We start from the raw sequence: 54107 nt of genomic DNA on the forward strand, positions 1-54107 counted from the left end.
CGAGGCTGTGGCATACGGTTGGCACCAACTTGTCTTCCTCGGGAGGCAGGTGGTACAGGTCTTTGGTAGCCGCTTCGCCGGGGTGGATCTTGTTTTCCACGCCATCCAGACCAGCCATCAGCAGCGCTGCAAAACCCAGGTAGGGGTTCATCAGTGGATCGGGGAAGCGCGCTTCCACGCGACGGCCCTTGGGGTTGGCCACATAAGGAATGCGGATCGAGGCTGAGCGGTTTTTGGCCGAGTAAGCCAGCTTCACCGGGGCTTCGAAATGCGGCACCAGGCGGCGGTAGCTGTTGGTACCTGGGTTGGTGATGGCATTCAGGGCACGGGCGTGCTTGATGATGCCGCCGATGTAGTACAGGGCAAAGTCAGACAAACCGGCATAGCCGTCGCCGGCAAACAGGTTTTTGCCGTCTTTCCACACCGACTGGTGCACGTGCATGCCACTGCCGTTGTCGCCAGCGTAGGGCTTTGGCATGAAGGTAGCGGTCTTGCCGTAGGCATTGGCCACGTTGTGAATGACGTACTTTTGCAGAATGGTCCAGTCGGCGCGCTCAACCAGCGTGCTGAAACGGGTACCAATTTCGTTTTGGCCAGCGCCCGCCACTTCGTGGTGGAACACTTCAACCGGAATGCCCAACGACTCGAGGATCAGGGACATCTCGGCGCGCATGTCTTGCGTGCTGTCGACGGGGGGCACGGGGAAATAGCCACCCTTAACGGTGGGGCGGTGGCCGCGGTTGCCGCCTTCGAGCTTGGAGCCGGTGTTCCAAGGGGCTTCGTACTCTTCAATTTCGTAGAAGGTGTGGCCAGGTTCGGTGCTCCAGCGGACGCCGTCAAAAATGAAGAACTCTGGCTCTGGTCCAAAGAAGGCCGTGTCGCCCAGGCCGGAGGACTTGAGGTAAGCCTCGGCGCGCTTGGCAATGGAGCGCGGATCGCGCTCGTAGGCCTTGCCATCGGCAGGCTCGATCACGTCGCAGGTCAGGATCAGCGTGGTTTCTTCGAAGAACGGATCGATGTTGGCGGTGCTGGGGTCCGGCACCAGCTGCATGTCCGAGGCTTCAATACCCTTCCAGCCAGCGATCGAGGAGCCGTCAAAAGCGTGACCGGAGTTGAACTTCTCTTCGTCAAAATGCGAAACAGGCACCGTGGTGTGCTGCTGTTTGCCACGGGTGTCGGTGAAACGGAAGTCAACAAACTTGACGTCGTTGTCTTTCACCATTTGCATCACGTCTGCGACGGTCTTGGCCATCAAATACTCCTGTAACTGGGTAAGTGGAAATTAAGGGGACGGTGTGGATAAGCAGTTTATGTGCCAAGGCCTTGAGCACGGCGCCGAAGCCGCCAAGCCGACCATCTTCGAGATTGAAATTATCGCGCAGCCTGTGGTGCAGCCGACGCAAAAAGCCCGCGAAGGTACGGCTTTGCAGCTCAAAAGGGGCACGCAGTGCGCCGAATCAACCCGCAAATGCACTTAAATGGTGCGGCTCGTCAAAGATGCACCATAAACGCGCATTTTACGATCGCACCAATTCGGGGCCCAGCTGCGCACCACGGTCATGCAGCCCCGCCAGCAAATCGACAAAAGCCATACCCACCGCTTCGGGAGCGCCCTTGACGCCCAGCTCGATATGCCGCCCGTAGGTGGGGTGGTCCACGCTGGGCAAGCTGAACACCTTCACCGCGTGCACCGCCTCAATGCGCTCCATCAGCGGGGTCAGCGCCGCTTCCATGGCACCCATCACCACCACGGAGCGTTCGAGCCAGGCACCCTGGCGCTGGCAGTGGGGGTATTGGCCGTCAAGCACGGCTTCGATCATGGGCCAGGCCATGACGGGGAAGCCGGGCACAAAGTGCACCGTGCCCCCACCCGGGCCGTCGCAACTGAACCCAGGAATCTTGTTGTAGGGGTTTTCGATGATGCGGGCACCCAGGGGAAACACGCCCATGTTGTAGCGGTGCACGTTGTCGGGGCGGGTCGGATCAAAGGTTTGCCCCTGTTCGGTGGCGATGTCGCGCATGCGCTGCTCAATCAGGTCTTTGGCCTGCGGGTGCAAAGCCAGTTCAACCCCGAGCGCTGCTGCAGCGCACTGGCGGGTGTGATCGTCTGGTGTGGCACCAATGCCGCCGCAGGAAAATACCACGTCGGCGCTGGCAAAAGCGTCTTCCAAGGCCGAGGTGATGCGCTGGCGGTCGTCGCCCACGCAACGCGCCCAGGCCAGCGAAAGGCCGCGCGCGGCCAGCAGTTCAATGACTTTGGGCAGGTGCTTGTCGGCACGCTTACCGGACAGGATTTCGTCGCCAATGATGATCAGACCAAAGGCGGGTTGGTTGGAGGTGTTGTGGGCAATGGTCAAGGGGCACCTGATCGGTCGGGCGGTGGCAAATGGGGGGTGCTGTCGGTCAGCGGCTGGGCGTCTTGAAATGGCGCGGCTTGCGGCGGCGGATCTTCGCGGGGCTCTGCGTCCAGCACCTCCACGCCTGACGCGGCTCGCAGGCGCTGCAAGGCGGTCAGCGAAAAATGCGCAAACCAGAGCGAGGCAAAAGCAAACACCAGGGTGTAGATCCAGATCGCCACCGGCACCAGTAGCGGTGCCAGCGCGATGAACATGGCGCCCGACGCCCACAACAGGCTGGGCGCTGCACCCAGGTAGCCGCTGAGCACGCCCATAAGCAGCAGGGTGCTGCGGTTTTCGCGCAGGATCTGCTTGCGCTCTTCGCTGCTGGCATGCACGGCCAACGCGTCAAACGCAAACACCCGGTAGGTGAGCCAGCCCCAGATGAGGGGCGGCAGGATCAGCACCAGGGGCGGCACCAGCCACAGGGGCATGGACACCACCAGCACCACCACCGCCAGCAGCGTGGAGCCCAGCGACCACAGCACACTGACCAGCAGCGAGCCACCGTGCTTGCGCTCCAGCGCGGGGTAGCGCCGCTGTCCCACCAGCTCCACCATGGCGGGCGTCATGAACATGGCCACCAGCAGCAGGCACAGCAACACAATCACCGGCGTAGCCAGCACCAGCACCAACAACGGCGCAAACACCGTGCGCAGCGAACCCATGCCCAGCCGCTCCAGCCAGCTCAAAAACGCCTGCACCAGCTCATAAGCCTCCAGCCAGGCAGCCACCGAGGCCACCGCGCCTTCCCAGAAAAAATAACCCAGCCCAAACGACAAGGCCACCATCAGGATCAGCGGCAGAAACGACAGCGCGATCACGCGGGGGTGCATGCAGTAGGCCACGGCACGCCAAAAGGAATCAAACAACAGGCTCATGGCTGCAAGAATACAGGCTTTCAACCGGCCACGAAGGCCACTACCCGGCAGCCGGATGCCCCGCGGTACGGCCTTGGTCGCCAGCACCAAACACACACATGAACAGCATCACCATCGAGGGCGTTCGACTAGAAATCACCCACATCGACGGCCCGAACGACCGCGCGCCGTTGGTGTTCTTGCACGAAGGTCTGGGCAGCGTGGCCATGTGGCACCAGCGCGATCGGCATTGGCCCACCGAGCTGTGCCAGGCCACCGGCCGCGCGGGCTGGGTGTATTCGCGCCGCGGCTACGGCCAGTCCGACCCGGTGGCTGACGTGCGCGGCCCCTCGCGCTGGCAAGGCGCTTGGCATGTCGGGCGCCACGAACCCGACTACATGCACCAGGAAGCCTGGGTGGTGCTGCCCGAGCTGCTGAAGCAGCTGGGTGTGCAGCGCCCGGTGTTGGTGGGGCACTCAGACGGCGCCAGCCTTGCGCTGTTGCACGCCAGCCGCCACCCGGTGAGCGCTTGTGTGGCCATTGCGCCGCATGTGGTGGTGGAAGATGTGGCAATACGCGCCATTGCCCAGGCGCGCCAGCTGTATGAGAGCGACGGCACCGAACGCGGGTTGCGTGCGCGGCTGGGGCGCTACCACGCCGATGTGGACAACGCGTTCTGGCAGTGGAACGATGTCTGGCTCAGCGAGGCGTTTCAACGCTTTGACATACGGCCCGACTGCGAAAACATTCAGGCACCGTTGCTGGCGTTACAAGGCGAAGAAGACGAATATGGCACGCTCGAGCAACTGCACGAGATTGCGCGCGCTTGCCCCCACGCACTGACGCAAGCCTTTCCAAACTGCGGCCACAGCCCGCACCGCGACCAGCCCGTTGCGCTCACGCAAGCGGTTGTGCAGTTTCTCGCCAAAACCACATAGCTCCCCCATTTGCGGGATGGCGCGCTTTCCCTACCGTGGTCACAATCTCAGGCTACCAAAAGTTTGATCATGCCCACACACCCCGGTATCCCGCAGCAACTGGCCACCACCCTCCGCCACAACCGGGTCACCCGCCGCCAGGCCATGTGGCTCCTCGGAGCCAGTTCGGTGGGCGGGTCGCTGGTCAGCCTGCAGGGCTGCGCACAGTCCCCCGTCACGGGTGAGACCATTGTGGTGGGCATGAGCGAGGCACAGGAGCGCCAGGTGGACGCCCAGGTGGCGCCGCACCAGTTTTCGCAAGACCTCGGCGCCATTCAGGACACAGCGGTCAACCAATACGTGAGCAGCCTGGGCCAGCGCATGCACCGCATGACCCACCGACCCGACATGCCGTACTCGTACCGCGTGCTCAATGCCAACTACGTCAACGCGTACACCTTCCCCGGCGGAGCCATGGGCGTGACGCGCGGCATCCTGACCGAGCTCAACAACGAAGCCGAGCTGGCCGCCCTGCTCGGCCACGAAATGGGCCATGTGAACGCCCGGCACGCGGCGCAGCGCCAAGGCCAGGCGCTGGTGGCGCAGGCGGCCGTGGTGGGACTCAACGTGGCCGTGCAAGACGCTCAGTGGGGCCAGTTGGTGGGGTTGGGCAGCCAGATTGGCGCCAGCGCCCTGCTCTCAAGCTATTCGCGGGACCACGAACGCGAGGCCGACGCACTGGGCCAGGAATACCTGGTGCGCGCGGGCTACCCGGCGCAAGGTATGACCGCCTTGCACCAACTGCTGGTGGACGAGGAAAAAGCTGCGCCCAGCCTGGTGTCCACCCTGTTTTCGTCACACCCCATGAACACCGAGCGCCGCAACACCGCCGCACAACTGGCCGCCACCCGCTACGCCAGCAGCGCCAAGGCACCGCTGCAGCGCGAACGCTTCATGGACAGCACCGCCAGCCTGCGCCGCATCAAACCGGCCATCACCGCGTGCAAACAGGGCGAGTCGGCCATGGCGGCCAAAGCGCTTGCGCAGGCGCAGCGCCACTTTGAGTCGGCGCTGAAACTGAGCCCGCGCGATTACGCCGCCCATTTCCGCATGGCACAGTGCCTGCAAGCCCAAGGCAAAAGCACCCAGGCCCGCCAGTTTGCCCAAACGGCACAAGCCATCTACCCCCAAGAGGCGCAAGCCCACAAACTCTCGGGCGTGCTCGCGCTCAGCCTGCGCGACCCAGCCGCCGCCTTTGAGGGCCTGGACCGCTACGACCGGCAACTGCCTGGCGATCCTGGCATCACCTTTCTAAAAGGCGTTTCGCTCGAAGGCATGGGCAACCGCCAGCAAGCTGCTCAACATTACGCCCACTACCTGCGCCTCACACGGCAAGGCCAGGCCGCCCAGTTTGCCGCCAGCCGCTTGCAGGCTTGGGGGCTGGTGCGCTGAAAAAACGCCCCACCGCCGGCCCAAAGACCGGTGCGCAGCCTTCAAGCGGCTGCAAAACCACAAAGAAATCACGGGAATGGCTCGCACAAGCCTGCCAAAAGCAACCCGAGGCGCGGCGAAATCCATACACTTTGATACAAATTCGGGTACTTTCAAACAATATGAACAACTGGTCTAACCCATGGCTGCTGGCTGTGCTGGTTCCCGCGCTGCTGGCGCTGGGCGCCGTGCTCCACCGCGCCTGGGAGGCCCGCCAGGCCCGCGCCAAGCGCCGCATACCCAAACACTGGCCACTGAACACCCGTGCGCTCGCCAACAGCGAGGAAGCGCGGGTTTGGCATTGGCTGGCCAGGGCGTTTTACGACCACCACGTCATGATCAAATTGCCGGTGACGCGATTCACGCTGCCGCGCGACCGCGAACAAGGCATGCACTGGTACCGACTGCTCGGTAGTGTGTATTGCACCTTCACCATCTGCAAGGCAGACGGCCGGGTGGTGGGCTGCGTGGACGTGCCCGGTACCGCCGGCCTGCCGCGCAGCGCCCGCAGCCTCAAGCACTCACTGCTCACCCAATGCGGCCTGCCCTACTGGGTGGTGCGCTCGGGCAGCTTGCCCACGGTGGCCGAGATCCGCGCCGAGTTTTTGGGCGAATCACCCACCACCCAGGCGATGCGCGAACGCGAGCAAGAAGAGCGGGCCATCATCGCTGCGCAAACCAATTTGAGAACCGTGCTGACCCGCCAGCGCAGCAACCGCCAAAGTGATTTCGCGCCCTTGTCCAACTGGCCCAACAGCGCCAGTGGTGGGCTGCGCAGCGACTTCAACTCGCAGTGGCAGGACGACAACTCGTTCCTGATGCCGTTGGACAGCCGCCGGGGCGACCTGCTCTGAACCCAGCCCGGCTCAAGCAGCAGCTGGGCTCACACGGCCGTTTTGACCGGCACTTTCTGCGTCAGCACCTGCACTTCTTCGGCAGTGAGCCAGCGCCATTGCCCCGGCAAAAGGTCTTCCGGCAGCACCACCGGGCCAATGGAGGAACGGTGCAAACCCTCTACCCGATTGCCCACCGCGGCCACCATGCGCTTGACCTGGTGGTATTTGCCCTCGGTCAGCGTCAATTGCAGGTGTGTGTCGCCGAGCGCCGCACAGGCTGCGGCACGCACCGGCTTGGGGTCGTCGTCCAGCACCACGCCGTCAAGCAGCCGGGCCACCTGCCGATCGTCAAGTGCGTGCTTGACCTGCACCTCGTAGACCTTGGGCACATGGTGGCGGGGCGAGGTCATGCGGTGGATGAACTTGCCATCATCGGACAACAGCAAAAGGCCTGTGGTGTCCTGGTCCAGCCGACCCACCGCCTGCACGCCCGCAGCCGCACCGCCGCCCCGGTTGCGCAGCGGGCCGGGCAGCAGGGTGTAAATGCTGGGGTAGGTGCTGGGCTTTTGCGAGCATTCGTAACCCGCGGGTTTGTGCAGCATGAGGTAGGCCAGCGCGTGGTAATGCCAGGTTTCACCCTGGACGCGAAACACCAGGCCGGTTTCTTCGAAGGCTTCGGTGGGGTCGGTGCAGGTCGCGCCATCGGCCCCCACCTGCACCAGCCCTTGCTGTACCAGGCCACAGCAAATGCGGCGTGTGCCGAAGCCCTGAGAAAAAAGAATGTCCTGTAGCTGCATCATGATGGAAGGATTGTCGCCGCAGACGGCGCGACCCTGTGGCTTCAGCGAGAATCAAAGGCTAGCCAAAGTCACAACGCACTTCCTCAACGGATGAAACACAAGCTCAAGCAACTGCTGCCGACACCAGAGACGCTGCGCAACAACCGCTGGCTTCGCTGGATGGGCCCGGTGCTGCACCATCCCAGGCTGTGGCACTTCAGCCGAAAAGGCATTGCCTTGGGCCTGGCGCTGGGCATCTTCTTTGGTCTGCTGATCCCCGTGGCCCAGATCCCTTTCTCCGCCACGGTGGCGGTGCTGTTGCGCGCCAACCTGCCCATGGCGGTGGCGAGCACCTTGGTCACCAATCCGGTGACATTTGGTCCGGTCTATTACGGCGCCTACCGTCTGGGCAAATGGGTGCTGGGTGAAGAAGATGTGTCGGAAAAGAAAGCCGTCAAAATTTTGGAAAAGGCTGAGGCCTTGCCCGCCGAAAAAGAAAGCTGGACCGAGCGCATGCGCGCCTGGGTGACCTACCTCGGCACCGTCGGCAAGCCGCTGGTGGTGGGCCTGGCCATCGTGGCCACAGCCAGCGGGCTGTTTATTTACTTTCTGACCAGTGCGCTGTGGGTACTCAAGACGCGCTGGACGCGCAACCGCCGCTTGCGCGAGCGGCTGTCAAGAAACGCAGTGAAGCCCCTGCAAGGCGCTGACGACACCACCGGCGCCTGAAAACAGCGGCTGGATGGCTCAGGCAGGCGGCGTGTCGAGCAGACACGCTTCCACCACTTGCAGTTCGTTGTCGCGCGCAAAGTTCATGCAAAAGTCCCATGCCATGGGCTCTTCTTCGCGCAAATCGACATGCACCACCACGCACTTGATGCCGTTGATGGTGTTGGGCACGCACCAAGGCGAGTAGCTCAGATGGCTGCCAGGCTGGGCGCCACCGGGGCGAAATTGGCTCATCACGCCCGCCAGGCGCTCGGCCCAGTCGCTGGGACGAAAGGTGCGGCCGCTGAGCGTGACGCCCTGAATGAACACTTGCTTGGCAGTTGGTGAAACCATCGGGGAAGCCTTCGGATGGAGGACCCTGGAAGGGAAAATTGACACCACCAGAACGAGGATCGCTCGCCAGGGTGGGCGCTGGGTATTATATCTTATATAAGACCTGAGACTAGGGATTACCCGACCTCAAGGCAGTCTGCCAGCTTGTGAGGGCATCCGCATGACAGCGATGCGCAACAAGCAATGATGATGCACGCAGCTGCCTCTAAAATCGCTTTTCAACGGCTCAACCTTCGTTGAGCCGCTTTCTTTTTGGCCCCTCTCCACTGGAGTCCTGCATGTCTGCTGCCTTGACCACCGCCGCCTCGCCCCACGTGATGAACACCTACGGCCGACTGCCGATCGCGATGTCGCACGGCCGAGGCTGCCGCGTGTGGGACGTGAACGGCAAGGAATACCTGGACGCGCTGGCCGGCATCGCGGTAAACACGCTGGGCCACGGCCACCCCAAGCTGGTGCCTGCGCTGCAGGAGCAGGTGGCCAAAATGATGCACTGCTGCAACTACTACCACGTGCCCGACCAGGAGCGCCTGGCGCAAATGCTGGTGGAACGCTCTGGCCTGACCAACGTGTTCTTCTGCAGCACCGGCCTGGAAGCCAACGAAGCGGCGCTGAAACTGGCGCGCAAATTCGGGCACGACAAAGGCATTGAGCGCCCCGAAATCGTGGTCTACGAGAAAGCCTTTCACGGGCGCAGCATTGCCACGCTCTCAGCCACTGGCAACCCCAAAATTCAGGCTGGTTTTGGCCCGCTGGTGGAAGGCTTCATCCGCGTGCCGGTGAACGACATTGAAGCGCTGAAAAAAGCAACCGAAGGCAACCCGAATGTGGTGGCGGTGTTTTTTGAAGCCATTCAGGGCGAAGGCGGTGTGAACCCGATGACGGTGGGCTACATGCAAGACCTGCGCGCGCTGTGCGACGCCCGCGACTGGCTGATGATGATTGACGAAGTGCAGTGCGGCATGGGCCGCACCGGCAAGTGGTTTGCGCACCAATGGGCCGGTATCAAGCCGGACGTTATGCCGCTGGCCAAAGGGTTGGGCTCAGGTGTGCCTATTGGCGCCGTGGTGGCGGGGCCCAAGGCGGCCCACATTTTTCAGCCGGGCAACCACGGCACCACCTTCGGCGGCAACCCCCTGGCCATGCGCGCCGGGGCTGAGACCATCCGCATCATGGAAGAAGACGGCCTGCTGGCCAACGCTGCGGCCGTGGGCGCCCACCTGCATGCAGCGCTCGAGGCCGGCCTGCAAGGGCTGGCCGGCGTGAAGGACATTCGCGGTCAGGGCCTGATGATCGGCATTGAACTCGCCAAGCCCTGCGGCGTGATCACACAACGCGCGGCCGACGCCGGCCTGCTGCTGAGCGTGACCGCTGACAACGTGATCCGCATCGTGCCGCCACTGATCATGACCACCGCAGAGGCCGACGAAGTGGCCGCCATCTTGTTGCCACTGATCCACGCGTTTCTCTCAGAATGAATGCCGCCATGAACCTCAAGCACTACCTGCAGTTCAAAGACCTGGGCGCCGACGAATACGCCTACCTGCTCACGCGCGCAGCCTTCATCAAGGCCAAGTTCAAGGCGTTTGAAAAGCACCAGCCTTTCGCCGACCCGGACCGCACCCTGGCCATGATCTTCGAGAAGGCCAGCACCCGCACACGCGTGAGCTTTGAGGCCGGCATGTACCAACTCGGCGGCTCGGTGGTGCACCTCACCACCGGCGACAGCCAGTTAGGCCGCGCAGAACCGATTGAAGACAGCGCAAAGGTCATCAGCCGCATGGTGGACCTGGTGATGATCCGGACCTTTGAGCAAAGCAAGATCGAAGCGTTTGCCGCGCACTCGCGCGTACCCGTCATCAACGGCCTGACCAACGAATTCCATCCCTGCCAGATTCTGGCCGACCTGTTCACCCTCGTCGAATACCGCCCCGCTGCCAGCGGCAACCCGCTGGACGCCATCAAAGGCAAGGTGGTGGCCTGGGTGGGCGACGGCAACAACATGGCCAACACCTGGCTGCAGGCCGCCGAGTTGCTGGGCTTCACGGTGCACGTGAGCACGCCCAGCGGCTACGAAGTGGACCCCCAGCTCGCCGGCATCGGCAACCCCGGTTGCTACAAAGTCTTCAAAGATCCCAAGGAAGCCTGCGCGGGCGCCGATCTGGTCACCACCGACGTCTGGACCAGCATGGGCTATGAAGCCGAAAACGAAGTGCGCCGCGCTGCCTTTGCCCAGTGGTGCGTGGACGAGGCCATGATGGCCGTGGCCAAGCCCGATGCGCTCTTTATGCACTGCCTGCCCGCGCACCGCGGGGAAGAAGTGAGCGCCGAGGTGATCGACGGGCCACAAAGCGTGGTGTGGGACGAGGCCGAAAACCGCATGCACGCGCAGAAAGCCCTGATGGAGTACCTGCTGCTGGGCCGGCTCTGATCTCTGATTCTCTGGACACCCAGAAGTCCCAACATGGTCGGCCGTGAGGCCCGCCCCCAACAGGAAACCCATGCAAGCCTTGCTCGACGCCATCACACAGATGGACGCTCCCACCGACGCTGGGCGTATTTTTCATGGCCGCGGTGGTTTGCACCCGGGCTGCGAACAGTGGGCGCTGGATGCTTTTCCGCCGGTTTGGCTGCTCACCAGCTTCCAGCCCGCTACCGACGCCGAACTGGCCCTGGTCCACAACGCCTTGGCCGCCCGGTGGGCCCAGCTGCAACCCGACGAGCCCCTGAACTGGGTCTACCAGTGCCGCCAGGCCGGGCAGACCGAAACCCGCCTGATGGCCGGCGCTGTGCCACAGCCGCACGTGGTGAGCGAGCGGGGCGCGCGCTACCTGGTGCACGTGCTCAAGGGACAAAACCACGGTCTTTTTCTGGACATGGCCGAAGGCCGCGAATGGGTGCGCGCGCAAGCGACCGGCCAGAAGGTGCTGAACCTGTTTGCCTACACCGGCGCCTTTTCGGTGGCGGCCTTGCAAGGCGGTGCCAAGCAGGTGGTGAATGTGGACATGAGCGCGGGCGCCATGGCCATAGGCCAGCAAAACCACGCGCTCAACGGGCTGCAGGCCGGCGCCAGTTTTCTGGCCCACGACATCTTCAAAACCTGGGGCAAGATCACCCGCAGCGGGCCGTATCACCTGATCGTGGTGGACCCCCCGAGCTACCAGAAAGGCAGCTTTGTGGCCACCAAAGACTACCTGCGGCTGATGCGCCGCCTGACCGACCTGCTGCGCCCCGGCGGTAAGGTGTTGCTGTGTCTGAACGCGCCCGAGCTGAGCGCCACGTTTCTGCGAGAGCAGATGCAGGAGGCAGCGCCCGAACTGGTGTTCGAAGAGCGCCTGCCCAACCCGGCGGTATTTGCCGACGTGTCAGACGAGCGCTCACTGAAGGTGCTGGTGTACAGCGCGCCCGAACTGGCAGCGAAAAGCGCCACACCGCCCAGCCTCTGACACCCGCCCCGATCTACCCATGTCTGCCTGCACATCTTGCGGCGCCTGCTGCGCCAGTTTCCGGGTTGATTTTTCGGTGTTTGAAACCCAGGCCGAGGGCGGCGCGGTGCCCGACGGGCTGGCGGTAGAAGTGACTGCCAGCACCTGCCGCATGCGCGGCACCGACCACTCGCCCCCGCGCTGCGCCGCCTTGTCCGGCAAGCTGGGCGTGAAGATCGGCTGCGGCATCTACGAATGGCGCCCCTCGCCCTGCCGCGAGTTTGAAGAGGGCAGCGACGCCTGCGAGCGGGCGCGCCAACGCCACGGTCTGCCACCGCTCTCAGGCTCGCACTGAAACACCAACTGCTTCAGACCTAAACATTTTCAGAGCTTGTTGGAAATAACCGACACCACGGTTTTTTGGCCGGTGCTACCTTCACGGCACCATGAAAAAGCTTTGGGACATCTCCCCCTCCATCCACGCGGCTGCACCGGTTTTTCCGGGTGACACGGCGTACGCACAAACCTGGGTCGCCAGCATCGGGCCCGGTTGCCCGGTGAACGTGAGCGCCATCACCTTGTCGCCCCACGTGGGCGCCCACGCCGACGCGCCGCTGCACTACGACCCCGAGGGCGAAGCCATCGGCGCGGTGAATCTGGACGCATTTCTGGGCCCCTGCCGGGTGATCCATGCCATCGGCTGTGGTCCGCTGGTGCAGCCCGCGCACCTTGCGCACGCCATGGAAAACCTGCCGGAGCGCGTGCTGGTGCGGGTCTACGAGCGCCAGCCGCAAGACCACTTTGACGACACCCTGCCCGCCTTCGCTCCCGAAACCGTCACGCTGCTGGCCGACCTGGGTGTGAAGCTCATCGGCATCGACAGCGCCAGCATCGACCCCGCCGACAGCAAGGCGCTGCTCAGCCACCAGGTGATCCGCCAGCGCGGCCTGCGGGTGCTGGAAAACCTGTTGCTCGACGATGTGCCCGAAGGCGACTACGAGTTGATTGCCCTGCCCCTGAAGCTCACCACCGCCGACGCCAGCCCTGTGCGCGCGGTGCTCAGAGCGCTTTAAACCCCTGCCAACGGAGCCCCCATGATCACCCAGCAAGACTGCATCCAACTCGACGCCCAAGACCCTTTGCGCAGCCTTCGCCAGCTGTTCAGCATTCCCGATGGCACCATTTACCTCGACGGCAATTCGCTCGGCGTAATGCCGGCCGCCACCCCGGCGCGGGTGGCCGACACCGTCGCCCGCGAATGGGGCACCGACCTGATCCAGAGCTGGAACAAAAACGGCTGGTTTGCCATGCCCCAACAAGTGGGCAACAAGATCGCCCGACTCATTGGCGCGGGCAACAACGAAGTGGTAGCCACCGACAGCACGTCCATCAACCTCTACAAAGTGCTTAGCGCGGCGCTGAACATGGCTGCGGTGGACAGCCCGGCCCGCAAGCGCATCGTGAGCGAGCGCAGCAACTTCCCGACCGACCTCTACATTGCCGAGGCGCTGTGCAAAGAGCGCGGACTGGAGCTGGTGCTGGTCGAGCCAGAAGAGATCGCGGGCGCGCTGAACGAGCAAGTGGCGGTGCTGATGCTCACCCATGTGAACTACCGCACCGGCGCCATGCACGACATGGCCGCCCTGACCGCCGCCGCCCACGCCGCCGGCGCACTGATGGTGTGGGACCTGGCGCACAGCGCAGGCGCCGTGCCGGTGGACCTGAGCGGTGCCAGCGCCGACTACGCCGTAGGCTGCGGCTACAAATACCTCAACGGCGGCCCCGGCGCACCCGCCTTTGTGTGGGTGAACCCGAAACACGCCAACCGCTTCTGGCAACCGCTGGCCGGCTGGTGGGGCCACGCGGCTCCGTTCGCCTTCACGCCCGACTACCAGCCCGCCCCCGGCATCACCCGCTACCAGTGCGGCACCCAGCCCATTATCAGCCTGGCCGCGCTGGACTGCGGGCTTGACGTGTTCACCGCCGCCGAAGCGCTCGGCGGTATGGCCGCGCTACGCACCAAGTCGCTGGCGCTCACCGACCTGTTCATCACGCTGGTGGAAGAGCGCTGCGCAGGACACGGCCTGGGCCTGGCAACGCCACGGACGCACGCAGAACGCGGCTCACAAGTCTGTCTGACACGGGACGAAGGCGCCTACGCCATCGTGCAAGCGCTGATTGCGCGCGGCGTGGTGGGTGACTACCGAGCGGGCGACGGCGGCAACCACAAGGACATCCTGCGCTTTGGTTTCACCCCGCTCTACATCGGCTTTGAGGAGGTCTGGCTCGCGGTGGAACACCTCAAGCAGGTGCTGGAAAGCGGCGAGTGGAAACGCCCCGAATTCAACCGCCAACACGCCGTCACCTGATGCCGTTTCATCCAAACCGCCGTTCGGGCTGAGCCTGTCGAAGCCCTCTCAACCCAGCATTGCACAAGCCCTTCGACAAGCTCAGGGCGAACGGAGACACCCCATGGCCTGCCCACACAACCCCATTTCATCGACAGCCCCCGCCGCCGCGCACGCCACCGAAGCCATCGTCGCCGAAGAAAAGGCCCAACTCGACTTCAGCGAGCGCATGAGCTACGGAGACTACCTGCAGCTCGACGCGATTCTGGGCGCCCAAAAACCGCTGTCGCCCGCGCACGACGAGCTGCTGTTCATCGTGCAGCACCAGACCAGCGAACTCTGGATGAAGCTGATGCTGCACGAGCTGCACGCCGCGGTGAACAACATCGCCAGCGACGAGCTGAACGCCGCCTTCAAGCAGCTCGCGCGTGTCAGCAAAATCATGGAACAGCTGGTACACGCCTGGGACGTGCTGGCCACCATGACGCCGCCCGAATACAGCGCCCTGCGGCCCTACCTGGCCCAGTCCAGCGGCTTCCAGAGCCACCAGTACCGCTGCATCGAGTTCGCCATGGGCAACAAAAACGCCGCCATGCTCAAGCCCCACGCGCACCGGCCCGACCTGCTGGCCGTGGTGCAGGCAGCGTATGAAGCCCCGTCGCTGTACGACGAAGCGCTGCGCCTGCTGGCCCGGCGTGGCTTGGCGGTGCCCGCCAGCCACACCCAACGCGACTGGACCCAGCCCTACGAAGCCAGCGACGCGGTGCAACAAGCCTGGTTGCAGGTGTACCGCAACCCCAAAGACCATTGGGACCTGTACCAGCTGGGCGAAGAACTCACCGACCTGGAAGACGCCTTTCGCCTCTGGCGCTTTCGCCACGTCACCACCGTGGAACGCGTGATTGGCTTCAAGCGCGGCACCGGCGGCACCGGCGGTGTGAGCTACCTGCGCAAGATGCTCGACGTGGTGCTGTTCCCCGAAATCTGGCGCCTGCGTACCGACCTGTAACGCACGGCTGGTGATAATGGCCGGATGAGCACGCCATCCTCTCAGCACCTCCGTCCTTTCATCCCGTCTCGCCGCCGGTTGTTGGTAGTGGTCGGCTGGCTGGCCGCAGCAACGGTGGCGTGGGGCACTTCGGCAGCACGCGCGCAGCCGGTGGTGGTGGCTGCCTCTGACCTGAAGTTTGCGCTGGAAGAAGTGGCCGCGCTGCACCAGAAAGCGGGCGGCAGCCCGGTGCGGCTGGTGTTTGGGTCGTCCGGCAATTTTTACCGCCAAATTTTGCAAGGTGCGCCCTACCAGCTGTTTTTGTCGGCGGATGAAAACTTTGTGTTTCAGCTGGCCGATGCTGGCAAAACCGAAGACCGGGGCGTGCTGTATGCCGTGGGCCGCATCGGCCTGATGGTGCCCAAGGGCTCGCCGCTGAAGGCCGACGGTGAGCTCAAAGACCTGGCGCTGGCGCTGAAAGACGGGCGGCTGAAAAAGTTGGCCATTGCCAACCCGGAACACGCGCCCTACGGCACGCGGGCCATGGAAGCGCTGCAACACGCGGGCCTGTGGCCGGCCATCCAGCCGCGGCTGGTGCTGGGCGAAAACATTTCGCAAGCCACGCAGTTCGCCACCTCGGGCAGCACGCAAGGCGGCATCGTGGCGTATTCGCTGGCTTTGGCGCCTGCGGTGTCGGCGCTGGGAAGCTTTGCGCTGATTCCCGAAAGCTGGCACCAGCCGCTGCGCCAGCGCATGGTGCTGGTGCGCGGTGCCGACGCCGCCAGCCGCGCCTTTTACGCCCACCTGCAAACACCCGCCGCCCAGGCCGTGCTGCGCCGCCACGGCTTCACCCAGCCCACCGCCGCCAAGACCCCCTGACGGCGCATGGACTGGACCGCCCTCACCCTCTCGCTCAAGCTGGCCGGCGCCACGGTGGCGCTGCTGCTACCGCTGGGCCTGTGGCTCGGCCGCTGGCTGGCGCGCACGCCCGCGCGCTGGAAAATCTGGGTCGAAGCCGCCATGCTGCTGCCGCTGGTGTTGCCGCCCACGGTGCTGGGCTACTACCTGCTGGTGGGGCTGGGCAACAGCTCGCCGCTGGGCCAGTTGGCGCAGCAACTCTTCGGTGTGCAGCTCACCTTCAGCTTCACCGGTTTGCTCATTGCCTCGCTGGTGTTCAACATTCCCTTCGCCCTGCAGCCGCTGCAGCGGGCCTATGAAAACGTGCCCCCCAGCCTGCACGAAGCGGCGCTGGTGTGCGGCCTCTCGGCCTGGGAACGCTTCACCAAGGTGGACCTGCCACTCGTGTGGCCCGGCATCATGTCGGCAGCGGTCATGACCTTTGCCCACACGCTGGGCGAATTCGGCGTGGTGCTCATGGTGGGCGGCAGCATCCCGGGTGAAACGCAAACCATCGCCATCGCCATTTACGACCGGGTGCAGGCGTTTGACACGCGCGCTGCGCACACCATGTCGCTCACCCTGCTGCTCATTTCGCTGCTGGCCATCGCGGCGTCGCTGCTGGCCAGCCGCCGGCTTGGCCGCCCCCGCCCAGAGACCACACCATGAGCCTGCAGGTCAGCATCGACCAAGCCCTGCCCATGCGCCTGGCGGGCAGCTTTCAGTGCGCGCCGGGCCAGCTGGTGGCGCTGGTGGGGCCGTCGGGCGCGGGAAAAACGTCCCTGCTGCGCGCCATCGCCGGGCTCATGAAGCCGCAAAACGCCCGCATCAACGTGGGCAGCGCCTGCTGGTGCGACACCGCACAAGGCCTGTGGGTGCCGCCACAGCAGCGCAACGTGGGTCTGGTGTTTCAAGACTACGCGCTCATGCCCCACATGACCGCGCTGGACAACGTGGCCCTGCCCCTGCGTGGGCCAGATCGCCTGCCCCGCGCGCTTGACATACTGCGCCGCGTGGGCCTCACTGCCGAGCACATGCAGCGCCGCCCGGCCCAGCTCTCGGGCGGGCAGCAACAGCGCGTGGCCGTGGCGCGCGCGCTGGTGCGCGAGCCGGCCGTGCTGCTGCTGGACGAGCCGTTTTCAGCCGTGGACCAGATGAACCGGCAAACGCTGTATGCGCTGCTGGCCGAGCTGCGCGAAGACATTGCCGTGCCCATGGTGCTGGTCACCCACGACCTGAACGAAGCCCGCCTGCTGGCCGACGAACTGGTGGTGATGGCCGAAGGCGCGGTGCTGCAGCAAGGCCGCGCCGACGCCATCCACCGCGCCCCGCGCAACGCCCGCGTGGCCGACATCGTGGGCATTGCCAACCGCTTTGACGGCGTGTGGCTGGGGCCCGACGCCAACAGCCCCGATGGCACCGGCTGGCTGCGCTGGGGCACCGGCGACGCTGCCATGCACCTGCCGGTGCGCGACAAAGGGCGCATTGAGCCGGGGCAGTCGGTGGCCTGGGTGGTGCCGGGTGAAGGCTTGCGGCTGTGTAACGAAACCGCTGCGTCCAGCGCGCCACCACCCAACGGCCTGAGCCTGCAGGTGCGGGTGGTCACGCTGCGCCACCTGGGCGATGTGTGGCTGCTGCGCCTGCAATGCCTGGACGGACCCCAGGCCAGCTTTCAGATCATGCTGACCGGCCCGCAGGTGGGCCCGCTGGTGCCGGGCCAATCGCTGCAACTGTGCATGGACCTGAGCATGCTGCACATCATGCCCATCAAAACCGGCGCGGGCGCGCTGGCTTCGGCGGGCTGAGGCCCGCCCAACCGGATCACCGCTGCTGGCTCAGGGCCGGATGTTGTTGCGGGTGATCACGTCGGTCATGGCGGCCGTGTCGGCCCGCACGCGCTGCGCCAGCCCCTCGGGCGAGGTGCCCGCCACCTGCCAGCCCTGGTTCAAAATGGTCTGGCGAATTTCAGGGCGGCGCACGATGTCCGTCAACAAGGTGGCCAGGCGGTTCACATGGGCCTTGGGCAGGCTGTTGGGCGCTGCAACCGCGTTCCAGATTTCCAGTTGCATGTCGCGCACGCCCAGCTCGGCCAGGCTGGGCAGTTCGGGCGCGACGCTGCTGCGCCCGCGCGACGTGACACCGATGGCGCGCAAGGTGCCACCACGCACCTGGGCCAGGGCCAGGCCCGGTGGCAGCAAGGCCATCTGGATCTGGCCACCCAACATGGCCGAAATCACCTGCGGATTGCCCTGGTAAGGCACATGCACCGGCGCCAGGCCGGCGCGGCCTTTCAGCAGTTCCATGCCCAAGTGCGCCACCGTGCCCACGCCGGGGGTGCCGTAGTTCCAGCGGTCGCCCGCCTCGCGCGCAGCTGCAAAAAACCCGGCTCCGCTGGTGGGGGTGTTGGCCGGCACGGTGAGCACCAGGGGCGACACCGCCAGCAGCGACACCGGCGCCAGGTCGGTCAAGGGGTCGTAGGTTGTGGCCGGGTTGAGGATCTTGGCGATCGTCATGTTGCCGTTGATCATGAGCCCGATGGTGTGGTCGTCGGTGGCGCGGGCCACCAGGGCGGCGGCAATGTTGCCACCGGCGCCCGGGCGGTTGTCCACCACCACGGGCTGGCCCAGCGCCTGCGACAGGGGCTCGGCCAGCGCACGCGCCATCAGGTCGGGCGACGAACCCCCGGGGAAACCCACCACGATTTTCAGCGGCCGGCTGGGCCAGGTGGTTTGGGCCTGCGCGGTGGGCAGCGCCCAGGCGCTGGCCAGGGTGGCAGCAACAACCAGGGCTTGGCGGCGGTTGGGGCAGTGTGTGGCGTTCATGGTGTCTCTCTCGGTCAGGGTGTCGGTGGGCAGGTCAGTCGAGCGGGTCGGGCGGCCCCTCGTACAGCCAGGCATTGTCCAGCAGACCTTCGCCCAGCAGGGCCATGGCGCTGTTGCGGCCCCAGCGCAGCAGGCCGCTGGCATGAAAAATGGTGCCGTTGCGCTGCGAGCGGCTTTGCACGCGGGCGTTGCGCGCCCAGCGGGTCTGCGCGTACCGCGCCAGCAGGTCGGGCCAGTCTGCCACGGGTGCGGCATCGCGCAGGCGGCCGAGCGTCCAGGCGTCTTCTATGGCCATAGCAGCGCCTTGCGCCAGGTAAGGGCGCAGCGGGTGGGCCGCATCGCCCAGCAGCGCCACCCGGCCGTGCGCGTGCTCATGCGGGCCGGTCATGGGCGCGCGGTCGTTCAGCGCCCACAGTTTCCAGCCCTTCACCACATCGATCATGGTCATCAGGTCTTTGCAGGCCGGGCCAAGTGCGCGTTTCAGGTCGGCCGCCTGGGCTTCATGGCTCCAGCTTTGCGGGTCGCTGCCCACCGGGCCGCCATGGCCTTGGCCCAGCACACCGTGCACCACCGCCACCACGTTGAACCACTCGCCGCTGCGCACGGGGTAATGCACCACATGCAGGCGCGGGCCGAGCCAGGCGGTGACCGCGTTGTCGCGCTGCGCGGCGGGCAGGTCGTCGCGGTGCACCATGCCCCGGTAGGCCAGGTGGCCACTGGCGCGCACCGGCTGCGCGCCCAGCATCTGCGACCGCACACGGCTCCACAAGCCGTCGCTGCCAATGAGGGCCTGCCCCTCCAGCGTCGTGTCGCTTTCGGTCGTCACTTGCACGGCATCGGCCGTCTGCTCATAAGCGGCCACACGCGTGTTGAGGTGCAGGCGCACACCGGGTTCTTGCTGGACGGCGCGCAGCAAGAGGCCGTGCAGGTCGGCGCGGTGCAGGGTGGCGTAGGGCTGGGCGTAGCGGGCCAGGGCCATGGCACCCAGGCGCAGCTGCCCCAGCCGTTGGCCGCTGTGTGCATCGCGCACCCACAGCAGCTCGGGAAAGGCGGCGCAGGCCTGCAGCTCGTCTGTGAGGCCCCAGGCATGCAGCACGCGCACCGCATTGGGCCCCAGTTGCAGGCCCGCGCCCACTTCGCCAAAGGCGCTGGTTTGCTCCAGCACGTCCACCGAAACCCCGGCCCGGGCCAGCGCCAGCGCGCAGGCCAAGCCCCCAATGCCGCCACCGGCGACCACCACATGTTCATTCATGGGAAGCGATTGTGCCGCCCGCGTGCGCGGCGGCCTTGACGCAGGTCAGGGCAACGCGGTCAAAGCACGCGGTTGAACCAGAACAACGACAAGCCGGCCGACAGCAGCGCCAGCACCGAAGCCAGCAGCGCGAGCAGAGCCGAAATTTCAGTTTCCTTTTTCTCCACCGTGAGCCGGGTACTGAGCGACTCGTACACCTGCTTGAGGTTCTCAGCCGTGCCGGCGTAAAAGTATTCCCCCTGCGTGGTGCGGGCCACGCTTTTCAGCGTGTCTTCGTCCAGCCGCACCCGCATGGACCAGCCTTCAAACCCGATCACTTCGCCGTCCACCGTGCCAATGCCCACGGTGTAGACGCGCACGCCCCGGTCGGCGGCCAGTTGGGCGGCTTCTGCGGTGTCCACGCCGGTGGTGCGCTGGCCGTCGGTGAGCAAAATGATGGACGCCGAGGTGTAAGAGCCCGGCGGCACGGGCGCCGCCGGGGGCTGCTGGTCTTTGCGGGCCTGTTCGAGCGAACGGCCCTGGGGCGCAAACGGGTCGCTGTTGCGGCCATAGGTGAGGCTGGCCAGATCGAGCCCCTGGCCCGGAAACAGCTCGCCCAGCGCCACCACAATGGCGCTGCCGATGGCGGTGGCGCGTTGCAGCTGAAACTTGTCGATGGCGGCCACCAGGTCTTCGCGGCTCAGGGTGATGGGCTGCACCACCTGCGCGGTGCCGGCAAACGCCACGATACCCACGCGCACATGGCGCGGCAGCTCGGCCAGAAACGCCTTGGCGGCGGCTTGCGCGGCTTCCAGGCGGTTGGGCTCCACGTCGGTGGCGCGCATGCTGCCCGACACATCCATGGCCAAAATGATGGTCTGCTGTTGCGACGGCAGCACGATGCTGGCCATGGGCCGCGCCGAGGCCAGCAGCATGGCAGCCAGCGCCAGCCACAACAGCGCCGGGGGCACATGCCGACGCCAGCCTGGGCCTTTGCCCATGGCCTCGCGCACGATGGCTAGGCTGGCAAACCGCAGCGCCGTTTGCTGGCGCCGGCGCAGCAGCCACAGGTAGCCCAGCAGCAGCAGCGGCAGGGCCAACAGCAACCACAGAAGCTGCGGCCAGAGAAAGGTGATGGGCCCATTCATGAGCGTGCTCCTTCAGGTGCACCCGCCCGCGACAGGTGCGGGCCGGCGGGGCCGCGCGGTGTGCCGCGCCCCAGGCGGCTGCGCCGCTTGCGCAGGTCCACGAAGCGCAGCACGGCGTCGGCCAGATCGTCGTCGGTGGAGAGTTCGAGCGTGTCCACGCCCGCGCGCGCCAGGCTCTCGCGCAGCTGGGCTTCCCGTTGCGCGGCAATGCGGGCAAAGCGCTGCCGAAAACCCGCGTCGTGCGTGTCCACCAGCAGCTGTTCGCCGGTTTCGGCGTCGCGTATCGGGATCAGGCCCAGGTCGGGCAGCGCCAGTTCCAGCGGGTCCAGCAGGCGCACGGCCACCACGTCGTGGCGTTGGGCCAGTTCGCCCAGGGGCTGCTCCCAGCCGGGCTCGCTGATGAAGTCGGACACCACAAACACCGTGGCCCGCTGGTGCACGGTGCGCGCAGCGGCGCTGAGCAAGTCAGACAGGCGGGTTGGGCCGTTTGCGGCTTCGCGGCTGGCTTCACGATTCAAAGGCGCTGGCGGCTGCTGGATCAGGTGGATCAGCTGCAGCAAGTGGGCGCGGCCACCACGGGCCGGCAGCACCGCGTCCACCAGCGGCTGGCCGCGCGAGCCGTAGAGCACCGCACCCACGCGGTTGCCGTGGCGGGTGATCAGCCGGGCCAGCACCGCCACCGCGTCGCGCAGCACCGTGCTCTTGCGTTGCGGGCCCGAGCCAAAGTCCACCGAGGGGCTCAGGTCCAGTAAAAACCAGGCGGCCATTTCGCGGTCTTCGGTGAACACGCGCACATGCGGCTGCTGCAGGCGCGCGGTCACGTTCCAGTCGATGTGGCGCACGTCGTCGTGGTGCTGGTATTCGCGCAGGTCGGCCAGGTCCAGCCCGCTGCCGCGCATGAGGCTGCGAAAGTCACCTTGCAGCAAGCCGTCAAGGCGGCGGATCACGGTCCAGTCGAGCCGTTTTAGCAACGCGTCGGCCCGCTCGCGCGGCGCGCTGACCGGCGCCGGCGGCGGCGCGGCGGTGCGGGGTTTGAAGAGACCGAACAACATGGCCGTGTGCCTTCAGGCCACCCGCTTTTCGTGCTCCAGCGGCTTGGCGGGCGGTTTCACCGCGGCCATGATGCGCTGCACCAGCACATCGGGGCTCAGGTCTTCCGAGATGCCCTCGTACGACAGCACGATGCGGTGGCGCAGCACGTCGGGCACCAGGTCGGCCATGTCTTCGGGCAACGCATAGCTGCGCCCACGCAGCAGCGCCAGCGCGCGGGCCCCTTCCACCAGGCCAATGGTGGCGCGCGGGCTGGCGCCGTAGGTGATGAAACGGGCCATGTCTTTCAGGCCATGCTTGTCGGGGTTGCGCGTGGCCGACACCAGCTTCACCGCGTACTGCACCAGCGAAGGGTCCACATACACGGCTCGGCACTGCGCCTGCAGCGCGGCCAGCTGCTCGGTGGTGGCCACCGCCTGCACCTGCACCGCCGGGCCGGTGACGCGCTCGACGATGACGAACTCTTCTTCGTCGGTCGGGTAATCCACCACCACCTTCATCATGAAACGGTCCACCTGCGCTTCGGGCAGCGGGTAGGTGCCCTCGGTTTCAATCGGGTTTTGCGTGGCCATCACCAGAAACGGGCTGGGCACCTTGTGCGATTCACCGGCAATGGTCACCTGGCGCTCTTGCATCACCTCCAGCAACGCGCTTTGCACCTTGGCGGGCGCCCGGTTGATCTCGTCGGCGAGCAGCAGGTTGGCAAACACCGGGCCGAGCGCGGTGCTGAAGTCGCCGGTTTTCTGGTTGTAAATGCGCGTACCGACCAGATCGGCCGGCACCAGGTCGGGTGTGAACTGGATGCGCTTGAAACGCCCTTGCACCACGTCGGCCAGGGTTTTCACCGTCAGGGTTTTGGCCAGCCCGGGCACCCCTTCCACCAGCAAATGGCCTTGCGCCAGCATGGCCACCATCACACGCTCCAGAAATCGGTCTTGCCCGACGACCACCCGCTTCACTTCGTACAGGATCTGCTCCATCAGCTGGGCGGTGTCGGGGGCGTTGGGGTCGCTCATGTTGCTCTCCGTTTCAGAAGGGGGGAAGACCGGCGGCGCTGGCGGCGCTTTCTATGGGCACTGCAAAACCGATGCCCACAAAGGTGCGGTGGCTGGTCGGGTTGAGGATGCCGGTGACGATGCCCACCACCTCGCCGTCCATGGTCACCAGCGGCCCCCCAGAATTGCCGGGGTTGGCGGCGGCGTCAAACTGGATCAGGTTGCCAATTTCCTGCTCGCCCTCGGGCGAACGAAACGAGCGGCCCAGCCCTGAAATGACACCCGCCGAAGTGGACGGCCCAATGCCGAACGGGAACCCGACGGCCACCACCGGTTCACCGGGCAGCAGGTCGGTGGTGGACCGCATGGTGGCGGCGCTCAGGTCGTCAGGAATGGTGTGGGCCTGCAGCACGGCCAGGTCGTTTTCAGGCTGCGCGCCCACCACGCTGGCTGCCGACATGCTGCCGTCGGCAAACACCAGCCGGATGGTCTGCGCGCTTTGCACCACATGCAGGTTGGTCAAAATCACACCCTTGTCCACGATGACCACCCCGGTGCCCACGCCCTGCTCTTCGTCTTCACCCTTTTTGTTTTTGGCGAACGACACGACGCGCACCACCGAAGGGCGGATTTTTTCAGCCGCACGGGCCGATGCCGAAGGCAGATTTTGGGTGGTGAGGGTGCGCAGCACCGCCGCATCGATGTCCTTTTGCGTCAGCCCACTGGCGCCGCCCGGCCCGCGCAGCAGCACGCTGGCCAACAGCAGCGCACCCAGCACCGCCATGCCGGCCCACATCACGCGCGGGCTGGTGCCGGCCTGGGTGAGCCGCTGACCCAGCCGGAGGCGGGTCTGGGGTGGCGCGGGCGTTTCCTGCGGCGCCGTGTCCACCGCTTCGGGCGCAGCCGCCGCAGCGGCGCGGGCCGAGCGGCTGTACAGGGCAGGCTGGCGCATGGGCTTCTCCTGGTGCGCCGGAATGGGCGCTGTGCACATCATGCCGCGTTGCGCGGCACCGCTCAAGCACTCAACAATTGCCTGAGCACATAGGGCAGGATTCCACCCGCGCGGTAATAGTTCACTTCCACTGGCGTGTCGATGCGCAGCGTCAGCACCACTTCCTGGCAGTGACCATTGGCACGGGTGATCACCAGGGTGGCGTCGCTCTGGGGCAGCAGTTCGGGGTGCGGCAGCACGTCCAGCGTTTCGTCGCCCGTGAGGCCCAGGCTTTCCCACGAATCGCCGACCTTGAACTGCAGCGGCAACACACCCATGCCCACCAGGTTGCTGCGGTGGATGCGCTCAAAGCTGCGCGCCACCACGGCCTTGATGCCCAGCAGCTGGGTGCCTTTGGCGGCCCAGTCGCGGCTGGAGCCGGTGCCGTATTCTTCGCCCGCCAGCACCACGGTGGGCACACCGGCGGCCTGGTAGCGCGTGGCAGCGTCAAAAATGGCCATTTTCTGGCCTTGCCCGGTGCCGCTGCTCTGGTAAATCGTCCAGCCGCCCTCTTCGCGTGAGCCTGCGGCGTCGGGCGCGAGCATCAGGTTTTTGATGCGCACATTGGCAAACGTGCCGCGCATCATCACGTCGTGGTGACCCCGGCGCGCGCCGTAGCTGTTGAAGTCGGCCTTGAGCACGCCGCGCTCCCGCAGCCACTGGCCAGCGGGCGAGTTTTCGGCGATGTTGCCGGCTGGGGAAATGTGGTCGGTGGTGATCGAATCACCAAACAGTGCCATGATGCGCGCGCCACGCACCGCGGGGGCCACCTCGGCGGGCTGCGCCAGTTCGAAGTCGGTAAAAAACGGCGGCTCGGCAATGTAGGAGCTGGCCGGCCAGGTGTAGGCGTTGCCGCTCACACCCTGTATGCGCGCCCACAGCGGGCCGGGCTCGCCCTTGATGCGCTCGTAGTTGTTGCGGTAGGCCTTGCCTTTCATGGCAAATTTCATCAGCGCGTGCACCTCTTCGCTGCTGGGCCAGATGTCCCCCAGGTACACCGGCCGGCCCCCTTCGCCCAGGCCCAGCGGCTCGGTCATCAGGTCGGTCATCACGTTGCCGGCAATGGCGTAAGCCACCACCAGTGGCGGGCTGGCCAGAAAGTTGGCTTTCAGGTTGGGGTGAATGCGGGCTTCGAAATTGCGGTTGCCCGACAGCACCGCCGCGCACACCAGGTCGTTTTGCGTGATCACCTCGTTGAGCTCGGGCGTGAGATCGCCCGCATTGCCAATGCAGGTGGTGCAGCCGTAGCCCGCCAGCGCAAAACCCAGCTTTTCCAGGTAGGGCAGCAAACCGGTGGCGGTGAGGTATTCGGTGACGATGCGCGAGCCCGGTGCCAGCGATGTCTTGATGTGCGGCCTCACCTTGAGCCCGGCCTGCACCGCCTTTTGCGCCAGCAGGCCAGCAGCCAGCATCACGCCGGGGTTGCTGGTGTTGGTGCAGCTGGTGATGGCCGCAATCAGGACATCGCCGTTGCCCACCGACAGCGAGTGGGGGTGCGGTGTGGCGGCCTCGGACTGGGCGGTGGCGCGCGCAGGCCGGTTGGCGTCCATTTCGGCCACCGAGCGCGGTGCTCCTGCCGGCGTGGGCTGCTCGCGCAACTCGTGCAGTGCTTGGTCGCCGTCAACTTGCAGCTGGTGGCGGGTGTGCAGCAAAGCGGCTGGGCGGTTGAAGCCGTTGTCGGCGTTGGGCTTGCTGAACAGCGACGCAAACTGGCTGGCCACCTGGCCGAGCTCGATGCGGTCTTGCGGCCGCTTGGGGCCCGCCAGGCTGGGGGTGACCTGGCCCAAATCCAGCGTGACCACCTGCGAATAGTCGATACCACCCGCCCCGATGGAAGCTCCTGGCGCACCCGGCACACCGAACAAGCCCTGCGCCCGAAAGTAGGCTTCAAAGGCCTCAATTTCGGCCTTGCTGCGACCGGTGCCCCGGAAGTAATCCAGCGTCTTGTCGTCCACCGGAAAGAAGCCCATGGTGGCACCGTATTCGGGCGCCATGTTGGCGATGGTGGCGCGGTCGGGCAGCGCCAGCGAGGCCGTGCCTTCACCAAAAAACTCCACAAACTTGCCCACCACCTTGTGGCTGCGCAACAGCTCGGTCACCGTCAACACCAGGTCGGTGGCGGTCACGCCTTCGCGCAGCCGGCCGGTCATCTCAAAACCCACCACGTCGGGCATGAGAAAGTACACCGGCTGGCCCAGCATGGCGGCTTCGGCCTCAATGCCACCCACGCCCCAGCCCACCACGCCAATGCCGTTGATCATGGTGGTGTGGCTGTCGGTGCCCACCAGGGTGTCGGGGTAATACAGGCCGCCCTTCAGGTGCACGCCGCGCGCCAGGTACTCCAGGTTAACCTGGTGCACGATGCCAAAACCCGGCGGCACGACGCCAAAGGTTTCAAACGCCTGCATGCCCCATTTCATGAATTCGTAGCGCTCGCGGTTGCGCTGAAATTCCAGCTTCATGTTGAGGTCGAGCGCTTTCTTGGTCCCGTAGTGGTCCACCATCACCGAGTGGTCCACCACCAGGTCCACCGGCACCAGCGGTTCAATCTTTTTCGGGTCCTGGCCCAGGCGCTGCGCCACGCTGCGCATAGCGGCCAGGTCGGCCAGCAAGGGCACGCCGGTGAAGTCTTGCAACACCACCCGCGCCACCGTGAAAGGTATTTCGTCGCTGCGCGCAGCGTTGGGCTGCCAATTGGCCAGCTGCGCAACATGCTCGGCCGTGACGCGCTCGCCATCGCAGTGGCGCAACACGCTTTCGAGCACGATGCGCAGCGACACCGGCAGACGCGAGACGTTAGGAAACTGCTTGGCCAGCGCTGGCAGGGAATACAGGCGACCACTCTTGCCCGACGCGGTCTTGAAGTGTTTGACGGTATGGGCAAACGGGTGGGCAAAGCGGGCGGACGGGGTCATGAAGAACTCCAGATAAAAGCCAAAACTGACGAGTCCATTCTGTTCGCAGCCATGGAGTCCGCGCTGTCTGTAGTGGCTTGTCGGGTCACAAGCCTCTTATGTCAAGCGCCAAGGGGGTGGTCTTGGGTGCGCCCACCACCAGGCATGGCATCGACGCTTGGGTCGTATGTAGGCTGACGCACAGACAGCGGCGCAGTCCGTCCAGATACTGCAACCACACGAACGCTGGTACGCCGTAGCAGCGAAGCCTTTCGAGCCGTGCGGCCACCAAGACAACCAGACGTGGCCGAAGACCCTAAAACCCGCCAACGAGAACACCATGAAAATCAACCCAATCACCCACCGCCCCTGGACATGGATCGCTCCTTTGGTTCTCAGCACCCTGGTGGCGGCCTGTGGCGGTGGCGACCCTGTGCTGGGTTTTGACGGCACGGCCAACAACCCGACCGTGGATTCAGCCGTTGCACCGCTGGTGGGCACCACAGTCGCATTGGCTTCTGCATCCACCTTCGGCATCTTTGGCGGTTCGGCGGGCACGACCAACCAGGGTACTTTCACCGTCATCAATGGCGACATTGGCACCACGGCGGTATCGACTGCGATCACAGGCTTTTACGACACGGCGCCCACCAACTGTCTGTACACCGTGACCGGCGCCAATGCCGGCCTGGTGACCGGGAGCATTTACAGCGCACCGCCGCCGCCCACTGTTGACTGCCCGACCGAAGGCACGGCCAACACCTTTGCGACAGCCACCGCAGCACGCGCAGACGCTCTGGCGGCCTACAACACGCTGGCTGGTCTGGCCGGTGGCCCTGACCCCCGTGCGGGCAACCTGGCCAACCTGGTGCTCGCACCCGGCGTTTACACGGCTGCGGCAGGCACTTTCATGATTGAAGGCGGTGACCTGACGCTGGACGCCCAAGGCGATGCCAACGCGGTGTGGGTGTTTCAGATGGCCCAAACCCTCACGGTGGGCGGCCCAGGCGCGGCATTTCCGCAGAGCGTGGTGCTCGCCGGCGGCGCACAAGCCAAGAACGTGTTCTGGCAGGTGGGCAGCGCAGCCACCATCAACGCCGGCGGTGGCGGCACCATGGTGGGCACCATCATTTCTCAGGCGGGTGTCGCGTTTTCAACGCCAGGCAACGTCGCACTGGTCACGCTCAACGGCCGCGCGCTCTCGCTCGACGCGTCGGTCACCCTGGTGAACACGGTGATCAACGTGCCAGCGCCTTGACGCGCCCTTGCTCAGCAACCTATTTTTGAAGAACAACATGACACCCACCACCCACAAAAGTGCAGGCGCTTTGAGCCTGCTGACCCTGGCACTCTTCGCCAGCCCCATGGCCCTGGCACAACAGTCCGGCTGGTACGGCGGGGCCAACGTTGGCCGCACCGGTGCGGAGATCGACGACGCCCGCATCGCCAGTGGCCTGCTGGTACAGGGATTCAACACCACCTCGATCGACGACCGGGACCGCAGCAACGGCTTCAAGCTCTTCGGCGGGTACCAGCTCAGCCCCTACTTTGCGCTCGAAGGTGGTTACTTTGACCTCGGCAAGATCGGCTACACCGCCCATACGGTCCCAGAAGGCACGCTCAATGGCGAGATGCGCGTCAAAGGTCTGAACCTGGACCTGGTGGGCACCCTGCCGCTGACCGGTAAGCTGTCGGCCATCGGGCGCATCGGTGTGAACTACGCCCGCGCGAACGACCGATTCTCCAGCACCGGTGCAGTCAACGTGAGCAACCCAACCGCCAGCAAAAATGGCACCAACGCCAAATATGGCGTCGGCCTGAACTACGCGTTCAGCGATGCCCTTGCCATGCGGCTGGAAGTAGAGCGCTACCGTGTCAACGACGCCATCGGCAACAAAGGCGACATCGATATGGTGTCGGTCGGCCTGGTGTACCGTTTTGGAGGCCCTGAACCCGAGCGTGTGGCACGCGCCGTGGCGCCTGAGCCGGTGCTTGTGGTCGCGCCCGTCATCGTGCAGGCACCGCCGCCGCCCGCGCCGGCTGCCCCAGCGGTGGTTGTGCACAAGCGCGTGAGCCTCTCGGCGGAATCGTTGTTCGGCTTTGACGCCGACACGGTAAAGCCGGAAGGCCGAATGGCGCTCGACCAGTTCGCCCGAGATCTTGCAGGAACCACCTACGGGTCGGTCCGTGTCCAAGGCCACACCGACCGGCTGGGCTCCGAGGCCTACAACCAGCGCCTGTCGGAACAGCGCGCTGCGGCCGTGAAGAGCCACTTGGTCACGGCAGGCAAGCTCGATGCCAGCAAAATTTCGGCTATCGGCATGGGCGAGACACAGCCAGTCACCCAGCCTGAAGACTGCCAAGGCAACCAGCGCACTCCAGCACTTGTGGTCTGTCTGCAGCCCGATCGCCGGGTTGACGTGGAAGTCACCGGCACCCGCTGATCAACGACCCAGCGCCTTGAGCCAGCCTGTCTGGCGACAGGCGCGCATGCACCAGAAAAAAAGGCCGCGACAGCGGCCTTTTTGCCGCCTGTGCGTCGGGCATCGATTGGCGCTATTTTTTATACAGACGGCGCAGATCGGCGCGGGAAACCTTGACCACACTGTGCGGCAGCGCCCCAGCTTTCAGGCCCGGCAAGACCACGCAACAAGGTTTTTCTGCTGCACGAGCGCCCTGCGTCGCACCCGGCTTGAACGGCATCGCGTGGGTGATCTGTGCCACGCGTCTTGTGAGGACACACCGCACGCAAAAAAATGCCCCCGTGGCGAACCGTCGGGGGCATTTTTTTCGGACTGGCCAGACCGGCAGAGAAAAGCCTCAAGAGCACCGAGGGCACTCTCGAAGCATGGCCAAAGGAGCGGCTAGATGCGGCCCATCACCAGCAGCACCAGCAGAATGACCGCGATCAGCCCGAGACCGCCGCTGGGCCCGTAGCCCCAGCTTTTGCTGTGGGACCACGTCGGAATGGCGCCCACCAACATGAGGATCAAGACAATCAAAAGAATGGTGCCGATGCCCATGGTGTTCTCCTTCGGTGGGTTGAAAGGTCAATCAATTGGCAGGGGCTGGCACAACGATGACGTTGGTGTCACCACCGGTCTTGCCGGTTTCGCCTTGCATGCCGGTGGTACCGGTCTGGCCTGTGGCACCGGTTGAGCCGGTGTAACCCGTGTCGCCCGTGGCACCGGTGGCGCCTGTGTATCCGGTGCTACCGGTGGCGCCGGTGGAACCTGTGTAACCCGTGTTGCCCGTGTTGCCAGTGGCGCCAGTGGCTCCGGCAGGGCCGGCAGGGCCGGGGACCATGATGGTGGCCGGGGCTGTGTTGACGATCGTGGGCTCGCGGTCGCAGGCCACCAGACCGAAAGTGGACAACAGAGCGATCAGCAAGAGGGAATGGCGAATAGGGTTCATGGGGATTCCTTGTAGTGAGGGGGTGTGACGGCGCCTCTGAGGCGCACCACACAGCGCAACCCGACGGACAGGCTTGTCCATCTGTTGCATTCCAGCGTAGGTGTTTGCACCGCTGCGATCTGTGCGCTGCCGAACACCCACACCAGAAAAATCCGCGGCCTGCCGGCCCAGACGAAAAAAAGGGTGGCCCTCACACCACCCTCTTGCACCAGACGACCGCCCGAGGCGCCGCGCCTACTTTTTTTGAACCGGGTTGGCAGTAAGCCAGTTGGCCGGGTAGGCGCGCATGAACTCTTTGGCCTTTTGTGGGTGGGCGGTGAGCCAGGCGCCGTAAGCGCCCTCGTTGAGCACCGCCGGCATGCGCTTCTCGGAACCGGGCTGCTGGTAGCGGTTCATCAGCGCGTGGCTATTGGCGTTGACCGTGAGCAAGGTGAAGCTGACGATGACCTGGCCGTCGGCACCGCTCCAGCGTTCCCACAAGCCGGCCACGCCCATGGGCTTGCCGTCCACCCGGGCAATGCGGGTGGGCACGGCTTTGCCGCTGCGGTAGTCGTCTTCAATGAAGGCCATCATGGGCACGATGCAGCGCTGGCCGCGGGTCCAGGCGTCGTAATAGTATTTCGACGTGCTCGCTGTTTCAGAGCGGGCGTTCACCAGCTTGGTCGAGCGCAGTTTGGCGTCCGATGCCGATTTGACCCATGTCGGCACGAAACCGAACTGGCCCGAGACCAGCTCCAGCACCAGAGGCGCCGCCTCGGCGGGTGCGGCCTCAGCGGTGCCCTCAGCCGGTGCATCGGGCATCTCGGACTCGGCATGCTCAAGCGGCTGGGCTGGCGCGGCGGTGGCTTGCGCTTTTCGAATGAACACCCCCGGCTGGCGCGGCCAAACGTTGCGCCCCACAGGGGTTTCGGGGGCAGCCACGTTAAAGGCATCGGGGTACAGCGCGGCAGGCTGCAGGCTTTCGTATTGGGAACTCATGCGGCGATGCTAGCCGAACGCCGCAGCGCACCCACCCAAGGCCGGTGCGCCTGAAACAGCCGCCTTCGTTTTGCCGCCAAAATCGGTTTTATTTGTGAGGCGTTTTGGTGTCCGTTTCTGACCTTGTTTGTTCACACGCTGCGGCAACCGTAGCCCCCAACCGCCGCACCGTGCTGCTGGCCGCCGCAGGCCTTCTGGCCTGGAGCGCAGGAGGGCGGGCCGCAGCGGCCAGCTCAGCCGATGGTGCCAGCAGCGTCTTGCCCCCCATGGCGCCGGTGCCGGGCGGCATCGCCCGCCTGTCGCTCAGGCCGTCGGCCACACGGCCTCTGGCGTTTGTGACCGCCACCGACGGCAGCACGGTGCCTTTGCTGGTGCTGGGCGACGTGATCGAATGGACGGCGCTGGTGGGCATACCGCTGGCCGCTGTGCCTGGGGAAGCACACATTGAGGTGCACGCGGCCCACGCTGCGCCACACAACCTGCGCTACACCGTTGCGCCCAAGCGCTACGCCGAACAGCGGCTGAAGGTGGCGCCCAAAACGGTGGACTTGTCAGCCGAGGACCTGGCTCGCTTTGAGCGCGAGCGCGCCCACCAGCAACAGGTGATGGCCACCTTCAGCGAACCCCTGCCCGACCTGAACCGCCTGCGCATGCAGGTGCCCACGCCGGGGCGGCGCTCCAGCTCGTTCGGGCTGCGCCGGGTCTTCAACGGCCAGGCGCGCAGCCCGCACAGCGGCATGGACATTGCCGCGCCCACCGGCACGCCAGTGGTGGCGCCGCTGCCCGGGCGGGTGATCGACACAGGCGACTATTTTTTCAACGGCCAGACCGTCTGGCTGGACCACGGCGGCGGCTTGCTGAGCATGGTGTGCCACCTGAGCGCCATACAGGTGAAGCTGGGCGATGTGCTGAGCGCCGGTGAAACGGTGGGCGCGGTGGGCGCCACCGGCCGCGTGACCGGGCCACACCTGCACTGGGGCGTCATGCTCAACCGCACCATGGTGGACCCGGCGCTGTTTCTGGCCGCCTGATTTGCCCCTATTCCAAACATGCTGATCCGATTCAACAAGCCCTACGGCGTGCTCAGCCAGTTCACCCCCGAGGGCCGCTGGCGCGGGCTCAAAGACTTCATCGACCTGCCCGGCGTGTACGTGGCTGGGCGGCTGGACGCCGACAGCGAAGGCCTGCTGCTGCTGACCGACAACGGCCAGGAACAGGCCCGCATTGCAGACCCGCGCTTCAAGATGGAAAAAACCTACTGGGTGCAGGTGGAAGGCGAGCCCGACGAGGCGGCGCTGAACCAGCTGTGCCGGGGGGTGCAGCTCAACGACGGGATCACCCTGCCCGCCCGCGCCCGCGCCATGGCGCCACCGCCCGGGCTGTGGGAGCGCGATCCGCCCATCCGTGTGCGGGCGTCCAAGCCCACGGCCTGGATCGAGCTGATCATTCGCGAGGGCCGCAACCGCCAGGTGCGCCGCATGACGGCCGCCGTGGGCTTTCCCACGCTGCGCCTCATACGCGCGGCCATTGGCCCGCACAGCCTGGACGGGCTGGCGCCGGGCACCTGGCAAGCCTGAATTCAGCGCCTCGAAAGCCCCTCACCCCAGCGCCTGCAGGCTGCTGCACACCTCGGCTGCGGTGGGCCGCTGGCACGGCTGCGGATGCTGGCAAGCCTGCGCCAGGCGGGCCAGCCCAGCTACGGTGGGGCTGGCTGCAGGGACTGTGGCATGTTGGGCCAACTCTTCCAGCAGGCAGCCCAGGGCGCGCACCTCCAGCGCCTGCAGCGCTAGGCTGAGTGCAGGCGCGTCGGCGGGCAGGCGGGTGGCGGCGCCAAAGTCGCTCAACACCGCGTCGCCATTGGCCGGGTTCCACAAAATATTGTGTGCATACAGGTCGCCGTGCAACACACCGCAGCGATGCAGGTGCGCCACCGCCTCGGTCATGCGCTGCGCGAGCCGCAGGGCCACGGGCACACCCAGGCCCAAGCCGCTGGGGTACACGTCGCGGGTGCAGCTGTCCAGGCTGGGTGGGCCTGCCAGGTTGGTGTGGGTGGGCGCTATCAGCGGCAGCAACAGCCCGTGCAAGCCTTGGGGGTGCTCGCACAGCTCCGCGCTGGGCGTGCACAGCGCGGGGTGCTGCCCGGCGGCCAGGCTGGCGGCGCGCTCGTGCTCGGGCAAGCCGTCGCTGGTGACGGCACCTTTGAACAGCTTGAGGGCCTGCGCCTCGCCGTGGGCTAAATCCAACTGGTGGGCGCAGTAAATATGGCCCGAAGCGCCTTCGCCCAGCCGCTCGCCAACCTGCAGCTGTCGCCAGGGCACGCTGGGCAAGGGTGGCAGCGGTGGCAGCCTCCAGCCCAGCGGGTTGCCCGCCAGCGCCAGCCAGGCCAGGCGCGGCAGCTCAGTCAACCAGCCCGGCACATGGGTCAACTGGTTGGCCGCCAGGCGCACCAGTTCCAGCCGCTGCGTACCGGCCAGGCTGGCCGGCAGGCGGCTCAGACGGTTGCCCGCCAGCATGAGTTTTTGCAGCGCGGGGCGCTCACCCTGCGCGCTGGGCAGCTCGGCAATCGCGTTGTCGGTGAGCACCAGCCAGCGCAGCGCGGCGGGCAGCGCCGCCGCCGGCACATCCAGGATTCGGTTGGCTTTGAAGCCCACCATATCCAGCGCCGGGCAGTCACCCAGCACCTCGGGCAAATGGGTGAAATCGTTGTCCGAACAAAAAATGATTTTCAGCCGGTGCAAGCGGCCCAGGTCGGGCGGTAGGCGGCTGAGCCGGTTGCCACTCAGGTTGAGCACCTCCAGCGTGTCCGCCAGGCCCAGCACCTCGGGAGGCAGCTCGGTGAGGCCACAGCTCAAATCGAGCCGACGGGTGCCGGCGAGCGCGCCGCTGCGCAGTTGTTCCAGGGTGTGCATGCAAATAGAGTGAGGGACAAGGCCGGGTTCCGATTATCAAAGCCACGGATAATCCTGCCCCATGATCGAAGCCTTTTCTCTCTTTCCCCTCGGCTGGCAGCACTACTTGCTGGGCGGGGCCTTCATTGGTGCCGGTGTGGCGCTGCTGTTTCTGTTCACGGGTCTGGTGGGCGGCATGAGCACCGTGTTTTCCAGCACCTGGTCGTTTGTGCTGCAGCGGCCGTTTTTTCAGCAGGCCCGGCTCACCGACACCCGCGTGTGGCGGCTGGTGTATGCGCTGGGGCTGGTGCTGGGCGCCGGGGTGTGGTGGCTGTTGATGTCAGACGGCACACCGCTCACCACCGAGGTGCCGGTGGCGCTGTTGCTGGTGGGTGGTTTTCTGGTGGGCTATGGCGCGCGGCTGGGCAACGGCTGCACGTCGGGCCACGGCATCTGCGGGCTGGGCTCGCTGAACTGGCCCTCGCTGCTGGCGGTGCTCACCTTCATGGCCACAGCGTTCATCACGGCCAATCTGGCGGCATGGTGGCTGGCATGAGCACCACACAAATGACGCCCGCAAAATTGTTGGCGGTGCTGGCCGCCGGCGCCCTGTTTGGTTTTGGCCTGGCGCTGTCCACCATGGTGCAGCCCGAGGTGGTGCTGAGCTTTCTGCGCTTTGAAGACTTCGGCCTCATGCTGGTGATGGGCGGGGCCGTGCTGGTGACGCTGCTGGCCTACAAAGTGGCGCCGCGCGTGCTGGGCCGGCCCCTGCTGGGTGGTTACTTTCACCAGCACGTGAGCCACTGGAACCGCGACACCGTCACCGGTGCGGCGCTGTTTGGCGTGGGCTGGGGCTTGTGCGGCGTGTGCCCAGGCCCCGCCATTGCCGGCCTGGGCACCGGCAACTGGAGCCTGCTGTGGGCGCTGGCCGGTATTGCGCTGGGCGCCCTGGCGCAGGGCATGCGGGCCAAAGCCTGAAAGCGCCCACCATGAGCAACCTGCCCTTCAGCCCTGCCGCCGACCGCAACAAGGCGCCCATTCTGGAGCGGCTGCAAGCGGTGCTGCCCGCGCAGGGAGCGGCGCTGGAAATTGCCTCGGGCACCGGGCAGCACGCGGTGTGGTTTGCCGCTGGGCTGCCGGGCTGGCACTGGCAACCCACCGACTTTGAAGCGCACGCCTTGCCCGCCATCAATGCGCGCGTGGCCGAGGCCGGCCTGAGCCGTGTGGCACCAGCGCGGCGGCTGGATGTGCTGGCGCCGCAGTGGCCCGCCGAAGGGCCCGCGTTCAGCACCCTGTTTGACGCCATTTACTGCGCCAACATGCTGCACATTGCGCCCTGGGCCACCTGCGCCGCCCTGATGCAGGGCGCCGCGCGCCACTTGTCGCCGGGCGGCGTGCTCATCACCTACGGCCCTTACCTGGAGCACGGCGTGCCCACCTCGCCGGGCAACCTCGCGTTTGACGCCAGCCTGCGCGCCAACCACCCCGACTGGGGCATTCGCCAGCTCGCCGACGTGACCGAGCAGGCGCAACACGCTGGCCTGGCCCTGCTGCAGCGCCACGCCATGCCGTCCAACAACCTGCTGCTGGTGTGGGGCCGCCCAACCTGAACGCCCTTGCAGGTGTGCTGCCCAACACCCCTTGCGGGGAACCATTGGGCCAGCCACAGGCTCAGCCCTTCAACGCCACAAGCTCCCAATCCCCATGTTCAAAACCCTAAAAGACCTGCTGGACACCCTGACAGCCAACCTCGCTTCAGCGGCCGGCGCCCAGCCCGCTGCCGAGCAAGAACACACCCTGCAACTCGCCACCGCCGTGCTGCTGGTGGAAGTGATGCGCGCCGACCCGACCCTGGACGAAGCCGAGCGCGACACCGTGCTGCTGGCGCTGCGCGGCAAATTTGCGCTGGCCGACGACGAGCTTGAACGCCTGCTGGAGCTGGCCCATGAAACGGCCCGCACCGCCTACGACTACCAGCGCTTCACCAGCCTGCTCAACGAGCGCTTCACGCAAGCCCAAAAAATCCGGGTGGTGGAGGCCATGTGGCAAGTGGCCTACGCCGACGAGCACATCCACGCCAACGAGCACCACGTGATCAGCAAGGTGGCGGGGCTGCTGCACGTCACCCACGGTGAATACATTGGCGCCAAACTGCGCGCGCAAGAAGCCACGCAAACCCAGGGCTGATAGCGAGGCCCCGCACAACTCGCTACCCAGCTTTGCACGCGCGGGCACGGGGCTTTACCAGCGCGACACATGGGCACCACACCATGCAGGTTCACCACCAGGAGAACCTCCATGTCAACCCGAAATTTTGTTGTCTACGCCATTGCCGCTGCCACGCTGAGCGTCAGCTCGCTCTCGTTTGCCCAGGGCAACAGCCCGCGCAGCCAGCGCGAGGAGCCACCCCGGGTACAGCGACACGATGACCGCCGAGACGACCGGCGCGACGCCCGCGACCACCGGCAGGACGACCGGCACAGCGCACGCGACCACCGAAAGGACGACCGCCGCGATTTCCGCGACCAGCGCAACGACCGCCATTTCCATGCGCGCGGCCCGGCATTCAAACGCGGCGCCACCATTCCCCGCGAATACCGCAACCGCCAGTACGTGGTGGTCAACCACCGCACCCACCGCCTGAGCGCACCGCCACGCGGCCACCAGTGGGTGCAGGTGGGTGCTGACTACGTGCTGATCGCCGTGGCCACCGGCCTGATTGCACACCTGGTGCTGAACTACTGAGCGCACACCGGGCTTGTCTGCGATGATGTCGCCCGTCCAACGCCAACACACTCCACCCCATGAACATCCGACACGCCATCCTTCCCTTGGTCGCAGCCATGGCCCTGGGGCTTGCCGCCTGCTCCAAAACAGACAGCAACCCGCCCGCATCCACCGAAACCGCCACAGCCATTGCGCCCGCGCAAGCCTACGAGGCGGTCGCGGCGCAGGCCAAAGGTTTCACGGTGGGGGCGCTCATGAGCGCCAACCCGGTGTACGTGCTGTTTGACCCTCAGTGCCCGCACTGCGGCCACTTGTGGAACGCAGCGTTGCCCCTGCTGGGCAAAGTGAAGTTTGTGTGGGTCCCGGTGGCCATCATGGGCCCCAAGAGCGTGCCCCAGGGCGCGGCGCTGATGCAGGCGACCGACCCGGTGGCCACCATGTCGGCACACGAACAGTCCATTTTGAGCGGCCAGGGCGGCATGTCGGCATCCAGCAGCATTCCCGACGACGTGCTGGCGGCCATCAAGACCAACAGCCAGTTGCTGGACCGGCTGGGTGCGGACTCGGTTCCGTTCATGGTGGCTCGCCACGCCCGCAACGGCCAGGTGATCACCCAGGCGGGTGCGCTCAGCACCGAAGCCCTGGGCGAATTTCTGGGCCTGGGACAGCCCTGACCGGAACCGCAGCAAGCACCCACAGCAGCCGCAAAACCCAGCCGTTTGTGGCTTAACATTCACACATCAGACCGCATGTCGCGGCTGCACACGGAGTCCCCCATGGGCAAAGAACAGCGCAACGAAAAGATGTCAAAAAAGCCGAAGAAAGACACCTCGGCCCCCAAAGGCCCAGCCACCTCGGACCGCCCCACACCACCCATGACCTCGGTGCTGCCGCGCGGCAAAGAGAAAAACAAGTGAGCCTGGGCCGATGAAAGCCACCTGGAACGGCGCCGTGGTCGCCGAAAGCGACGACACGGTGCTGGTGGAAGGCAACCATTACTTTCCGGAAAGCGCACTCAACCGCGCTTTCGTCACCTTCAGCAACCACCGCACCAGCTGCCCCTGGAAGGGCCAGGCGCAGTATTACTCGCTGCTCGTCAACGGCGAACTCAACGCCGACGCGGCCTGGTACTACCCCGACCCCAAACCCGAAGCCGAGAACATCCGGGGACGCGTGGCGTTCTGGAAGGGCGTGAAGATCGAGGCCTGAGCCCGTGCACCGCGCAGGCTTGAGCGCCCGGCCAGGCCCAAGCGCTCATTGCGCCCGTTGCCCCAGTTTGCGCAATCTGGCCTCCAGCTGAACCACATCGGCCTCGCCCAGCTTGTCCACCGTGCCCACCAGGGTTTCGCGAATGGGCGCAAAGCCCACGAAACCCAGAATATTGCGCTCCAGCGACTTCAGGCTGTGTGCCCGGAAATACCAGCGGTACACCAGCGCGGGCATGCCCATGGTCACCACCACACCCGCCGAGCGGCCGCTCAGCCCCTTGTGACCAAACGGGTTGTTGCCCTCTTTTTTGAACGCAAACCCTGGCCTGGCCACCTGCTCCAGAAAGCCTTTCAATAGCGCGGGCATGTCGCCCAGCCACAGCGGGAAAAACAGCACCACATGCTGTGCCCAGGTCAGGTCGTCCTGAGCGCCCTGCAATGCCGGCGGCAAGCTTCCTTGTTCCCAGTCCTGGGCGCTTCTGAGCAGCGGAAAATCCAGCTCAGCCACCACCACGCGCCTGACGGTGTGGCCCCCCGCCTCGGCGCCGTCGGCGTAGGCATCGGCCAACGCATGGTTGAGGTGGCGCGCCCCGGCTTCGGGGTGACCTTCAATCAACAGAATACGGCGGGCGGCGGCGGTTGGCGGCATGGCAGGCTCCAGACAATGGAGCCTCCATGCTGTCACCCGACCACCGGACGGTGGTTGAGCCCGGTCAACCAAGGCGACCGCAGACGCTCAGCCGCTCAGCGTTTGCGCGGCTTGCTGGGTTTGTTGCCGCGCTCTTTTTTGCGGTTCTGGCGTTCAGCGTCGGCTTTGTTGCCGGCCGCCAGCCACTGGGCAAACATTTCAGGTGTTTCCAGCGTCACGCGGCCGATGCTGTTGCTGCGGTAATCGGCAATCAGCAGCTCGGCGGCCTTTTGCCAGTTGGCGTGGCCACCCGTAGCCAGCGCTCCGCGCTTGCGCGCAATGGCCTCCAGCACATCTTCGTCGGGCATGCTGGCAATGGCCTCCAGCGCCAGGCCCAGTTTGTAGCGCCCTTCCAGCAATGCCGGGTAAGCCACCTTGAGCTTGGCCAGCAACTCCAGGGCCACTTCCTGGTCGTCGTAAGCGTTGCGGCCCACCGCGCCGCTGGCGGCCAGATTGAAGCCACTTTCAGGCACCACAATGCGCGGCCACAGCATGCCGGGCGTGTCGTAGAGGTAGAAGTCGTCGGCCAGGGCCAGGCGTTGCTCGTTGCGGGTGATACCGGCTTCGTCGCCGGTCTTGGCCGAGCGCTTGCCCATGAGGGTGTTGATCAGCGTGGACTTGCCCACGTTGGGAATGCCGCAAATGAGCACACGCATGGGCTTGACCATGCCGCCCCGGTTGGGCGCGAGCTCGCGGCAAGCCGCAATGATGGCGCGGGCGGGCGCGGTGTCGCTGGCGTCCAGCGGTATGGCGCGGGTCTTGGGCTGGGCGTTGTAGTGGGCGAGCCAGAGCGCGGTGCGCTCGGGGTCGGCCATGTCCTGCTTGTTGACCACTTTCAGCGTGGGCTTGCCGCTGGTGAGCTCGGCCAGCAGCGGGTTGGCACTGGAGCCGGGCAGGCGGGCGTCGAGCATTTCAATCACGACGTCGATCTCTTTCACACGCTCGGTGATGGCCTTGCGCGTGAGGTGCATGTGCCCGGGAAACCACTGGATGCTCATCTGGAAATCGTCTTTCTGGGGAAATGGGTCCGCAGCCGGTTCAGCCCCGGCCGCGTAACCCAAGATTGTGCCTTGCCCTGCCGCGGGCGGCGTTGAGGTACAAGGCCCGCCCCCGGTGCTTGGTGTTAGCCCCGTGCACCGTGCGCAACGGGCGTCCCTACAATGAACCTACATTCTTCAGAACCACCCGCAACACCGCACAAAGGGCCTTTGTATGAGCATCACCGTCAAGATTGATCTGGGCTACGAATTCGACGTCAAAGCCAAAGCGGCTGAGGTGTTTGAGGTGCTGTCGGACGTCCCCACCTCGGTCAGCCATTTTCCCAAAGTGGACCAGCTCACCGACCTGGGCGGCGGCGTGTACCAGTGGGAAATGGAAAAAGTGGGCACCGCCCAGGTGAACATCCAGACCGTGTACGCCAGCAAGTACGTGAGCGACAAGGCCAAAGGCACGGTGAAGTGGACGCCTGTGAAGGGCGTGGGCAATGCCCTGGTGGGTGGCCAGTGGACGATCGTGGACAACAAGAAGTCCACCAGTGTGAAGCTGGCGATTCAGGGCGAGATTGAGGTGCCGCTGCCGGGCCTGATGAAAATGATCGTGGTGCCGGTGGTGCAAGGCGAGTTTGAAAAACTCGTGGAAAAGTACATCGACAACCTGATTGTCCGCTTCGGCGGCGAGGTGTGAGCCGCGCCACACCGGGGGTGGTTTGATGTGCTGGCGCTGTTACCAGAACAAGGTATTCCCCTGGGCGCTTGACCTGGCCTGCGGCCTGCCCATGGTTGGCCGCATGCGCCAGAAAGTGGTGCCCCTGGCGCAGGGCCGTGTGCTGGAAGTGGGGCTGGGCACCGGCCTGAACATGCCCCACTACGACACGGGCCGCGTGACCCGCATCACCGGGCTGGACCCGGCACTGGAACTGCAACCCCGTGCCCGCCGCCGCATCGAAGCCAGCGGGCTCGATGTGGAGCTGCTGGCGCTGTCGGCCGAGCGCATCCCGAGGCCGGATGCCAGCTTTGACACGGTGGTCGTCACGTATTCGCTGTGCACCATTCCAGACCCGCTGGCCGCCCTGCAGGAAATGCGCCGTGTGCTCGCGCCCGGTGGCTCGCTGCTGTTTTGCGAACACGGCCGCGCACCCGACGCCGCGGTGGCCCGCTGGCAAGACCGGCTGCAAGGCCTTTGGGGCCCGCTGGCGGGCGGCTGCCACCTGAACCGCGACATACCGGCGCTGCTGCACGCCGCGGGCCTGCGCTGCCCGCAACTGCACACCGGCTACCTGCCCGGCCCCAAACCCTGGACGTTTCATTACTGGGGCCAGGCTTACCCGGCCTGACGCCGCCGCAGGCGGTGGCTTATGCACAGGGCCTGAAACGCGGCGCAGCGCGCACAACTTCGCCGCAGGACTTGTCCCTGCAAATCTGGGACAACTGTGTGCATAAGCCAGGGCAATCCCTGTACGGCGAACGCAAGTGTTTGATTTTTAAAGGGTTCTGACAGACTGCTTAATCAACAGGCAACACCCTGAAAAACCCAAAAAACCACCCCGGAACACCCAAGTTACCCACAGCCCCGGCTCTGCCAAGGGCAAAAAATGGCCCCACCGAGGTGTTTAGACACAGGCAGGCCTTTTGTCCCACGGAACACTGGACAAGCTTGTGCATAACTCCGGGCGAGTCCTGTACAGAGCACGCAAGTACTTGATTTAAAAGGAAGTTCACTAACCTGCCCAATTAAAAGGCAGTTCAAAGCTTTCGCTTGCGCGGCACCCTGCGGGGGCTCCTGAGGTAGATTGCGGTGCATGGAACCCACCCAGCCCGCGCAACCCCTGACGATCCGCCTGGACACGGGCCAAACCCTGCACGCAGCGCCCGGCCAGACGCTGTGGCAGGCTCTGCAGCAAGCGGGCGTGCCCTGGCCGGTGTCATGCCGCAACGGCACATGCAGGGCCTGCATCGGCCGGCTGGCGTCGGGCCGAGTGCGTTACACGGTGGAATGGCCGGGCCTGCTGCCCGAAGAAAAAGCCACGGGCAGCGTGCTGGCGTGCGTGGCTTGCGCCGAAACCGACGTGGTATTGCACGGCCCCGGGGCCTGACGGGCGATCAGGCGGGTACGGCTTCGGGGCGGGGGCGGCCCAGGCGAGCCGGCGAGGTGTATTCCTGCCGGTAGATTTCAAACGGCATGGTGTCTGCCGCCTCAATGGCGCGCTGGTCGGCCACCGACTGCGCCGCCATGGCTTCAAAGCGGGCTTGCTGCTTGGCGCTCCAGGGCATGGCCAGCAGTTCGGCGTGGTTCTTGAGCGACTGCGCGCGGGCAAAGGCCACGAACGAGTCGCCATGCGCTTCGCGCACCGCGCTGAGCACGCGTGCCGAGGGCAAGGTGTCAGGCGCATTCAGCGAAGCCAGTGCCTGGGCCACAGCGTCGACGTGGTCGGTGCCGCCGTGGGTGGCGTCCAGCGTGCGGGCAATGGGCCGCAGCTGTTCCAGCAGCTCCTGGCCCCACTGCACCAAGGGCACGCTCTGGCCCTGGCGCTGCAAGCACAACCCGGGCTCGCGGCCGCGCGCGGCGGTGAGGTGCTGGTTGTAGGCCAGTTCGTGAATTTCCTCAGGCGTGTCGGGCGGGCTGTCCGTCAGCAGGCAGTGCAGCAAAAACACGTCCAGAAAACGCAGCGTGCTGGCGCCAATCCCAATCACCTCGAAGGGGTTGAGGTCCATCAGACGCACTTCGATGTATTCCACCCCGCGCTCGCGCAGGGCGTGCAGCGGGCGCTCGCCGGGGTAAATGACGCGTTTGGGCCGGATGGTGCCGTAAAACTCGTTTTCGATCTGCAGCAGCGTGGTGGCGAGCTGGTTGTAGTCGCCCCCGGGGTTGCGGATGCCCAGCGCCTCGTAGGCCGGCCAGGGCCGGGTGAGCGCATCTTGCAGCGAAGCCGCATAGCCTTCCAGGCCGTTGTAGCTCACGGCCAGCGTGGCCTGGGCTTCGCTCTGGTAACCCAGCCGGCCCATGCGCAGCGAGGTGCCGTGCGGCATGTACAGCGAACCGCTGCTGCCCAGCGGCTGCAGCTCGTGCTGGCGCCCTTCAACGAACGACGAACACACCGCCGGTGAGGCGCCAAACAAGGTGAGCAACAAAAACGCGTGGCGGCGGAAATTGCGGATTAGCGCGAAGTAACCGTCGTTGTCCACACCGGGCAGCGACCAGTTGTAATGAATGCCCGAAATGGTCTGCATGCGCCGGCCGTAACGGTGCCCCAGCCCCATGCGGTAGACGCTCTTGGCGCGCCCCACGTTGCTGGAACCGTAGCGGCCCAGCGGAATGGTTTCGTCGGTGGGCAGGCCGCAGGGCATGCTGGAGGCCCAGAGCATTTCGTCACCCGCGGCGCGCAGGCTGCGCACGGTGAACTGGTGCACTTCGCGCAGCTGGTCCAGACAGGCACCCACGCTGTCGTGCACGCCCGTGATCAGTTCCAGCTGGGACTCGCTGTAATCGGTGGTGATGTGCGGGTGCGTGAGGGCGCTGCCCAGCGCGGCCGGGTGCGGCGTGAGGGCGAGCTTGCCGTCGGGCTGGGCGCGCAGGCTTTCTTTTTCAAGGCCGCGGCGCATGCCACGCAGGCGGTCGCCCGAGAGGGCGTCCAGCCGTTGTTGTAATGAAGTCATACAGGGGGTCGTGTGTCGGGTCCGGGGCCGGAACTTAACACGGCTGGGGTATTTCTGCTGTCAGCGCCGGGTTGCAGCTTTGTTGTAGAGCCTCTTGGCGGTGCGGTGGTGGCGGGTCCGGGTGCTGCACCGGCGTGTTGTGGCGCAGCCAGGCTTCCACCTGCTCGGGCTCGTTGCTCAGCCGCAGGTCGTCGAACGCACACTGGGCCTCGGGGTGGCGTTTGCGCAGGTAGTTAAGCCATTGCTTGAGCCGCCCAGCACGGTGGCGGCGCTCCACGCGCGCACTCATTTGCAACCAGAACACCTGCAACAGCGGCGAGATGTGGCTCCAGCTCGCTCCGTCCTGCCCCTTGATGGCCAGCGCCAGGCCCGGGTCGGTCACCATGCCGCGGCCAATCATCAGGGCGTCGCAACCGGTCACCTCGCGGCACCGCTGGGCGTCGGCCACCGTCCAGATTTCGCCGTTGGCAATGATGGGGACGCGCCGCCCCGCCGGCAGCGACTCGCGCACCTGGGCAATGCGCTCCCAGTAGGCGGGCGGGCGGTAGCCGTGGGCCTTGGTGCGCGCGTGTATCACCAGCTCGTCGGCGCCGGCCTCTGCGATGGCGTGGGCACATTCTTCGGCGCGCCTGTCGTCGTTGAAACCCAGACGCATTTTGGCCGACACCGGCACATGCGCCGGCACCGCGCGGCGCACCGCCGACACAATGCGCCCGATCAGCTCGGGCTCGTCCAGCAGCACGGCGCCGCCCCGGCTCTGGTTCACGGTTTTGGCGGGGCAGCCAAAATTCAGGTCGATGCCGTGCGGGCCGAGGCCGGCCAGCCGTGCGGCGTTGTCGGCCAGGCAAGCCGGGTCGGAGCCCAGCAGCTGCGCCCGCACCGGCACCCCTGCCCGGGTATAGCCGCCGTTGAGCAGCTCGGGCACCACACGCACAAAAGCGCGCTCGGGCAACACTGTGTTGGTCACGCGAATGAACTCGCTCACGCAGCGGTCAATGCCGCCAATGCGGGTGATCACATCGCGCAGCGTGGCGTCGAGCAGGCCCTCCATGGGCGCGAGCAGAAGCATGGTGTGCAGCCGTAAAAAAGGAATCAGGCTGCGGTGGTGTGCAGGTGCACGTCGCGCTGGGGAAACGGAATGCCGATGCCCACTTCGTCAAACCGCTTTTTCACACGCTCTTGCATGTCGAAGTACACCGGCCAGTAGTCGGCCGTGGCGGTCCACACGCGCACACGGATGTTGACCGCGCTGTCGGCCAGCTCGCCGACCACGATCACCGGCGCCGGGTCTTGCATCACGCGCTCATCGGCGCGCACCAGACCTTCCAGCGTCTGGCGCGCCAGGTCAATGCTGCTGCCGTAGCTGATACGGAACACCATGTCCACACGGCGCGTGGCCTCAGAAGAGAAATTCACAATATTCCCGTTGGCCACCGGCCCGTTGGGCACGAAGACCGTTTTGTTGTCGGGTGTTTTCAGCACGGTGTTCAAAATCTGGATCGACTCCACCGTGCCACTTTGCCCCTGCATTTCCACAAAGTCACCCACCTTGTAGGGCTTGAACAAAATCAGCAGCACACCGCCTGCAAAGTTCGACAGGCTGCCCTGCAGCGCCAGACCCACCGCCAGGCCAGCAGCACCCAGCACCGCAATGAACGAGGTGGTGGCCACGCCGAGCATGCTGGCCACGGTGATGACCACCAGCACCTTCAGTGCCAGGCTGATCAGGCTGCGCAAAAAGCTGCGCAGGGTCACTTCCACGTTCAGGCGCGCCATGTGGGCGTCGACCCGGCGGCTGAGCCAGCCACTGAGCCACAGGCCGACCAGCAACACGGCCAGCGCCAGCAAAAGATGCATGCCGTAGGTGACGGCGAGTTCGGTGAGACGTTCGGATTGCAAAACAGACAAAAGATCAGCCCTTTCAGATCAAGGTGACGGATGATACGGGCGCCCCGCCCGGCGCTTGCCCGGCGAACGGCCAGGGCGATATACAAGGGACAGGGCAAACCGGCCAAGGTTCCCCTGCGCCGGGACCGACAAGACGTGCCCATCTACCCAAGGCCAATGGCCCTTCACCCCACACCCAACCAAGGCAGCAGTCCGGTAACATCAAAGGCTTACCTTCGGAGATCTCGCATGCAGACCTATTCTGGAATGACGTTGGCCCTGCCTTTGGCCGCAGCGCTGTGCTTGGCCCTGCCCATGGCCGGGGCGCAGACCATGCCAGCAACGGCGGCGGTGCCCGCCGTGGTGGCGCCGGCAGAGCCCGCCGCAGCCTCAGCCGTTGAAGCCACACCAACGCCCGTGCCTGCTGCCCCTGCCAACGACAAACGCATTGGCACCTTCAAGCAAGTGAAGGGCGAAAGCTGGCTGGGCAAACCCGACGCGCGGCGCCCCGCCGCCTCGGGCGATGGCGTACTGGAAACCGAGCGCGTGAGCACCGGCCAACAGGGCGCTGCCACCATCACCCTCAAAGACGGGACGGTGCTGACCATGGGCCCCAACTCGACCATGGATCTGAGCCAGTTCAAGTACGACGCCACCACCCAGAAAGGCCATTTCGCGCTGGACCTGCTGCAAGGCTCGGTGCGCGTGGTCACAGGCCTGTTGGCCAAAATCAACCCGGATCTGTTCAAAATCTCGACGCCCACCTCGGTGGTGGGCGTGCGCGGCACCGACTTCATCGTCGAGACCCAGGCCGCGCGCTAAGCCAGCACACCGCGACAGCCCATTCCCAAACGACAACCGACCATGAACCGCTCACGACTCACCACCGCCACCCTCGCCACCGTGGCCCTGGCCGCTCTGTTGTCGGCCTGCGCACCGGCCACCCGCGTGACGCTGCTGCCGCAGGCCGACGGCACGCCCAGCGCCGTGGAGGTGACCACGGGCCAGGGCACGCAGCGCATCAGCCAGCCCTACCAGGTGGCCAACGTGAGCACCCGCGGGGCGCTCAGCGTGGACGCCACCACGGCCGATAAGGTGCGCGAAACCTACCCCGAACTGGTGGCCTTGCAGCCCCCGGCACCCGAGCGCTTCACGCTTGAGTTTGAGCCCGGCACATCGCAGCTGACCGCCGACTCCCAGGCGCAGCTGGCCACCGTGGTGGCGCGCGCCCAGGCCCGTGCCGGCGGTGAGATCGTGGTCACCGGTCACACCGACCGCCAGGGCGCCGTTGAAGCCAACGACCGGCTTTCGCTGCAGCGCGCGCAAGCCGTGCGCGCCCTACTCATTGAGCGCGGCTTCAAGGCCGACCTGATTGAAGCCGTGGGCCGCGGTGAGCGTGAGCCGGTGGTGCCCACCGACGACGAAGTGGCTGAACCCCGCAACCGCCGCGCCGAGTTGCTGGTGCGCTGAACCCACGGTGGCCGCATCCGCGCCACAATTTCACACCGCATGGCCACCGAACACAGCCTGACCCGCGCACTGCGCGAACTGATGCAACAGCAGCGCACGGCTGCCCTGGGCACCGTGTCGGCCGACGGCACGCCCTTTGTATCGCTCGTGCCCTACGCGGTGGACGCCCAGCAACGCTGCCTGGTGATTCACGTGAGTGGCCTGGCAGCCCACACCGGCAACCTGCAGCGCGAGCCGCGTGTGTCGCTGCTGGTAAGCCAGGCTGCCCCGGCAGAAGGCCCGGTGCATGCCCTGCCCCGCGTCACGCTGGAAGCCAGCGCCGAAACCTTGTTACCCGACAGCCCCGAAGCGCTGGCCTGCCGCAGCGTCTATCTGCAGCGGTTTCCAGAAGCGGCGCCCATGACCGCCCTGGGCGACTTTCGGTTCGTGCGCCTGCACCTGCTGGGCGCCAGGCAGGTGGCCGGCTTTGGCGCCGCCCGCAGCCTGGACGGCGATGAGGTTCGCCGCGCACTGGGGCCCGCACCCTGAACCCCGAAACCAAGCCCGCCAGCGGGCCCTTGGCGGTGCTGCACGCCGACGAAGCCCTGCTGGTGCTGGAGAAGCCGGCCGGCCTGCTGGCGGTGCCCGGTCGCGGCGAAGACAAACAGGACTGCCTGAGCCGCCGCGCCCAGGCCCAGTGGCCCGACGCGCTGGTGGTGCACCGCCTGGACATGTCCACCTCGGGCCTGGTGGTGATGGCGCGCGGCCTTGAAGCCCAGCGCGCGCTGAGCCGCGCGTTTGAACAGCGCCGGGTACACAAGCGCTACCTGGCCGTGGTGGCGGGGCACCTCGCCAACCCGCAGCCCGACAACGGCTGGAACACCATCGACCTGTCGCTGGCCGTGGACTGGATCAACCGCCCGCGCAGCAAGGTGTGCCTTGAGACCGGCAAGCCCAGCCTGACGCGCTGGCGCCTGGCCCAGCCCGCCGCCCAAACCCCAGCGGCACACACGGGCATCGGCACGCGGGTAGAACTGGAACCCGTCACAGGCCGCACACACCAGCTGCGCGTGCACCTGCAGGCCTTGGGGCACCCCATTTTGGGCGACGCGCTGTACGCCAACCTGGCACAGCAAGCGCTGGCCCCCCGCCTGTTGCTGCACGCAGAAACCCTGGAATTGCCGCACCCCGCCACCGGGCAAATACTGCGTTTTCACAGCCCCTGCCCTTTTTGAAAAGCCCCGACATGACCGCACCCGACATCACCATCCTCACCGGCGCCTCGCGCGGCATGGGCCTGGCCATGGCGCGTCAGCTGCTGAGCCCCAGCCGGCACCTGCTGTGCATGTCACGCAGCACCAACGAAGACCTGGCTACCGAGGCGCTGCGCCTGCATGCCCCGCTGACCCAATGGTCGCAAGACCTGAGCGACACCACCGGCGCCGCCCAGCGCCTGCAGGACTGGCTGGCTGGGCTGGACACCCGCGCCTTGCGCAGCGCCACGCTCATCAACAACGCCGGCATGATCCCGCGCATTGGCCCGCTGGCCAGCTGCCCGCCCGACGGGCTTTCGGCCGCGTTGCGCGTGGGCCTGGAAGCCCCTATGCAGCTCACCGCCGCCTTTTTGCGCGCCACCGGCGCCTGGGTGGCCACCGGCTGGCAGGGGCCGCGCAAGGTGCTCAACATTTCGTCCGGGCTCGGTCGCCACGCCATGGCGGCACAGGCGCCCTACTGCGCCGCCAAAGCCGGCATGGACCATTTCACCCGCTGCTGCGCGCTGGAAGAAGCCGCCAACCCGCACGGCGCCCGCCTGGTATCGCTGGCGCCGGGCGTGATCGACACCGACATGCAGGTTCAGTTGCGCGCGGGCGACCCGGGATCTTTTCCCGACGTCCAGCGCTTTGTGGAACTCCAGCGCCAGGGCCAGCTCACACCGCCCGACACCGCCGCTGCCCGCGTGCTCGCCTGGCTGGACCGCCCCGACTTTGGCGACCAGCCCGTGGCCGACGTGCGGGACTGAACACCCACCGGACACACCATGCCCCAAAGCCCACTGCCCCGCCGCCGTTTTGTTCAAACCGCGCTGGGCTGGGCGGCTGGCGGTGCGCTGCTGCCGGCAGCCATGGCACAAACCCAGGCCGATTTTTGGGCCTTGCTGCGCGTTGGTGGCTGCGTGGTGCTGATGCGCCATGCCCAAACCGTGGCCGGCATTGGCGACCCCCCGGGCTTTCGCCTGGGTGACTGCAGCACCCAGCGCAACCTGAGCGAGGCCGGCCGCGAGCAGGCGCAGCGGGTGGGCCAGGCCTTTGCGCGCGAGCGCATCCGGGTGGACGATGTGCGTTCCAGCGCTTGGTGCCGCTGCACCGACACCGCCGACCTGGCCTTTGGCCGCCACACCGTGTGGGCGCCGGTCAACTCGTTTTTCAGAGACAACAGCGGCCCCGAGCAAACCCGGGCCGTGCTGCGCGACGTGGCCAGCCTGCAAGCGCCCCGCAACCTGGTGCTGGTGACGCACCAGGTCAACATCTCTTCACTGACCGGCGAGTACCCGGCCATGGGTGAAATTTTTATTGCCCGGCCCAACGGCCGCAGCGGCGACCGGCTCAAGGTGCTGGCGCGCCAGGTGGTGTGAAGGTGAAGCGCCCCGTTTTCCGTTCGTCTCCTGTTTGACTTGCGACAAGCTCGGCGTAAGGCAGCGGCGCATACCATCACCTGTTGATCGCCGGAATCACACACCCCAAACCACCACAAGCAGGAGATACCCCATGAGCAGAGAAGTCGTCGTCGTCAGCGCAGCCCGCACCGCCATTGGCACTTTTGGCGGCAGCCTCAAAGACACGCCCCCCACCGATCTCGCGGCCCTGGTGGTGCGTGAGTCGCTGGCGCGCGCCGGCGTGGACGGCAAAGACGTGGGCCATGTGGTGTTTGGCCACGTGGTGAACACCGAGCCCAAGGACATGTACCTCTCGCGCGTGGCGGCCATCAATGGCGGCTGCGCCCAGAGCACGCCCGCCTACAACGTCAACCGCCTGTGCGGTTCGGGCCTGCAGGCCATCGTCAACGCCAGCCAGAGCATTTTGCTGGGCGACACCGACATCGCCATTGGCGGTGGCGCTGAAAACATGAGCCGTGCGCCCTACGCCTCGCTCAACACCCGCTGGGGTGCCCGCATGGGCGACACCAAGATGGTGGACATGATGGTGGGCGCGCTGCACGACCCGTTTCACGCCATCCACATGGGTGTGACGGCTGAAAACGTGGCCGCCCAGTACGGCATTACCCGCGACATGCAGGACGCGCTGGCCGTGCAAAGCCACAACCGCGCCCAGCGCGCCACCGAAGAAGGCCGCTTCAAAGACCAGATCGTGCCGGTCATGCTCAAGAGCCGCAAAGGCGAAGTGGCTTACGCCACCGACGAGCACTTCCGGCCCAACTGCACGCTGGACGACATGACCAAGCTCAAGCCGGTGTTCATCAAAGAAAACGGCACCGTGACCGCGGGCAACGCCTCGGGCCTGAACGACGCCGCCGCCGCCGTGGTGCTCATGGACAGCAAGGCTGCCCAGGCACGCGGCCTGCAGCCGCTGGCTCGCCTGGTGGGTTACGCCCACACCGGCCTGGAACCCAAGATCATGGGCATGGGCCCGGTGTCGGCCACGCGCCTGGTGCTGGAGAAAACCGGCCTGAGTGTGAACGACCTGGACGTGATCGAAGCCAACGAAGCCTTTGCGGCCCAGGCCTGCGCCGTGAGCCAGGAACTCGGTCTGGACCCGGCCAAGGTCAACCCCAACGGCTCGGGCATTTCGCTGGGCCACCCCATCGGCGCCACCGGCGCGCTGATCACGGTCAAAGCGCTGTACGAACTGCAGCGCATCCAGGGCCGCTACGCGCTGGTGACGATGTGCATTGGCGGCGGCCAGGGTATTGCGGCTGTATTTGAGCGGGTGTAAACACCCGCCCCCCGCGCCGCTTCGCGTCACCCCCCTGAGGGGGGCGATGCGAGCGGCCTGGCGGAGCCAGCTCCGCCGCATCCTGGGCTCATGCACGCGCTCCGGAGATGGATGGGTTCACCTTTGTAGGTCTTGACGGGGGCGCTGGTGCCGGAAACACTGGTGCCCTTTGTCTTTTTGTTTCAATCTTCACCCCATGACGCGTGAACACACCTCTGGCGCTGTCTGGGCGCCCATGCTGGCCGAGCTGGAACGTGGTCTGTTGCAGCGCGACGTGGCGGCGCGTGCGTTGCTGCTGGCCGCGCTGGCGGGCGAACACGTGTTGCTGCTCGGGCCACCCGGCACCGCCAAGAGCGAGCTCGCGCGCCGCTTGCAGCGTCTGCTGCCCGGTGCGCACTATTTTGAACGCCTGCTGACGCGCTTCACCGTACCCGAAGAGCTGTTCGGCCCGCTCTCGCTGCGCGCGCTGGAAGACGACCGCTACGAGCGCCTGACCGAGGGCTACCTGCCCAGCGCCGAGGTGGCTTTTCTGGACGAAGTCTTCAAGGCCAACTCGGCCATCCTCAACACCCTGCTCGGCCTGCTGCACGAACGCCAGTTTGACAACGGCAGCCAGCGCCTACCCGTGCCGCTGGTGTGCCTGGTGGGCGCTAGCAACGAGCAGCCGCAGGACGACAGCCTGCTGGCGTTTTACGACCGTTTTCTGCTGCGCGTGCCGGTGCAGCCGGTGGACGACGCGCATTTCACCGCCTTGCTGCTGGCCGACGCGCCCGCCTCGGGCGACACCCCGGCCGACGCATCGATCAACCCAGCCGATTTGAAGGCCCTGCGTGAGGGTGCGCCATCGGTCAGCCTGGGTGACGAGGCGTTGGCTCTGCTGCAGCAAGCCCGGCAACACGCCAGCGACACCGGGCAAACGGTGTCCGACCGCCGCTGGCGCCAGCTGGTGGCCCTGCTGCAATTGCAGGCGGCCAGCCGAGGGGCCAGCGCCATCAGCCCCTGGGACCTGTGGCTGCTGCCTTTCGTGCTCGCGGCCGACCCGGCGCAAGTGCCAGGCTGGACCACCTTGTTCATGCACGCAGTGGCACACACCGCGCCCTTACCGCTGGATGGCCTGGAACGAGCCGCGCAGGCCTTTGAATCCCAACTGGACACCGAGCGCCGCGCCCCGCCCGACGCGCAGGACGACAGCGCCGGCAAGCTGGCGCTGGCGCGCGCCATCACCCGCCCGGGCGAAGAAAGCGAGATGGTGCGCATCACCAGCGAACGCGCGCAGCGCCGCTACAGCCCCGTGCACATTCAAGCCCGTGTGGCGCAGTGCGACGAACTGCTGGAACGCTTGATGGCGCTGCACGGCGAGTGGCTGGCGGTGGCGCACGCGGTGCTGGCACAGGCCCGCGCGCACCCCTGGCTGCCACCGTCCTGGCTGCTGCAGATCGAAGCCGCACACGCCGAGCGCTGCAGCCACTTGGTGGGCCTGTGTGCGCAGCACCAGTCCACCCGCAACGGTTTTGCCGCCCTGCCGGTGGATGCCGAGGCCACTGCCAGCGCACCGCCGCCAGTGCCCTGCGAATACCCATGAGGGCTTCGACAGGCTCAGCCCGAACGGGCGGGTCGGTCGGCACGGCGCCCCCAGCCAACGTTCACCCTGAGCCTGCCGAAGGAGCGAACGCGACCGACCGCCCCTACCACCACCTGGCCGCCCTGCCCCGCGAACTCTGGCGCTGGGCCGTGGTGTGCAGCAGCGGCCCCGCCGAGCGGCGCCTGCCCGAGCTGACGCATTGGCACAGCGCGCTGATGGACGGCGCCCTGCCCGACCCCAGCCACCACTTCGGCGACGCCGCCGCCACACAAGCGCTGCGCCCACTGTTGGCCGAACTGGACTTGCTCAGCCTCACGCGCCACAGCGCACCGCTCACCCGACAGGTGCTACAAAGCCTGCTGTGGCATCTGGACAGCCTCATCGACCGCCCGGACAGCGAACCACGTGCCGCGGCCATCGACCGCATGCGGGCCAGCTTTCGCGAGAGCTGGGACGTGCAGCGCCAAGGCTGGGACGAGGCGCTGGCGCTGCTGCAATCGCTGGGTGAGCTGGCCCAGTTGCGCTGGGACGATCTGGCCGGGCAGCTCAACCGCCGCGAATGGCAAGAAGCCCGGCGCATTGGCGAACTGCTCCAGCGCCTGCCCGCGATGGTCGCTTTCATCGACGGCGTGGGCCGCCGCGATGCGTCACGCAGCCATCCGCCCGCCCGCCACACGCGGCCCGCTCCCCAGGCCGACACGCCGGCCGCACGCCACCCGGCCGACGAAACCGAGCGGCGCCCGGAACCCACCGCGGTGGATGGTGTGCGCCGCTCGCGCAACCTGGCCCGCATGACCGGCGCCGAAAGCCTCAACCTCACGCACCCCGGCTTGCGCCGCTTGTGGCGGGCGCGTTTTGCCGAAGCGCAATTGCTGAGCTACGACGACCGCGCCCGGGCGCCCGCGCAGCGCCCCCTGCCCCAACCCGACCCCCAAGCCCACCGCGCTGTGCCCACCCACGCCGGGCGCGGCCCACTGATCATTTGCCTGGACACCTCGGGCTCCATGCGCGGCGCGCCGGAAAGCGTGGCCAAGGCCTGTGTGTTGCAGGCGCTGCGCAGCGCCCACGCCGGCCAGCGCCCTTGCCGGTTGCTGGCCTTTGGTGGCCCCAGCGAGCTGCTGGAACGCGACCTGGCGCTGGACGCCGACGGCCTCGCACACCTGCTCGACCTGATGGGCCAGAGCTTTGACGGCGGAACCGATGTGCAGACCCCGATTGAACGCGCCATTGCGCTGGTGCAAACCGCGGGCTGGCAGGACGCCGACCTGTTGATCGTGAGCGACGGGGAATTTGGCGTGACACCCGCCACCCTGCAACACCTGCGCGAGGCCAAAGAACGCCTGGCCCTGCGCGCACACGGTGTGCTCATTGGCGACCGCGAAACCATTGGCCTGCTGGAGGTGTGTGACCACCTGTACTGGGTGCGCGAATGGCGGCGCTACGGCAGCGGCGCCAGCGCCTTGGCCGACAACTTTTCCCCCGTGCACAGCCGCAGCCTCACAGCGCTGTATTTCCCCAACGCCATCCGGCGCTGAAACACGCAGCGGCGCTCAG

The 54107-nt window shown here is 66.1% G+C and carries 61 protein-coding genes (2 of these 61 running past the window's edge); 38 read left to right on the top strand and 23 right to left on the bottom strand.

Going from position 1 to position 54107, the window contains the following annotated elements:
- The 3 genes from glnA to AC4QBL_RS09825 all read right to left on the bottom strand — a co-directional run.
- Positions 1 to 1252: the 5' portion of a type I glutamate--ammonia ligase gene (gene glnA, locus AC4QBL_RS09815; RefSeq protein WP_472899762.1), read on the bottom strand. Its footprint begins 164 nt before the window's first position; the window shows 1252 of its 1416 coding nt (coding positions 1-1252); the start codon lies at positions 1250 to 1252; the stop codon falls past the left edge of the window.
- 265 nt (positions 1253 to 1517) lie between these two features.
- A complete protein-coding gene (locus AC4QBL_RS09820) occupies positions 1518 to 2357 on the bottom strand; it encodes a competence/damage-inducible protein A (RefSeq protein WP_472907141.1) in 840 nt (279 codons plus the stop codon).
- Positions 2354 to 3277, bottom strand: a complete 924-nt coding sequence (locus tag AC4QBL_RS09825; protein ID WP_472907140.1) for an EI24 domain-containing protein — start codon at positions 3275 to 3277, stop codon at positions 2354 to 2356. Before AC4QBL_RS09825 ends, AC4QBL_RS09820 begins: the two co-directional genes overlap by 4 nt.
- Positions 3278 to 3375: 98 nt before the next feature.
- On the opposite strand from AC4QBL_RS09825, the gene AC4QBL_RS09830 reads away from it, so the two are divergent.
- The 3 genes from AC4QBL_RS09830 to AC4QBL_RS09840 all read left to right on the top strand — a co-directional run bounded on the left by AC4QBL_RS09830 (position 3376) and on the right by AC4QBL_RS09840 (position 6518).
- Positions 3376 to 4194, top strand: a complete 819-nt coding sequence (locus tag AC4QBL_RS09830) for an alpha/beta fold hydrolase (RefSeq protein ID WP_472907139.1) — start codon at positions 3376 to 3378, stop codon at positions 4192 to 4194.
- Between the two features lie 69 nt (positions 4195 to 4263).
- On the top strand, positions 4264 to 5625 hold the full coding sequence (locus tag AC4QBL_RS09835) for a M48 family metalloprotease (protein ID WP_472907138.1): 1362 nt from the start codon (positions 4264 to 4266) through the stop codon (positions 5623 to 5625).
- 161 nt (positions 5626 to 5786) lie between these two features.
- On the top strand, positions 5787 to 6518 hold the full coding sequence (locus AC4QBL_RS09840; protein WP_472907137.1) for a DUF2726 domain-containing protein: 732 nt from the start codon (positions 5787 to 5789) through the stop codon (positions 6516 to 6518).
- Positions 6519 to 6547: 29 nt separating this feature from the next.
- Here AC4QBL_RS09840 and AC4QBL_RS09845 read toward each other — a convergent pair whose 3' ends face one another.
- On the bottom strand, positions 6548 to 7297 hold the full coding sequence (locus tag AC4QBL_RS09845) for a 16S rRNA pseudouridine(516) synthase (RefSeq protein WP_472907175.1): 750 nt from the start codon (positions 7295 to 7297) through the stop codon (positions 6548 to 6550).
- A gap of 93 nt (positions 7298 to 7390) precedes the next feature.
- Here AC4QBL_RS09845 and AC4QBL_RS09850 point away from each other — a divergent pair, with 93 nt between their 5' ends.
- A complete protein-coding gene (locus AC4QBL_RS09850; RefSeq protein WP_472899768.1) occupies positions 7391 to 8008 on the top strand; it encodes a DUF2062 domain-containing protein in 618 nt (205 codons plus the stop codon).
- 18 nt (positions 8009 to 8026) lie between these two features.
- Here the strand turns inward: AC4QBL_RS09850 and AC4QBL_RS09855 are convergent, their stop codons facing one another.
- Complete coding sequence (locus AC4QBL_RS09855; RefSeq protein WP_472899769.1) at positions 8027 to 8341, bottom strand: DUF3579 domain-containing protein; 315 nt, start codon at positions 8339 to 8341, stop codon at positions 8027 to 8029.
- A gap of 278 nt (positions 8342 to 8619) precedes the next feature.
- On the opposite strand from AC4QBL_RS09855, the gene AC4QBL_RS09860 reads away from it, so the two are divergent.
- The 10 genes from AC4QBL_RS09860 to AC4QBL_RS09905 all read left to right on the top strand — a co-directional run bounded on the left by AC4QBL_RS09860 (position 8620) and on the right by AC4QBL_RS09905 (position 17804).
- Entirely contained in the window at positions 8620 to 9819 is a 1200-nt protein-coding gene (locus AC4QBL_RS09860) for an aspartate aminotransferase family protein (protein WP_472907136.1), read from the top strand.
- On the top strand, positions 9816 to 10772 hold the full coding sequence (gene argF / locus AC4QBL_RS09865; RefSeq protein ID WP_472899771.1) for an ornithine carbamoyltransferase: 957 nt from the start codon (positions 9816 to 9818) through the stop codon (positions 10770 to 10772). Before AC4QBL_RS09860 ends, argF begins: the two co-directional genes overlap by 4 nt.
- 70 nt (positions 10773 to 10842) lie before the next feature.
- A complete protein-coding gene (locus AC4QBL_RS09870; protein ID WP_472907135.1) occupies positions 10843 to 11787 on the top strand; it encodes a class I SAM-dependent methyltransferase in 945 nt (314 codons plus the stop codon).
- Between the two features lie 19 nt (positions 11788 to 11806).
- Positions 11807 to 12121 (top strand): YkgJ family cysteine cluster protein, encoded by a 315-nt coding sequence (locus tag AC4QBL_RS09875; protein WP_472899773.1) that lies wholly within the window; start codon positions 11807 to 11809, stop codon positions 12119 to 12121.
- A gap of 91 nt (positions 12122 to 12212) precedes the next feature.
- Positions 12213 to 12839: an arylformamidase gene (kynB, locus tag AC4QBL_RS09880; RefSeq protein ID WP_472907134.1), complete on the top strand. Its 627-nt coding sequence runs from the start codon at positions 12213 to 12215 to the stop codon at positions 12837 to 12839.
- A 21-nt stretch (positions 12840 to 12860) separates the two neighbouring features.
- Entirely contained in the window at positions 12861 to 14135 is a 1275-nt protein-coding gene (kynU, locus tag AC4QBL_RS09885; RefSeq protein WP_472907133.1) for a kynureninase, read from the top strand.
- A gap of 103 nt (positions 14136 to 14238) precedes the next feature.
- The gene (gene kynA, locus AC4QBL_RS09890) at positions 14239 to 15123 is read left to right on the top strand and encodes a tryptophan 2,3-dioxygenase (RefSeq protein WP_472907132.1); all 885 of its coding nucleotides are present in this window, start codon (positions 14239 to 14241) and stop codon (positions 15121 to 15123) included.
- Between the two features lie 24 nt (positions 15124 to 15147).
- Complete coding sequence (modA, locus tag AC4QBL_RS09895) at positions 15148 to 15981, top strand: molybdate ABC transporter substrate-binding protein (RefSeq protein WP_472899777.1); 834 nt, start codon at positions 15148 to 15150, stop codon at positions 15979 to 15981.
- Positions 15982 to 15987: 6 nt separating this feature from the next.
- Positions 15988 to 16668 (top strand): molybdate ABC transporter permease subunit, encoded by a 681-nt coding sequence (gene modB, locus AC4QBL_RS09900; RefSeq protein WP_472899778.1) that lies wholly within the window; start codon positions 15988 to 15990, stop codon positions 16666 to 16668.
- Positions 16665 to 17804: an ABC transporter ATP-binding protein gene (locus tag AC4QBL_RS09905; protein WP_472899779.1), complete on the top strand. Its 1140-nt coding sequence runs from the start codon at positions 16665 to 16667 to the stop codon at positions 17802 to 17804. Before modB ends, AC4QBL_RS09905 begins: the two co-directional genes overlap by 4 nt.
- Positions 17805 to 17834: 30 nt before the next feature.
- Here AC4QBL_RS09905 and AC4QBL_RS09910 read toward each other — a convergent pair whose 3' ends face one another.
- The 7 genes from AC4QBL_RS09910 to AC4QBL_RS09940 form a co-directional block, all read right to left on the bottom strand.
- Entirely contained in the window at positions 17835 to 18821 is a 987-nt protein-coding gene (locus AC4QBL_RS09910; protein ID WP_472899780.1) for a Bug family tripartite tricarboxylate transporter substrate binding protein, read from the bottom strand.
- Between the two features lie 34 nt (positions 18822 to 18855).
- Positions 18856 to 20073 carry an FAD-dependent monooxygenase gene (locus AC4QBL_RS09915; RefSeq protein WP_472899781.1) on the bottom strand — a complete coding sequence of 406 codons (1218 nt, stop codon included), beginning with the start codon at positions 20071 to 20073 and terminating at the stop codon, positions 18856 to 18858.
- A gap of 59 nt (positions 20074 to 20132) precedes the next feature.
- Positions 20133 to 21188, bottom strand: a complete 1056-nt coding sequence (locus AC4QBL_RS09920; RefSeq protein ID WP_472899888.1) for a VWA domain-containing protein — start codon at positions 21186 to 21188, stop codon at positions 20133 to 20135.
- Positions 21189 to 21196: 8 nt separating this feature from the next.
- The gene (locus AC4QBL_RS09925) at positions 21197 to 22252 is read right to left on the bottom strand and encodes a DUF58 domain-containing protein (protein ID WP_472899782.1); all 1056 of its coding nucleotides are present in this window, start codon (positions 22250 to 22252) and stop codon (positions 21197 to 21199) included.
- A gap of 12 nt (positions 22253 to 22264) precedes the next feature.
- Positions 22265 to 23266: an AAA family ATPase gene (locus AC4QBL_RS09930; protein WP_472899783.1), complete on the bottom strand. Its 1002-nt coding sequence runs from the start codon at positions 23264 to 23266 to the stop codon at positions 22265 to 22267.
- Positions 23267 to 23279: 13 nt separating this feature from the next.
- A complete protein-coding gene (locus tag AC4QBL_RS09935) occupies positions 23280 to 24197 on the bottom strand; it encodes a S1C family serine protease (RefSeq protein ID WP_472899784.1) in 918 nt (305 codons plus the stop codon).
- A 62-nt stretch (positions 24198 to 24259) separates the two neighbouring features.
- The gene (locus AC4QBL_RS09940; protein WP_472907131.1) at positions 24260 to 27151 is read right to left on the bottom strand and encodes an aconitate hydratase; all 2892 of its coding nucleotides are present in this window, start codon (positions 27149 to 27151) and stop codon (positions 24260 to 24262) included.
- Positions 27152 to 27470: 319 nt separating this feature from the next.
- Between AC4QBL_RS09940 and AC4QBL_RS09945 the strand changes: the two genes are divergently transcribed.
- Both AC4QBL_RS09945 and AC4QBL_RS09950 read left to right on the top strand, forming a co-directional pair.
- The gene (locus tag AC4QBL_RS09945) at positions 27471 to 28388 is read left to right on the top strand and encodes an ice-binding family protein (RefSeq protein ID WP_472899786.1); all 918 of its coding nucleotides are present in this window, start codon (positions 27471 to 27473) and stop codon (positions 28386 to 28388) included.
- 37 nt (positions 28389 to 28425) lie between these two features.
- Positions 28426 to 29574 (top strand): outer membrane beta-barrel protein, encoded by a 1149-nt coding sequence (locus AC4QBL_RS09950; protein WP_472899787.1) that lies wholly within the window; start codon positions 28426 to 28428, stop codon positions 29572 to 29574.
- A 112-nt stretch (positions 29575 to 29686) separates the two neighbouring features.
- Here AC4QBL_RS09950 and AC4QBL_RS09955 read toward each other — a convergent pair whose 3' ends face one another.
- The 4 genes from AC4QBL_RS09955 to AC4QBL_RS09970 all read right to left on the bottom strand — a co-directional run bounded on the left by AC4QBL_RS09955 (position 29687) and on the right by AC4QBL_RS09970 (position 31522).
- On the bottom strand, positions 29687 to 29854 hold the full coding sequence (locus AC4QBL_RS09955; RefSeq protein WP_472899788.1) for a hypothetical protein: 168 nt from the start codon (positions 29852 to 29854) through the stop codon (positions 29687 to 29689).
- Positions 29855 to 29994: 140 nt separating this feature from the next.
- The gene (locus AC4QBL_RS09960) at positions 29995 to 30153 is read right to left on the bottom strand and encodes a DUF3309 family protein (protein WP_472899789.1); all 159 of its coding nucleotides are present in this window, start codon (positions 30151 to 30153) and stop codon (positions 29995 to 29997) included.
- A gap of 31 nt (positions 30154 to 30184) precedes the next feature.
- The gene (locus tag AC4QBL_RS09965; RefSeq protein WP_472907130.1) at positions 30185 to 30544 is read right to left on the bottom strand and encodes a collagen-like protein; all 360 of its coding nucleotides are present in this window, start codon (positions 30542 to 30544) and stop codon (positions 30185 to 30187) included.
- A 234-nt stretch (positions 30545 to 30778) separates the two neighbouring features.
- Positions 30779 to 31522, bottom strand: coding sequence for an SOS response-associated peptidase (locus tag AC4QBL_RS09970; protein ID WP_472907129.1), 744 nt, complete (start codon positions 31520 to 31522; stop codon positions 30779 to 30781).
- A 107-nt stretch (positions 31523 to 31629) separates the two neighbouring features.
- On the opposite strand from AC4QBL_RS09970, the gene AC4QBL_RS09975 reads away from it, so the two are divergent.
- Both AC4QBL_RS09975 and AC4QBL_RS09980 read left to right on the top strand, forming a co-directional pair.
- The gene (locus AC4QBL_RS09975; protein ID WP_472907128.1) at positions 31630 to 32553 is read left to right on the top strand and encodes a peptidoglycan DD-metalloendopeptidase family protein; all 924 of its coding nucleotides are present in this window, start codon (positions 31630 to 31632) and stop codon (positions 32551 to 32553) included.
- 18 nt (positions 32554 to 32571) lie between these two features.
- Positions 32572 to 33099 carry a pseudouridine synthase gene (locus tag AC4QBL_RS09980; protein WP_472907127.1) on the top strand — a complete coding sequence of 176 codons (528 nt, stop codon included), beginning with the start codon at positions 32572 to 32574 and terminating at the stop codon, positions 33097 to 33099.
- A 21-nt stretch (positions 33100 to 33120) separates the two neighbouring features.
- On the opposite strand, the gene AC4QBL_RS09985 is transcribed toward AC4QBL_RS09980, so the two are convergent.
- The gene (locus tag AC4QBL_RS09985; protein WP_472907126.1) at positions 33121 to 34431 is read right to left on the bottom strand and encodes a leucine-rich repeat-containing protein kinase family protein; all 1311 of its coding nucleotides are present in this window, start codon (positions 34429 to 34431) and stop codon (positions 33121 to 33123) included.
- Positions 34432 to 34492: 61 nt separating this feature from the next.
- Between AC4QBL_RS09985 and AC4QBL_RS09990 the strand changes: the two genes are divergently transcribed.
- The 8 genes from AC4QBL_RS09990 (at position 34493) to AC4QBL_RS10025 (ending at position 38346) form a co-directional block, all read left to right on the top strand.
- On the top strand, positions 34493 to 34966 hold the full coding sequence (locus AC4QBL_RS09990) for a YeeE/YedE family protein (protein ID WP_472907125.1): 474 nt from the start codon (positions 34493 to 34495) through the stop codon (positions 34964 to 34966).
- Complete coding sequence (locus AC4QBL_RS09995) at positions 34963 to 35388, top strand: DUF6691 family protein (protein WP_472907124.1); 426 nt, start codon at positions 34963 to 34965, stop codon at positions 35386 to 35388. Before AC4QBL_RS09990 ends, AC4QBL_RS09995 begins: the two co-directional genes overlap by 4 nt.
- An 11-nt stretch (positions 35389 to 35399) precedes the next feature.
- On the top strand, positions 35400 to 36020 hold the full coding sequence (locus AC4QBL_RS10000; protein ID WP_472907123.1) for a DUF938 domain-containing protein: 621 nt from the start codon (positions 35400 to 35402) through the stop codon (positions 36018 to 36020).
- 94 nt (positions 36021 to 36114) lie between these two features.
- Positions 36115 to 36597, top strand: a complete 483-nt coding sequence (locus AC4QBL_RS10005; protein ID WP_472899798.1) for a tellurite resistance TerB family protein — start codon at positions 36115 to 36117, stop codon at positions 36595 to 36597.
- Positions 36598 to 36708: 111 nt separating this feature from the next.
- Complete coding sequence (locus AC4QBL_RS10010) at positions 36709 to 37155, top strand: RcnB family protein (RefSeq protein ID WP_472907122.1); 447 nt, start codon at positions 36709 to 36711, stop codon at positions 37153 to 37155.
- A gap of 59 nt (positions 37156 to 37214) precedes the next feature.
- Entirely contained in the window at positions 37215 to 37811 is a 597-nt protein-coding gene (locus tag AC4QBL_RS10015; protein ID WP_472907121.1) for a DsbC family protein, read from the top strand.
- Positions 37812 to 37913: 102 nt separating this feature from the next.
- On the top strand, positions 37914 to 38054 hold the full coding sequence (locus AC4QBL_RS10020; protein ID WP_304840148.1) for a hypothetical protein: 141 nt from the start codon (positions 37914 to 37916) through the stop codon (positions 38052 to 38054).
- A gap of 10 nt (positions 38055 to 38064) precedes the next feature.
- Entirely contained in the window at positions 38065 to 38346 is a 282-nt protein-coding gene (locus AC4QBL_RS10025; protein ID WP_472907120.1) for a DUF427 domain-containing protein, read from the top strand.
- 45 nt (positions 38347 to 38391) lie between these two features.
- Here the strand turns inward: AC4QBL_RS10025 and AC4QBL_RS10030 are convergent, their stop codons facing one another.
- Together AC4QBL_RS10030 and ylqF are read right to left on the bottom strand one after the other, a co-directional pair.
- Positions 38392 to 38994, bottom strand: coding sequence for an NAD(P)H-dependent oxidoreductase (locus tag AC4QBL_RS10030; protein ID WP_472907119.1), 603 nt, complete (start codon positions 38992 to 38994; stop codon positions 38392 to 38394).
- 95 nt (positions 38995 to 39089) lie between these two features.
- Positions 39090 to 40031 carry a ribosome biogenesis GTPase YlqF gene (gene ylqF / locus AC4QBL_RS10035; RefSeq protein WP_472899804.1) on the bottom strand — a complete coding sequence of 314 codons (942 nt, stop codon included), beginning with the start codon at positions 40029 to 40031 and terminating at the stop codon, positions 39090 to 39092.
- A gap of 214 nt (positions 40032 to 40245) precedes the next feature.
- On the opposite strand from ylqF, the gene AC4QBL_RS10040 reads away from it, so the two are divergent.
- From AC4QBL_RS10040 to AC4QBL_RS10050, 3 genes are all read left to right on the top strand, one after another.
- Complete coding sequence (locus tag AC4QBL_RS10040) at positions 40246 to 40716, top strand: SRPBCC family protein (protein ID WP_472907118.1); 471 nt, start codon at positions 40246 to 40248, stop codon at positions 40714 to 40716.
- 103 nt (positions 40717 to 40819) lie between these two features.
- Positions 40820 to 41365, top strand: coding sequence for a class I SAM-dependent methyltransferase (locus tag AC4QBL_RS10045; RefSeq protein WP_472907117.1), 546 nt, complete (start codon positions 40820 to 40822; stop codon positions 41363 to 41365).
- Positions 41366 to 41830: 465 nt separating this feature from the next.
- Positions 41831 to 42124, top strand: a complete 294-nt coding sequence (locus tag AC4QBL_RS10050; protein ID WP_472907116.1) for a 2Fe-2S iron-sulfur cluster-binding protein — start codon at positions 41831 to 41833, stop codon at positions 42122 to 42124.
- Positions 42125 to 42131: 7 nt separating this feature from the next.
- Here AC4QBL_RS10050 and gshA read toward each other — a convergent pair whose 3' ends face one another.
- The 3 genes from gshA to AC4QBL_RS10065 are packed head-to-tail and all read right to left on the bottom strand — an operon-like array spanning position 42132 to position 45593.
- On the bottom strand, positions 42132 to 43685 hold the full coding sequence (gene gshA, locus AC4QBL_RS10055) for a glutamate--cysteine ligase (protein ID WP_472907115.1): 1554 nt from the start codon (positions 43683 to 43685) through the stop codon (positions 42132 to 42134).
- A 34-nt stretch (positions 43686 to 43719) separates the two neighbouring features.
- Positions 43720 to 44754, bottom strand: coding sequence for a tRNA dihydrouridine synthase (locus tag AC4QBL_RS10060; protein WP_472907114.1), 1035 nt, complete (start codon positions 44752 to 44754; stop codon positions 43720 to 43722).
- A gap of 23 nt (positions 44755 to 44777) precedes the next feature.
- A complete protein-coding gene (locus AC4QBL_RS10065; protein ID WP_472907113.1) occupies positions 44778 to 45593 on the bottom strand; it encodes a mechanosensitive ion channel family protein in 816 nt (271 codons plus the stop codon).
- A gap of 228 nt (positions 45594 to 45821) precedes the next feature.
- Between AC4QBL_RS10065 and AC4QBL_RS10070 the strand changes: the two genes are divergently transcribed.
- The 9 genes from AC4QBL_RS10070 (at position 45822) to AC4QBL_RS10110 (ending at position 54088) form a co-directional block, all read left to right on the top strand.
- Complete coding sequence (locus tag AC4QBL_RS10070) at positions 45822 to 46394, top strand: FecR family protein (protein ID WP_472899811.1); 573 nt, start codon at positions 45822 to 45824, stop codon at positions 46392 to 46394.
- A gap of 42 nt (positions 46395 to 46436) precedes the next feature.
- Positions 46437 to 47042 (top strand): OmpA family protein, encoded by a 606-nt coding sequence (locus AC4QBL_RS10075; RefSeq protein WP_472899812.1) that lies wholly within the window; start codon positions 46437 to 46439, stop codon positions 47040 to 47042.
- Positions 47043 to 47081: 39 nt separating this feature from the next.
- Positions 47082 to 47570, top strand: a complete 489-nt coding sequence (locus tag AC4QBL_RS10080) for a HugZ family pyridoxamine 5'-phosphate oxidase (RefSeq protein WP_472907112.1) — start codon at positions 47082 to 47084, stop codon at positions 47568 to 47570.
- Between the two features lie 29 nt (positions 47571 to 47599).
- Positions 47600 to 48256, top strand: a complete 657-nt coding sequence (locus tag AC4QBL_RS10085; protein ID WP_472907111.1) for an RluA family pseudouridine synthase — start codon at positions 47600 to 47602, stop codon at positions 48254 to 48256.
- Between the two features lie 11 nt (positions 48257 to 48267).
- Positions 48268 to 49041 (top strand): SDR family NAD(P)-dependent oxidoreductase, encoded by a 774-nt coding sequence (locus AC4QBL_RS10090; protein WP_472899815.1) that lies wholly within the window; start codon positions 48268 to 48270, stop codon positions 49039 to 49041.
- 18 nt (positions 49042 to 49059) lie between these two features.
- Positions 49060 to 49653, top strand: a complete 594-nt coding sequence (locus tag AC4QBL_RS10095) for a histidine phosphatase family protein (protein WP_472899816.1) — start codon at positions 49060 to 49062, stop codon at positions 49651 to 49653.
- A gap of 133 nt (positions 49654 to 49786) precedes the next feature.
- Positions 49787 to 50971, top strand: coding sequence for a beta-ketothiolase BktB (bktB, locus tag AC4QBL_RS10100; protein WP_472907110.1), 1185 nt, complete (start codon positions 49787 to 49789; stop codon positions 50969 to 50971).
- A 196-nt stretch (positions 50972 to 51167) separates the two neighbouring features.
- Positions 51168 to 52553 (top strand): AAA family ATPase, encoded by a 1386-nt coding sequence (locus tag AC4QBL_RS10105; RefSeq protein WP_472907109.1) that lies wholly within the window; start codon positions 51168 to 51170, stop codon positions 52551 to 52553.
- Complete coding sequence (locus AC4QBL_RS10110) at positions 52550 to 54088, top strand: VWA domain-containing protein (RefSeq protein WP_472907108.1); 1539 nt, start codon at positions 52550 to 52552, stop codon at positions 54086 to 54088. Before AC4QBL_RS10105 ends, AC4QBL_RS10110 begins: the two co-directional genes overlap by 4 nt.
- Positions 54089 to 54103: 15 nt before the next feature.
- Here the strand turns inward: AC4QBL_RS10110 and AC4QBL_RS10115 are convergent, their stop codons facing one another.
- Positions 54104 to 54107 carry the 3' end of a 2OG-Fe dioxygenase family protein gene (locus tag AC4QBL_RS10115; RefSeq protein WP_472907107.1) on the bottom strand. The gene runs 737 nt beyond the window's last position, so 4 of the gene's 741 nt are visible here — the last part of the coding sequence; its start codon lies beyond the right edge, outside the window; it ends in the stop codon at positions 54104 to 54106.

The organism is Hydrogenophaga sp. L99 (genome assembly GCF_058731905.1).

Excerpts from the sequence above, each read along its gene's own strand:
- AC4QBL_RS09825 (WP_472907140.1), bottom strand. The coding sequence starts at position 3,277 with ATGAGCCTGTTGTTTGATTCCTTTTGGCGTGCCGTGGCCTACTGCATG.
- AC4QBL_RS09830 (WP_472907139.1), top strand. The coding sequence starts at position 3,376 with ATGAACAGCATCACCATCGAGGGCGTTCGACTAGAAATCACCCACATC.
- AC4QBL_RS09835 (WP_472907138.1), top strand. The coding sequence starts at position 4,264 with ATGCCCACACACCCCGGTATCCCGCAGCAACTGGCCACCACCCTCCGC.
- AC4QBL_RS09840 (WP_472907137.1), top strand. The coding sequence starts at position 5,787 with ATGAACAACTGGTCTAACCCATGGCTGCTGGCTGTGCTGGTTCCCGCG.
- AC4QBL_RS09845 (WP_472907175.1), bottom strand. The coding sequence starts at position 7,297 with ATGCAGCTACAGGACATTCTTTTTTCTCAGGGCTTCGGCACACGCCGC.
- AC4QBL_RS09850 (WP_472899768.1), top strand. The coding sequence starts at position 7,391 with ATGAAACACAAGCTCAAGCAACTGCTGCCGACACCAGAGACGCTGCGC.
- AC4QBL_RS09855 (WP_472899769.1), bottom strand. The coding sequence starts at position 8,341 with ATGGTTTCACCAACTGCCAAGCAAGTGTTCATTCAGGGCGTCACGCTC.
- AC4QBL_RS09860 (WP_472907136.1), top strand. The coding sequence starts at position 8,620 with ATGTCTGCTGCCTTGACCACCGCCGCCTCGCCCCACGTGATGAACACC.
- argF (WP_472899771.1), top strand. The coding sequence starts at position 9,816 with ATGAATGCCGCCATGAACCTCAAGCACTACCTGCAGTTCAAAGACCTG.
- AC4QBL_RS09870 (WP_472907135.1), top strand. The coding sequence starts at position 10,843 with ATGCAAGCCTTGCTCGACGCCATCACACAGATGGACGCTCCCACCGAC.
- AC4QBL_RS09875 (WP_472899773.1), top strand. The coding sequence starts at position 11,807 with ATGTCTGCCTGCACATCTTGCGGCGCCTGCTGCGCCAGTTTCCGGGTT.
- kynB (WP_472907134.1), top strand. The coding sequence starts at position 12,213 with ATGAAAAAGCTTTGGGACATCTCCCCCTCCATCCACGCGGCTGCACCG.
- kynU (WP_472907133.1), top strand. The coding sequence starts at position 12,861 with ATGATCACCCAGCAAGACTGCATCCAACTCGACGCCCAAGACCCTTTG.
- kynA (WP_472907132.1), top strand. The coding sequence starts at position 14,239 with ATGGCCTGCCCACACAACCCCATTTCATCGACAGCCCCCGCCGCCGCG.
- modA (WP_472899777.1), top strand. The coding sequence starts at position 15,148 with ATGAGCACGCCATCCTCTCAGCACCTCCGTCCTTTCATCCCGTCTCGC.
- modB (WP_472899778.1), top strand. The coding sequence starts at position 15,988 with ATGGACTGGACCGCCCTCACCCTCTCGCTCAAGCTGGCCGGCGCCACG.
- AC4QBL_RS09905 (WP_472899779.1), top strand. The coding sequence starts at position 16,665 with ATGAGCCTGCAGGTCAGCATCGACCAAGCCCTGCCCATGCGCCTGGCG.
- AC4QBL_RS09910 (WP_472899780.1), bottom strand. The coding sequence starts at position 18,821 with ATGAACGCCACACACTGCCCCAACCGCCGCCAAGCCCTGGTTGTTGCT.
- AC4QBL_RS09915 (WP_472899781.1), bottom strand. The coding sequence starts at position 20,073 with ATGAATGAACATGTGGTGGTCGCCGGTGGCGGCATTGGGGGCTTGGCC.
- AC4QBL_RS09925 (WP_472899782.1), bottom strand. The coding sequence starts at position 22,252 with ATGTTGTTCGGTCTCTTCAAACCCCGCACCGCCGCGCCGCCGCCGGCG.
- AC4QBL_RS09930 (WP_472899783.1), bottom strand. The coding sequence starts at position 23,266 with ATGAGCGACCCCAACGCCCCCGACACCGCCCAGCTGATGGAGCAGATC.
- AC4QBL_RS09935 (WP_472899784.1), bottom strand. The coding sequence starts at position 24,197 with ATGCGCCAGCCTGCCCTGTACAGCCGCTCGGCCCGCGCCGCTGCGGCG.
- AC4QBL_RS09940 (WP_472907131.1), bottom strand. The coding sequence starts at position 27,151 with ATGACCCCGTCCGCCCGCTTTGCCCACCCGTTTGCCCATACCGTCAAA.
- AC4QBL_RS09945 (WP_472899786.1), top strand. The coding sequence starts at position 27,471 with ATGAAAATCAACCCAATCACCCACCGCCCCTGGACATGGATCGCTCCT.
- AC4QBL_RS09950 (WP_472899787.1), top strand. The coding sequence starts at position 28,426 with ATGACACCCACCACCCACAAAAGTGCAGGCGCTTTGAGCCTGCTGACC.
- AC4QBL_RS09960 (WP_472899789.1), bottom strand. The coding sequence starts at position 30,153 with ATGGGCATCGGCACCATTCTTTTGATTGTCTTGATCCTCATGTTGGTG.
- AC4QBL_RS09965 (WP_472907130.1), bottom strand. The coding sequence starts at position 30,544 with ATGAACCCTATTCGCCATTCCCTCTTGCTGATCGCTCTGTTGTCCACT.
- AC4QBL_RS09970 (WP_472907129.1), bottom strand. The coding sequence starts at position 31,522 with ATGAGTTCCCAATACGAAAGCCTGCAGCCTGCCGCGCTGTACCCCGAT.
- AC4QBL_RS09980 (WP_472907127.1), top strand. The coding sequence starts at position 32,572 with ATGCTGATCCGATTCAACAAGCCCTACGGCGTGCTCAGCCAGTTCACC.
- AC4QBL_RS09985 (WP_472907126.1), bottom strand. The coding sequence starts at position 34,431 with ATGCACACCCTGGAACAACTGCGCAGCGGCGCGCTCGCCGGCACCCGT.
- AC4QBL_RS09990 (WP_472907125.1), top strand. The coding sequence starts at position 34,493 with ATGATCGAAGCCTTTTCTCTCTTTCCCCTCGGCTGGCAGCACTACTTG.
- AC4QBL_RS09995 (WP_472907124.1), top strand. The coding sequence starts at position 34,963 with ATGAGCACCACACAAATGACGCCCGCAAAATTGTTGGCGGTGCTGGCC.
- AC4QBL_RS10000 (WP_472907123.1), top strand. The coding sequence starts at position 35,400 with ATGAGCAACCTGCCCTTCAGCCCTGCCGCCGACCGCAACAAGGCGCCC.
- AC4QBL_RS10005 (WP_472899798.1), top strand. The coding sequence starts at position 36,115 with ATGTTCAAAACCCTAAAAGACCTGCTGGACACCCTGACAGCCAACCTC.
- AC4QBL_RS10010 (WP_472907122.1), top strand. The coding sequence starts at position 36,709 with ATGTCAACCCGAAATTTTGTTGTCTACGCCATTGCCGCTGCCACGCTG.
- AC4QBL_RS10015 (WP_472907121.1), top strand. The coding sequence starts at position 37,215 with ATGAACATCCGACACGCCATCCTTCCCTTGGTCGCAGCCATGGCCCTG.
- AC4QBL_RS10020 (WP_304840148.1), top strand. The coding sequence starts at position 37,914 with ATGGGCAAAGAACAGCGCAACGAAAAGATGTCAAAAAAGCCGAAGAAA.
- AC4QBL_RS10025 (WP_472907120.1), top strand. The coding sequence starts at position 38,065 with ATGAAAGCCACCTGGAACGGCGCCGTGGTCGCCGAAAGCGACGACACG.
- AC4QBL_RS10030 (WP_472907119.1), bottom strand. The coding sequence starts at position 38,994 with ATGCCGCCAACCGCCGCCGCCCGCCGTATTCTGTTGATTGAAGGTCAC.
- ylqF (WP_472899804.1), bottom strand. The coding sequence starts at position 40,031 with ATGAGCATCCAGTGGTTTCCCGGGCACATGCACCTCACGCGCAAGGCC.
- AC4QBL_RS10040 (WP_472907118.1), top strand. The coding sequence starts at position 40,246 with ATGAGCATCACCGTCAAGATTGATCTGGGCTACGAATTCGACGTCAAA.
- AC4QBL_RS10045 (WP_472907117.1), top strand. The coding sequence starts at position 40,820 with ATGCGCCAGAAAGTGGTGCCCCTGGCGCAGGGCCGTGTGCTGGAAGTG.
- AC4QBL_RS10050 (WP_472907116.1), top strand. The coding sequence starts at position 41,831 with ATGGAACCCACCCAGCCCGCGCAACCCCTGACGATCCGCCTGGACACG.
- gshA (WP_472907115.1), bottom strand. The coding sequence starts at position 43,685 with ATGACTTCATTACAACAACGGCTGGACGCCCTCTCGGGCGACCGCCTG.
- AC4QBL_RS10060 (WP_472907114.1), bottom strand. The coding sequence starts at position 44,754 with ATGCTTCTGCTCGCGCCCATGGAGGGCCTGCTCGACGCCACGCTGCGC.
- AC4QBL_RS10070 (WP_472899811.1), top strand. The coding sequence starts at position 45,822 with ATGCAGACCTATTCTGGAATGACGTTGGCCCTGCCTTTGGCCGCAGCG.
- AC4QBL_RS10075 (WP_472899812.1), top strand. The coding sequence starts at position 46,437 with ATGAACCGCTCACGACTCACCACCGCCACCCTCGCCACCGTGGCCCTG.
- AC4QBL_RS10080 (WP_472907112.1), top strand. The coding sequence starts at position 47,082 with ATGGCCACCGAACACAGCCTGACCCGCGCACTGCGCGAACTGATGCAA.
- AC4QBL_RS10090 (WP_472899815.1), top strand. The coding sequence starts at position 48,268 with ATGACCGCACCCGACATCACCATCCTCACCGGCGCCTCGCGCGGCATG.
- AC4QBL_RS10095 (WP_472899816.1), top strand. The coding sequence starts at position 49,060 with ATGCCCCAAAGCCCACTGCCCCGCCGCCGTTTTGTTCAAACCGCGCTG.
- bktB (WP_472907110.1), top strand. The coding sequence starts at position 49,787 with ATGAGCAGAGAAGTCGTCGTCGTCAGCGCAGCCCGCACCGCCATTGGC.
- AC4QBL_RS10105 (WP_472907109.1), top strand. The coding sequence starts at position 51,168 with ATGACGCGTGAACACACCTCTGGCGCTGTCTGGGCGCCCATGCTGGCC.
- AC4QBL_RS10110 (WP_472907108.1), top strand. The coding sequence starts at position 52,550 with ATGAGGGCTTCGACAGGCTCAGCCCGAACGGGCGGGTCGGTCGGCACG.